This is a genomic window from Streptomyces sp. NPDC056231, from assembly GCF_048270745.1.
Classification (GTDB): Bacteria; Actinomycetota; Actinomycetes; order Streptomycetales; family Streptomycetaceae; genus Streptomyces.
In genome coordinates this window covers 301,713-356,661 of record NZ_JBLVKW010000001.1, presented here as the reverse complement: position 1 = coordinate 356,661, position 54,949 = coordinate 301,713, and the positions used below count along the sequence as shown (strand labels likewise).

General features: G+C 70.9%; 45 protein-coding genes. 37 read left to right on the top strand and 8 right to left on the bottom strand.

Translation table 11 applies throughout. The features are described from left to right. Nucleotides 1-8: 8 nt before the first annotated feature. Entirely contained in the window at nt 9-485 is a 477-nt protein-coding gene (locus tag ACNPQM_RS01585) for a ferredoxin (RefSeq protein ID WP_418082589.1), read from the bottom strand. Nucleotides 486-1,093: 608 nt separating this feature from the next. Here ACNPQM_RS01585 and leuS point away from each other — a divergent pair. From leuS to ACNPQM_RS01550, 7 genes are all read left to right on the top strand, one after another. After that, nucleotides 1,094-3,967 (top strand): leucine--tRNA ligase, encoded by a 2,874-nt coding sequence (leuS, locus tag ACNPQM_RS01580; RefSeq protein ID WP_418082513.1) that lies wholly within the window; start codon nt 1,094-1,096, stop codon nt 3,965-3,967. A gap of 157 nt (nt 3,968-4,124) precedes the next feature. Further along, the gene (locus tag ACNPQM_RS01575) at nt 4,125-4,874 is read left to right on the top strand and encodes a hypothetical protein (RefSeq protein ID WP_358859070.1); all 750 of its coding nucleotides are present in this window, start codon (nt 4,125-4,127) and stop codon (nt 4,872-4,874) included. Nucleotides 4,875-5,111: 237 nt separating this feature from the next. After that, on the top strand, nt 5,112-5,957 hold the full coding sequence (locus tag ACNPQM_RS01570) for a DegV family protein (protein ID WP_418082512.1): 846 nt from the start codon (nt 5,112-5,114) through the stop codon (nt 5,955-5,957). Nucleotides 5,958-6,059: 102 nt separating this feature from the next. Beyond that, the gene (locus tag ACNPQM_RS01565; RefSeq protein WP_418082511.1) at nt 6,060-7,136 is read left to right on the top strand and encodes a helix-hairpin-helix domain-containing protein; all 1,077 of its coding nucleotides are present in this window, start codon (nt 6,060-6,062) and stop codon (nt 7,134-7,136) included. Beyond that, nucleotides 7,133-9,685, top strand: coding sequence for a ComEC/Rec2 family competence protein (locus tag ACNPQM_RS01560; protein ID WP_418082510.1), 2,553 nt, complete (start codon nt 7,133-7,135; stop codon nt 9,683-9,685). The genes ACNPQM_RS01565 and ACNPQM_RS01560 overlap by 4 nt, the downstream gene beginning before the upstream one ends. A gap of 229 nt (nt 9,686-9,914) precedes the next feature. Further along, complete coding sequence (locus ACNPQM_RS01555) at nt 9,915-10,784, top strand: arylamine N-acetyltransferase family protein (protein WP_418082509.1); 870 nt, start codon at nt 9,915-9,917, stop codon at nt 10,782-10,784. A 185-nt stretch (nt 10,785-10,969) separates the two neighbouring features. Further along, entirely contained in the window at nt 10,970-11,854 is an 885-nt protein-coding gene (locus tag ACNPQM_RS01550; RefSeq protein ID WP_418082588.1) for a YceI family protein, read from the top strand. 240 nt (nt 11,855-12,094) lie between these two features. Here the strand turns inward: ACNPQM_RS01550 and ACNPQM_RS01545 are convergent, their stop codons facing one another. After that, complete coding sequence (locus ACNPQM_RS01545) at nt 12,095-12,340, bottom strand: hypothetical protein (RefSeq protein WP_358859075.1); 246 nt, start codon at nt 12,338-12,340, stop codon at nt 12,095-12,097. 83 nt (nt 12,341-12,423) lie between these two features. On the opposite strand from ACNPQM_RS01545, the gene holA reads away from it, so the two are divergent. Further along, nucleotides 12,424-13,413, top strand: coding sequence for a DNA polymerase III subunit delta (holA, locus tag ACNPQM_RS01540; protein ID WP_358859076.1), 990 nt, complete (start codon nt 12,424-12,426; stop codon nt 13,411-13,413). 276 nt (nt 13,414-13,689) lie between these two features. Here holA and rpsT read toward each other — a convergent pair whose 3' ends face one another. Next, nucleotides 13,690-13,956: a 30S ribosomal protein S20 gene (gene rpsT, locus ACNPQM_RS01535; protein ID WP_030921110.1), complete on the bottom strand. Its 267-nt coding sequence runs from the start codon at nt 13,954-13,956 to the stop codon at nt 13,690-13,692. Nucleotides 13,957-14,171: 215 nt separating this feature from the next. Between rpsT and lepA the strand changes: the two genes are divergently transcribed. The 4 genes from lepA to hemW all read left to right on the top strand — a co-directional run bounded on the left by lepA (nt 14,172) and on the right by hemW (nt 21,681). Continuing rightward, the gene (lepA, locus tag ACNPQM_RS01530; RefSeq protein WP_358859077.1) at nt 14,172-16,046 is read left to right on the top strand and encodes a translation elongation factor 4; all 1,875 of its coding nucleotides are present in this window, start codon (nt 14,172-14,174) and stop codon (nt 16,044-16,046) included. Nucleotides 16,047-16,373: 327 nt separating this feature from the next. Further along, complete coding sequence (locus tag ACNPQM_RS01525; RefSeq protein WP_358859078.1) at nt 16,374-18,263, top strand: AMP-dependent synthetase/ligase; 1,890 nt, start codon at nt 16,374-16,376, stop codon at nt 18,261-18,263. 217 nt (nt 18,264-18,480) lie between these two features. Then, nucleotides 18,481-20,406, top strand: coding sequence for a SpoIIE family protein phosphatase (locus ACNPQM_RS01520; protein ID WP_418082508.1), 1,926 nt, complete (start codon nt 18,481-18,483; stop codon nt 20,404-20,406). Nucleotides 20,407-20,448: 42 nt separating this feature from the next. Next, nucleotides 20,449-21,681 carry a radical SAM family heme chaperone HemW gene (gene hemW, locus ACNPQM_RS01515; protein WP_418082507.1) on the top strand — a complete coding sequence of 411 codons (1,233 nt, stop codon included), beginning with the start codon at nt 20,449-20,451 and terminating at the stop codon, nt 21,679-21,681. Nucleotides 21,682-21,789: 108 nt separating this feature from the next. On the opposite strand, the gene ACNPQM_RS01510 is transcribed toward hemW, so the two are convergent. Together ACNPQM_RS01510 and ACNPQM_RS01505 are read right to left on the bottom strand one after the other, a co-directional pair. Beyond that, nucleotides 21,790-22,605 (bottom strand): DUF3097 domain-containing protein, encoded by an 816-nt coding sequence (locus ACNPQM_RS01510; RefSeq protein WP_418082506.1) that lies wholly within the window; start codon nt 22,603-22,605, stop codon nt 21,790-21,792. A gap of 25 nt (nt 22,606-22,630) precedes the next feature. After that, nucleotides 22,631-23,353 (bottom strand): MBL fold metallo-hydrolase, encoded by a 723-nt coding sequence (locus ACNPQM_RS01505; RefSeq protein ID WP_418082505.1) that lies wholly within the window; start codon nt 23,351-23,353, stop codon nt 22,631-22,633. A gap of 179 nt (nt 23,354-23,532) precedes the next feature. Here ACNPQM_RS01505 and hrcA point away from each other — a divergent pair, with 179 nt between their 5' ends. The 9 genes from hrcA to ACNPQM_RS01460 all read left to right on the top strand — a co-directional run bounded on the left by hrcA (nt 23,533) and on the right by ACNPQM_RS01460 (nt 34,112). Then, entirely contained in the window at nt 23,533-24,549 is a 1,017-nt protein-coding gene (hrcA, locus tag ACNPQM_RS01500; protein ID WP_266985805.1) for a heat-inducible transcriptional repressor HrcA, read from the top strand. After that, entirely contained in the window at nt 24,550-25,686 is a 1,137-nt protein-coding gene (gene dnaJ, locus ACNPQM_RS01495) for a molecular chaperone DnaJ (RefSeq protein ID WP_358859083.1), read from the top strand. It abuts the gene before it with no gap. Between the two features lie 143 nt (nt 25,687-25,829). After that, nucleotides 25,830-26,903, top strand: coding sequence for a nitronate monooxygenase (locus ACNPQM_RS01490; protein ID WP_418082504.1), 1,074 nt, complete (start codon nt 25,830-25,832; stop codon nt 26,901-26,903). Beyond that, nucleotides 26,900-27,646 (top strand): 16S rRNA (uracil(1498)-N(3))-methyltransferase, encoded by a 747-nt coding sequence (locus ACNPQM_RS01485; protein ID WP_358859085.1) that lies wholly within the window; start codon nt 26,900-26,902, stop codon nt 27,644-27,646. The genes ACNPQM_RS01490 and ACNPQM_RS01485 overlap by 4 nt, the downstream gene beginning before the upstream one ends. A gap of 76 nt (nt 27,647-27,722) precedes the next feature. Continuing rightward, nucleotides 27,723-28,283 (top strand): hypothetical protein, encoded by a 561-nt coding sequence (locus ACNPQM_RS01480; protein ID WP_418082503.1) that lies wholly within the window; start codon nt 27,723-27,725, stop codon nt 28,281-28,283. Between the two features lie 78 nt (nt 28,284-28,361). Next, complete coding sequence (locus ACNPQM_RS01475) at nt 28,362-31,613, top strand: S41 family peptidase (RefSeq protein ID WP_418082502.1); 3,252 nt, start codon at nt 28,362-28,364, stop codon at nt 31,611-31,613. 167 nt (nt 31,614-31,780) lie between these two features. Further along, a complete protein-coding gene (locus tag ACNPQM_RS01470) occupies nt 31,781-32,140 on the top strand; it encodes a histidine triad nucleotide-binding protein (protein ID WP_358859004.1) in 360 nt (119 codons plus the stop codon). Between the two features lie 34 nt (nt 32,141-32,174). After that, entirely contained in the window at nt 32,175-33,092 is a 918-nt protein-coding gene (locus ACNPQM_RS01465; RefSeq protein WP_418082501.1) for a ribonuclease Z, read from the top strand. A 27-nt stretch (nt 33,093-33,119) separates the two neighbouring features. Continuing rightward, nucleotides 33,120-34,112 carry an adenosine deaminase gene (locus ACNPQM_RS01460; protein WP_418082586.1) on the top strand — a complete coding sequence of 331 codons (993 nt, stop codon included), beginning with the start codon at nt 33,120-33,122 and terminating at the stop codon, nt 34,110-34,112. A gap of 23 nt (nt 34,113-34,135) precedes the next feature. On the opposite strand, the gene ACNPQM_RS01455 is transcribed toward ACNPQM_RS01460, so the two are convergent. Beyond that, nucleotides 34,136-35,482, bottom strand: coding sequence for an MFS transporter (locus tag ACNPQM_RS01455; RefSeq protein ID WP_418082500.1), 1,347 nt, complete (start codon nt 35,480-35,482; stop codon nt 34,136-34,138). A 352-nt stretch (nt 35,483-35,834) separates the two neighbouring features. Between ACNPQM_RS01455 and ACNPQM_RS01450 the strand changes: the two genes are divergently transcribed. From ACNPQM_RS01450 to era, 9 genes are all read left to right on the top strand, one after another. After that, nucleotides 35,835-36,944, top strand: a complete 1,110-nt coding sequence (locus tag ACNPQM_RS01450; protein ID WP_358859002.1) for a carbohydrate kinase family protein — start codon at nt 35,835-35,837, stop codon at nt 36,942-36,944. Nucleotides 36,945-37,080: 136 nt separating this feature from the next. Further along, nucleotides 37,081-38,097, top strand: a complete 1,017-nt coding sequence (locus tag ACNPQM_RS01445) for a PhoH family protein (protein WP_358859001.1) — start codon at nt 37,081-37,083, stop codon at nt 38,095-38,097. A 12-nt stretch (nt 38,098-38,109) separates the two neighbouring features. Beyond that, complete coding sequence (gene ybeY / locus ACNPQM_RS01440; protein ID WP_358859000.1) at nt 38,110-38,607, top strand: rRNA maturation RNase YbeY; 498 nt, start codon at nt 38,110-38,112, stop codon at nt 38,605-38,607. Beyond that, a complete protein-coding gene (locus ACNPQM_RS01435; RefSeq protein ID WP_358858999.1) occupies nt 38,604-39,896 on the top strand; it encodes a hemolysin family protein in 1,293 nt (430 codons plus the stop codon). The genes ybeY and ACNPQM_RS01435 overlap by 4 nt, the downstream gene beginning before the upstream one ends. Next, nucleotides 39,893-40,246, top strand: a complete 354-nt coding sequence (locus tag ACNPQM_RS01430) for an MmcQ/YjbR family DNA-binding protein (protein ID WP_358858998.1) — start codon at nt 39,893-39,895, stop codon at nt 40,244-40,246. The genes ACNPQM_RS01435 and ACNPQM_RS01430 overlap by 4 nt, the downstream gene beginning before the upstream one ends. Nucleotides 40,247-40,422: 176 nt before the next feature. Beyond that, the gene (locus tag ACNPQM_RS01425) at nt 40,423-40,776 is read left to right on the top strand and encodes a hypothetical protein (RefSeq protein WP_037697728.1); all 354 of its coding nucleotides are present in this window, start codon (nt 40,423-40,425) and stop codon (nt 40,774-40,776) included. A 164-nt stretch (nt 40,777-40,940) separates the two neighbouring features. Then, the gene (locus tag ACNPQM_RS01420; protein ID WP_418082499.1) at nt 40,941-42,320 is read left to right on the top strand and encodes a beta-xylosidase; all 1,380 of its coding nucleotides are present in this window, start codon (nt 40,941-40,943) and stop codon (nt 42,318-42,320) included. A gap of 87 nt (nt 42,321-42,407) precedes the next feature. Continuing rightward, complete coding sequence (locus ACNPQM_RS01415) at nt 42,408-43,352, top strand: WxL protein peptidoglycan domain-containing protein (RefSeq protein WP_418082498.1); 945 nt, start codon at nt 42,408-42,410, stop codon at nt 43,350-43,352. 50 nt (nt 43,353-43,402) lie between these two features. After that, on the top strand, nt 43,403-44,377 hold the full coding sequence (gene era, locus ACNPQM_RS01410; protein ID WP_358858995.1) for a GTPase Era: 975 nt from the start codon (nt 43,403-43,405) through the stop codon (nt 44,375-44,377). A 170-nt stretch (nt 44,378-44,547) separates the two neighbouring features. Here the strand turns inward: era and ACNPQM_RS01405 are convergent, their stop codons facing one another. Together ACNPQM_RS01405 and ACNPQM_RS01400 are read right to left on the bottom strand one after the other, a co-directional pair. Then, on the bottom strand, nt 44,548-44,814 hold the full coding sequence (locus ACNPQM_RS01405; protein WP_358858994.1) for a protealysin inhibitor emfourin: 267 nt from the start codon (nt 44,812-44,814) through the stop codon (nt 44,548-44,550). Nucleotides 44,815-44,931: 117 nt separating this feature from the next. Further along, nucleotides 44,932-46,008 (bottom strand): M4 family metallopeptidase, encoded by a 1,077-nt coding sequence (locus ACNPQM_RS01400; RefSeq protein WP_358858993.1) that lies wholly within the window; start codon nt 46,006-46,008, stop codon nt 44,932-44,934. 294 nt (nt 46,009-46,302) lie between these two features. On the opposite strand from ACNPQM_RS01400, the gene leuA reads away from it, so the two are divergent. From leuA to ACNPQM_RS01365, 7 genes are all read left to right on the top strand, one after another. After that, a complete protein-coding gene (gene leuA / locus ACNPQM_RS01395) occupies nt 46,303-48,090 on the top strand; it encodes a 2-isopropylmalate synthase (protein ID WP_418082497.1) in 1,788 nt (595 codons plus the stop codon). A 214-nt stretch (nt 48,091-48,304) separates the two neighbouring features. After that, complete coding sequence (locus tag ACNPQM_RS01390; RefSeq protein WP_358858991.1) at nt 48,305-49,009, top strand: TerB family tellurite resistance protein; 705 nt, start codon at nt 48,305-48,307, stop codon at nt 49,007-49,009. A gap of 161 nt (nt 49,010-49,170) precedes the next feature. Continuing rightward, complete coding sequence (locus ACNPQM_RS01385) at nt 49,171-51,270, top strand: MMPL family transporter (protein ID WP_418082496.1); 2,100 nt, start codon at nt 49,171-49,173, stop codon at nt 51,268-51,270. Nucleotides 51,271-51,302: 32 nt separating this feature from the next. Continuing rightward, the gene (locus ACNPQM_RS01380) at nt 51,303-52,520 is read left to right on the top strand and encodes a sensor histidine kinase (protein WP_418082495.1); all 1,218 of its coding nucleotides are present in this window, start codon (nt 51,303-51,305) and stop codon (nt 52,518-52,520) included. After that, nucleotides 52,517-53,200 (top strand): response regulator transcription factor, encoded by a 684-nt coding sequence (locus tag ACNPQM_RS01375; RefSeq protein ID WP_418082494.1) that lies wholly within the window; start codon nt 52,517-52,519, stop codon nt 53,198-53,200. The genes ACNPQM_RS01380 and ACNPQM_RS01375 overlap by 4 nt, the downstream gene beginning before the upstream one ends. A gap of 72 nt (nt 53,201-53,272) precedes the next feature. Then, nucleotides 53,273-54,019: a DNA repair protein RecO gene (gene recO, locus ACNPQM_RS01370; RefSeq protein ID WP_358858990.1), complete on the top strand. Its 747-nt coding sequence runs from the start codon at nt 53,273-53,275 to the stop codon at nt 54,017-54,019. Nucleotides 54,020-54,055: 36 nt separating this feature from the next. After that, complete coding sequence (locus ACNPQM_RS01365) at nt 54,056-54,910, top strand: isoprenyl transferase (protein ID WP_418082493.1); 855 nt, start codon at nt 54,056-54,058, stop codon at nt 54,908-54,910. Nucleotides 54,911-54,949 lie beyond the last annotated feature (39 nt).

The window sequence follows — 54,949 nt, the reverse complement described above, 5'->3', positions numbered from 1 at the left end:
TCCGGGGCTCAAGCTTTCTTGTTTTTTTTTATTTTTTTTTTGTGGCCTTTTTTGTTTTGCTGTTGTTCTTTTTTAAATTCCTCTTTACCAAAAAAATTAAAAACCCCGCCGCGGCCATTCTTATTGGGCGCCCCCGCTTCCTGTCTGTGCAGGTCAGTTACGGCCGGCAGGCCAACCAAGGCCGCGGTCGAGAGCCTTCCGGCCGATGCCGGCGGCAGCGCGGGTCGATCCATGGGCGGCTGTTCGATGCGGAGTGCCGGCGCCGGACATCGCCGCACGGCACGCTGTGCGCGCCCCCGCGGATGTATCGGAACCGCGGTGTCCGCGAGCGCGGGACGGTCGTCGGGGCCCAGTCGGATCAGCTCCGGGACGATGCCCGCACAGAGACCGTGGCCCTTGCGGATGTCCAGTGCGCCGCCGGCCTCTCGTCGCTCGGGATGGACTCCTCCATGTCCTGGTGGCCGGGCGCGGGCAAGCGGGAGCACTTCGAGCGTCTCCCGGCCGCAGCCGCCGTTCAGGACACGGGTGGCCGGATCGACCGTGAACGCGGACAGGGCCGACGTGAGGAAGCGGGCCGAGACGTCCGGATGCTTGCAGGCCCCCGGCCCTTGACCGCCGTAGCGGCGGGCGTCTGTCCGGGCCGCGACGGCGCGCTGCGCGTACGTTTCCGCGTCGGACAGCAGCGTCGGGGCGCCGGCGACTCCCGACTTCGCGGCCCGGTCGCGACGGCCGGGCGGCAGGGCGGGTCCGCCGCCGGCGCTCCGATGACGGCAGGTTGCCCCGATAGCGGGCGTTACGCAGGGTAATCCGGGCTTCCCGGACGTTCCGACGTGGATGCTGCGCGCCCCGCCGCCTCGCCGGTGCTCCGGCCGTCCGCCGTCGTCCACGGAGCGGAATCGCCCGGCTGCGCTCCGGGCCCGTGCGGTACCCTGACGCCATGCGTGCCGTACGCCTTCTGCTTAGCGAGCCGCGCTGATCAGTCCCGACCGGTGTGAATGCCTGGTTGGAATCGGCGCGGCGTCCCCTCCTGTGCGAGGGGTTTTTTCGTTTCCGTAAGCGCTGGCAGATGACGATCGATGGAGCTTTGAGGATCATGAGCGAGACGAATTCCGCAGTCGACGTGGCTGCGCCGCACCGCTACACGGCGGCGATGGCCGCCGACATCGAGGCACGCTGGCAGGACTTCTGGGACGCCCACGGCACGTACGAGGCGCCGAACCCGACGGGCGATCTGGCGGGCGACGCGGAGCTGGCCGCCAGGCCGAAGAAGTTCATCATGGACATGTTCCCGTACCCCTCGGGTGCGGGCCTGCACGTCGGTCACCCGCTGGGCTACATCGCCACCGATGTCTACGCCCGCCACCAGCGCATGACCGGGCACAACGTGCTGCACACCCTGGGCTTCGACGCCTTCGGTCTGCCGGCGGAGCAGTACGCCGTACAGACCGGTACGCATCCGCGCGCCTCCACCGAGGCCAACATGGTCAACATGAAGTCCCAGCTGCGCCGTCTGGGCCTGGGCCACGACAAGCGCCGCTCGTTCGCGACGATCGAGGCGGAGTACTACAAGTGGACCCAGTGGATCTTCCTGCAGATCTTCAACTCCTGGTACGACACGGAGGCGGACCGGGCCCGGCCGATCGCCGACCTGGTCGCGCAGTTCGAGAACGGTGAGCGCCCGACCCCGGACGGCCGCGACTGGAGCGCGCTGAGCGCCGTCGAGCGTGCCGGCGTCCTGGGCGAGTACCGCCTGGCGTACGCCTCCGACGCCCCCGTCAACTGGTCGCCGGGGCTGGGCACCGTACTGGCCAATGAAGAGGTGACGGCGGACGGCCGTTCCGAGCGCGGAAACTTCCCCGTCTTCAAGGCCAAGCTGCGCCAGTGGAACATGCGCATCACCGCCTACGCCGACCGGCTGCTGAACGACCTGGACGGGCTGGACTGGCCCGAGGCGATCAAGCTGCAACAGCGCAACTGGATCGGGCGTTCCGAAGGCGCGCGCGTCGACTTCCCCGTCGACGGCGCCGGTGACATCACTGTCTTCACCACCCGCCAAGACACCCTGTTCGGCGCCACGTACATGGTGCTGGCGCCCGAGCACGAGCTGGTGGAGCGGATCATTCCGGCCGCCTGGCCCGAGGGCACCCACCCGGTGTGGACCGGCGGACACGCGTCCCCGGCCGAGGCTGTCACCGCGTACCGCAAGCTGGCCGCCGCCAAGTCCGATGTGGAGCGCCAGGCCGAGGCCAAGGACAAGACCGGTGTCTTCACCGGTGCGTACGCGACCAACCCGGTCAGCGGCGAGAAGGTGCCCGTCTTCATCGCCGACTACGTCCTGATGGGCTACGGCACCGGCGCGATCATGGCCGTACCGGCGCACGACGCGCGCGACTTCGCGTTCGCGCGCGCGTTCGAGCTGCCGATGCGTTGCGTTGTCGAGCCGTCGGACGACCGCGGTACGGACACCTCCACGTGGGACGACGCGTTCGCCTCGTACGACGCGAAGCTGGTCAACTCCGCCAACGACGAGATCTCGCTGGACGGCCTGGGTGTCGTCGACGCCAAGGCGAAGATCACCGAGTGGCTGAAGGCGAGGGGCCTGGGCGAGGGGACCGTCAACTTCCGGCTGCGCGACTGGCTGTTCAGCCGCCAGCGCTACTGGGGCGAGCCCTTCCCGATCGTCTACGACGAGGACGGCATCGCCCACTCGCTGCCGGAGTCGATGCTGCCCCTGGAGCTGCCGGAGGTCGACGACTACTCGCCGCGCACCTTCGACCCGGAGGACGCCGACACCCAGCCCGAGACCCCGCTGTCCCGGAACGCCGACTGGGTCAACGTCACGCTGGACCTGGGCGACGGCAAGGGCCCGAAGAAGTACCGCCGCGAGACCAACACCATGCCCAACTGGGCTGGTTCCTGCTGGTACGAGCTGCGCTACCTGGACCCGAACAACGACCGGCAGCTGGTCGACCCGGCGATCGAGCAGTACTGGATGGGTCCGCGCGAGGGGCAGCCGACCGGTGGTGTCGACCTGTACGTCGGCGGCGCCGAGCACGCCGTACTGCACCTGCTGTACGCCCGCTTCTGGTCCAAGGTCCTGCACGACCTGGGGCACATCTCGTCGGCGGAGCCGTTCCACAAGCTGTACAACCAGGGCATGATCCAGGCATTCGTCTACCGGGACAGCCGCGGCATCGCGGTCCCGGCGGCGGAGGTCGAGGAGCGCGACGGCACGTTCTACCACCAGGGCGAGAAGGTCAGCCGCGTCCTGGGGAAGATGGGGAAGTCCCTGAAGAACGCCGTCACGCCCGACGAGATCTGCGCCGAGTACGGGGCGGACACGCTGCGTCTGTACGAGATGGCGATGGGCCCGCTGGACGTGTCGCGTCCGTGGGACACGCGCGCCGTGGTCGGCCAGTACCGGCTGCTGCAGCGGCTGTGGCGCAATATCGTCGACGAGGAGACCGGTGAGGTCACCGTCGTGGACACCGAGCCCGGCGAGGACACGCTGCGCGCGCTGCACAAGGCCATCGACGGCGTCGGCCAGGACATGGCCGGGATGCGCTTCAACACCGCCATCGCCAAGGTCACCGAGCTGAACAACCACCTGACCAAGGTGGGCGGCCCGCTGTCGCGGTCCGTCGCGGAGCGGCTGGTGTTGCTGGCCGCACCGCTGGCGCCGCACATCGCCGAGGAGCTGTGGCGCCGGCTGGGCCACACCGAGTCGGTCGTGCACCAGGACTTCCCGGTCGCCGACCCGGCGTACGTCGTGGACGAGACCGTGACCTGCGTGGTGCAGGTCAAGGGCAAGGTCAAGGCGCGGCTGGAGATCTCCCCGTCGATCTCGGACGAGGATCTGGAGGCGCTGGCCCTGGCCGACCCGGCAGTGGTCGCGGCCCTGGACGGGGCCGGGATCCGCAAGGTGATCGTGCGGGCACCGAAGCTGGTCAACATCGTCCCCGCGTGACGGTCCGGGTCCAAGGCTGACCGCCCGCTGTCCTACGGCGGTGTGAGGGCTTTCCCCTACGGGCAGGTTGGGGGTTCCGTCGGAACCCCCAACCTGCCTGTTCCGTTTACGGTAGAGGGGCCGGTACTCGGCAGCCGAACCGACATCAAGGGGCGTCATGGAAGCCGTGATCCTGATCCTGGGGCTGCTCTTTGTCGCGCTCATGGCCCTGGGCGTCTATGTGAGCGTCAAGGTCGTCGGCGCGGCGAAGCGCGGCGTCGACCGCACGATCACGCAGGCGCGCCGCACCGTCGAGGACACCGCCCTGCGGGCGAAGAGCTATGGCCAGCCGGGCGTGGCCGGCGAGCTGGCGCAGCTCCGGCTCGCGCTGCGTACGTCGATGCGGGCCACGCAGGAGGCGCTGCGGACAGGGGTGGCCGAGGATGCCTCGCTGTCGGAGTCGCTGGGGCTGTTCCAGCGGCTGAGCGTCCACGGGCGGGAGCTCGACGAGGAGCTGAAGAGGCTGGAGCGAGAGCCCGACCGGGCGACGGTCGCCTCGCTGCTGCCCGGGCTGAAGCAGCGCACGCAGCGGATCACCCACTCTGCGGAGTCGTTGCGGTGGGCCGCGCGCGACCGGGCACGGCAGTTCGCCGACGACGATCTGGCGGCGTTGAACACGCAGATCGACGTGGAGGCGGGGGCGCTGCGGCACTGGACGGTGGAGGAGCCCGTGGAGCCTTCGGCGGGGGCGGACGTCCGTGCCGAAGGGCGGGCCGGCGCCGGTGCGGGGGCACGCCCGGGTGGGGACGGACGGGCGTGGAGTGCGCCGATCGGCGAGGAGGGGCCGGAGGCGCTCACGGCTCGGGATCCTCGGGGGCAGCCGGGCTATCCGTGGCAGAAGACCGCGCGGCCCGAGACGACGAACTGAGGCGGCGGGGCGGACCCGACCGGGGGGCTTCGGCCGCGCGCATGGGCGGCTGCAGGCGGTTCCGGGCACGGCACGTGTGTGGCCGTCGGGACCGGGTGTACACACGCGTATGTCCGTCGGGCCGGGCTCGAACCGACGTGACGGGGGGTGGCAGGATGCGCCCTGAAGTGACCGGATGTGATCACTCGCTCGGGGGCGGACTGCCGAGCCACCGCCCCGGCGGGTAACCTCCCGCTCATGTCCCGCCATGTCGCGATCGTCACCGATTCCACGGCCCACCTGCCGTCCCAGACGATGGAGCGGCATGGCATCACCGCGGTGCCCCTGACCGTCGTCCTCGGCGATCAGGCGCTGGAGGAGGGCACTGAGATCTCGGCCCGCTCCCTCGCGCTGGCGCTCCAGAAGCGCCGGCCCGTGACGACATCCCGGCCCAGCCCCGAGGTCTTCGCCGCGGCGTACCGGGCGGCGGCCGAGGCGGGCGCAACCGGTATCGTCTCGCTGCACCTCTCGGCCGAACTCTCGGGTACGTACGATGCCGCGCTGCTCGCCGCGAAGGACGCTCCGGTGCCGGTACGGGTCGTGGACACCGGGATGGTGGCCATGGCCCTGGGATTCTGCGCCCTGGCGGCGGCGGAGACGGCGGAGGGGGGCGGCAGCCTGGACGAGGCGGTCGCGGCCGCCGAGAAGCGGGCCGCGGGCACCTCCGCGTACTTCTACGTCGACACGCTGGACTATCTCCGCCGCGGTGGACGCATCGGCGCGGCCCAGGCCCTGCTGGGGTCGGCGCTCGCGGTGAAGCCGCTGCTGCAGCTGGACGGCGGCCGCATCGAGCTGCTGGAGAAGGTGCGGACGGCCTCGAAGGCGATCGCACGGCTTGAGGAGATCGTGGTCGAGCGAGCGGGCACGGGCCAGGTGGACATCGCCGTGCACCACTTGGCAGCGCCCGAGCGCGCCGAGCGACTGGCCGAGAGGCTGCGGGTGCGAGTCCCGGGACTGGCCGAACTGCATGTCAGCGAGGTGGGTGCCGTGATCGGTGCGCACACCGGCCCGGGTCTGCTGGGAGCAGTGATTTCGCCGCGCTGATCTCACTCCTGGGAGTGAGCGAGATATCCACCACGGGTCGGTTGTCCACCGGATAAGGGCCTGTTCAGCGGGTTCGCGCAGATGTGCCTAGCGTCGTGAGGCATGGCTCCCCGATCACATCGTGCAAGCAGCGGAAGTGGACCCGGCCGCGCTGCGGCCTCGGACGTGCGGGACCGACGCAGGCCCGGTGCGGGCCGAGGCGTTGATCCCGGGCCCGGTCCTGGACCCGGGCGGCGACGGCCTTCGCGCGGGCGCGCCGCCGTGGTCGCTGCCGCTTCGCGGCGGCGTGCGGACGCGCTCATGGCGGGGGCGTACGGAGGGCGTGCGGACCGGTCGGTGGCGGGGTCGGCCCCAACCCCGGACACGGCCTCCGCACCGGCCCCGGCAGTTCCTCGTCGGGGGAGTGCCGCGCCGTCCGACGAGCCGGCGCGGGTGTTCGACCCGGCTCCGGCTGCGCCGGGGCGGTGGGAGCGGATGGTGCCCGCGGTGCGGGAGCGGCTCCCGATGTGGCTGCGACTCAGGTGCGGTCTGGAGCCGAGAACCCTTGCCGCGCTCACCGTCGTACTGGTCGCTGCCGCAGCCTTCGCGGCGGTCCACTTCTTTTCCGTACGGCCCCAGGCCGTCCGCCCGCCCGACCCGGTCAAGGAGCGTGCGCACGCCCCGACACCGGACCCGATGACGGATCCCGTCCATAATCCCGAACCGTCACCCGGACCACCGGCCACCCCGGGACCGGACGGGCGGATCGTCGTCGACGTCAGTGGCAAGGTGCGACGGCCGGGCATCTACCCCTTGCCGTCCGGAGCGCGGGTGGCCGACGCGCTGCGGGCGGCGGGCGGGGTCCGGCCGGCCGTGGACATCACCGGACTCAACCGGGCACGGGTGCTGCTGGACGGGGAACAGATCGTGGTCGGTGCGCCACCCGGCGCACTCGTCTCCGGTGCCACGGGCGGCGCCGGTACGGGCGGCCCTGGTGGCCCGGCGGCCGGGCCGGTCAGCCTCAACAGCGCAACCGTGGAACAGCTGGACACCCTGCCCGGCGTCGGTCCGGTCCTTGCCCAGCACATCCTCGACTACCGCACGCAGCACGGCGGCTTCCGTTCCGTCGACGAACTCCGTGAGGTCAATGGGATCGGCGACCGCCGGTTCGCCGATCTTCAACCGTTGGTACGGCCATGACCCGCCCACACGTACCACCGGACGTCCATACGGCGTCGGGCCGACGGCTCGGCGCCTCCGACCCGCGACAGGAGGGCCCGGTCGATCTGCGACTGGTTCCGCCGGCCCTCGCGGCCTGGGCCGCCGCGGCGCTCGCCGTGGGTGCGCCGTGGCGCTGGACGGCCGCAGGGACGGCGCTCTGCCTCGTCGCCGCCCTGGTGCTCCTCGGCCTCTCCCGGGCCTCAACGACCCGCGCGGCGCGCGCTCGGCCGGCTGACCACCGGGAGTGCGAGGACGGTGAGGGCAGCGCGGGACGCAACGGTCACAGGCTCCATGCCACCGCGGCGGCCGCGGTGCTGCTCTGCGCGGCGGCCGGAGCGACGGCGGCGGGCCTGCACGGCGCGGACGCACGGCAGGGGCCCGTTCCCGGTCTGGCCGACCGTTTCGAGAGGGTCGAGGCGGAGGTGACGGTCACGTCCGACGCACGCCGGACCCGCCCCCGGGTCCAAGGCGATCACAGCACCCCGGCCGCCCTCCTCCTGGACGCCGAGATCACCGGGCTCACGGCACCCGGCGGCGCCCACACCCGTCTCCGCACCCCGGTGCTGCTGATCGTGTCGCCCTCCGGTTCGACGGCGCGATGGGAGCGGCTGCTGCCGTCCACCAGGCTGCACGTGAGCGGCCGACTCGCGCCACCGTTGCACAGCGGACAACGCAACGCCGCGGTCCTGCGTCCGGACGGCAAGGGCCCGCCTCGTGTCACCGGGCCGCCGACTCCTCTCCAGCGCACGGCGGGCGAACTGCGCGCGGGCCTGCGACGCGCGACGGACGGGCTGGATCCCGATGCGCGGGCGCTGCTCCCGGGGCTGGTCGTCGGCGACACCTCCAGGGTCACCCCCGAACTCCACGAGGCCTTCCAAGCAGCCGACCTCACGCACCTGATGGCGGTCTCCGGTGCCAACCTGGCAATCCTCCTCGTGTTGCTCATCGGACCGCCCGGCGCCGCGCTCCGGGTCGAACGCCGTGGTCTGGCAGCCCGGTTGGGTATCCCGCTGCGGATGACCGCGCTGCTCGGCGGCGGACTCACGCTCGCCTTCGTCCTGGTGTGCCGACCGGAGCCCAGCGTGCTGCGCGCCGCGGTCTGCGGACTGATCACACTGCTCGCGATCGGTACGGGCCGCCGCCGCTCGCTGATTCCTGCACTCGCCGCTGCCGTTCTGCTGCTCGTGCTGTACGACCCGTGGCTGACGCGCAGTTATGGCTTCGTCCTTTCCGTGCTGGCGACCGGCGCCCTGCTCACGGTCGCCCCGCGATGGAGTGCCGCGCTGCAACGGAGGCGGGTGCCGCCCCGGCTCGCGGAGGCGCTGGGTGCGGCCGCCGCGGCGCAGGCGGTGTGCGCGCCCGTCGTCGTGGTGCTCGCCTCGCGGGTCAGTCTGGTGGCGATTCCGTGCAACCTGCTGGCCGAGTTCGCGGTGGCGCCCGCCACCGTCCTCGGGTTCGCCGCGCTCGCCGCGGCACCGGTGGCCATGCCCGTGGCCGAGCTGCTCGCCCGGATCGCGGGCTGGCCGGCCGGGTGGATCGCCTCCGTGGCCCGCACCGGTGCGGCGCTTCCCGGGGCGGAGATCGACTGGCCCGACGGCTGGCGGGGAGCGCTCCTGCTGGCCGCCCTCACGGCTCTGGCGGTGCTCTCCGCCCGTCGTATCGCGCGTCACCCATGGGTCTGTTCGGCTGCCGCGCTGCTGCTTGTCCTCGCGGTGCTGCGCCCGGTGCCGCTCACCCGGGTGCTGACGGGATGGCCACCACCGGGCTGGGCGTTCGTGATGTGCGATGTGGGTCAGGGCGACGCCATGGTGCTTGCGGCGGGGGACGGCGAGGGAGTGGTGATCGACACCGGGCCCGATCCACGCCTGGCCGACCGCTGCCTGCGTGACCTGGGCATCACTCGGGTTCCGCTCCTGCTGCTCACACACTTTCATGCCGATCACGTCCGAGGTCTGCCCGGCGTGTTGCGGGGCAGAGCGGTCGGTGCGATCCAGACGACGAGTCTGGACGAACCACCGGACCAGGCGGCGTTCGTACGCAGTACAGCCGCTGCGGCGCGGGTCCCCCTGGTACGGGCGACTGTGGGAGAGCGCCGCCGCATCGGCACGCTCGACTGGCGAGTCCTGTGGCCGGCGGGAGGCGCGACGGCAGGTCCCTTACCGGAAGAGCCCAACGACGCCAGTGTCGCGCTGTTCGTCCGGACCGGCGGACTGAGCCTGTTGCTCCTCGGTGACCTCGAACCTGCTTCCCAGCAAAGGCTGTTGCGCCAGTACCCGGCGCTCCCGCGGGTGGACGTTCTCAAGGTCGCCCATCACGGATCCGCCCACCAGGACCCGGCGTTGCTGCGCAGTGCGCGCCCGCGGCTCGCCCTGGTGAGTGTGGGCAGGGACAACCCGTACGGGCACCCGGCGGCCCGGACCGTCGAGGCGCTGAGGGACGGGGGAGCAGTAGTGCTGCGCACGGACCTGGACGGCGCGATCGCGGTGACGGGTGCCGGGTCGCGGCTGAGGGCGGTCGGGCGCTCATGACCACCATCCGGCCGACCGCGCACCGTCCGAACCCGCCGTGGCCGACCGCCGCCCGTCCCCGCTGCCTCTGCCCGATCGCCTGGCGAGGTGCCGCATCTGACGCCGCGCGCTGATCCACCAGGGATGACGGCACAGCCCTTAGCGAGAGCGGGCCATGCCGCACCTCGGTCGGTGGTCCTAGGACCACCGGCTCATGGCGTGCCGCAGGGCTCCCGGACAGACTTCGGCCATGGACCCGCAATCGCCGCAGACCGTCGACGCGTACCTTGACCGCATCGGCGCCCACCGTCCCGCACGTCCCGACGCCGCCGCTCTGCGCGAGCTGCAGCTGCGACACCTCACCGCCGTGCCCTTCGAGAACCTGTCGATCCATCTCGGCGAAGACATCGTGCTGGACGAAAGGGCGCTCCTCGACAAGGTGGTGGGTGCCCGGCGCGGCGGGTTCTGCTACGAACTCAACGCGACCTTCGCCGCGCTGCTCCGGGCCCTCGGCTTCCGCGTCACCCTTCTCCAGGCCCGCGGCTACGGGGACGACGGACGGCTCGGCATCCCGTACGACCATCTCGCGCTGCGTGTCGAGACCGACGACAGCACCGGCGCCTGGCTCGTCGATGTCGGCTTCGGCGACCATGCGCGCCAGCCGCTCGCACTCGACGACCGCACGGACCAGGAGGATCCGAGCGGTACGTTCCGGATCCGGGAGACGCCCGACGCCGAGAACAGCGACGGCGCCGGGGCAAGCGCCGCGGGCGCCGCCGGAGCCGGTGCCGGGGATCTCGATGTACTGCGCGACGAAGCTCTGCAGTTCCGGCTGGATCTGCGGCCCCGCGCTCTTGCGGACTTCCGGGCAGGCGCCTGGTACCACCGCACCTCGCCCGACTCCCACTTCACCCGGTCCGTGGTCTGCTCCCGGCTCACCGATGAGGGCCGGGTCACGCTGAGCGGCCGCACGCTCGTTACGACGGTGCGTGGCGAACGCCGCGAGGTACCGCTCGCCACGGACGCCGACGTGATCGACGCCTACCGCGAACACTTCGGGCTGCGTCTCCACCGGCTGCCCACGGTCCATCAGGTTGAGAATTTCGGACGCAACAGCTGATGCACATAAGCGGAGCATTCAATTCGGACCTTCGGTAACACCTACGCCCAAGCCCTTTCCAGTCCCTCCGTTTGCCTCGAACGCCTCAAGAGTGATCGAATGCATGATCGTCGGCGGGCCGCTGCTCCGACAACGACGTCCAGCCGTACGGCCCCAAGGTGAATCTCCCCCGGGGGTACGTGAAGATGTTCGGCCGTTGGCTGGGAAGAAAAGACGCAACGGGTGCGGCGCAGGGAAACCCGCTCGCGGGACTCGCGGTGCCGCGCACCGCGGGAGTCCTGAGCTGTCGCGTCCTTGATCCGGTCAACGAGGCTGTTCAGCAGGCTGAGTTCGTCGTCACGGACAGCGCGGGCCGCAAGGTCGTCGGCGGTGAGACGGACCCCTTCGGGAACGTCCTCGCCGCCGTACCGGCAGGTGACTACCGGCTGGCTGTCACGGCCGAGGGCTTCACCCCGTTCCACGGTTCGGCCACGGTCTCCGAGAGCGGCCACGCCGGGCTCGGGGACGTCATGCTCCAGGTGGCCGCGCCCCCGCAGCTGCCCGACCCCGGTGAGTGGGAGATCGAGCCGAACCACTCGCAGATCGGCTTCACGGCCCGCCATATCGGGCTGGCCCGTATTCATGGCCGATTCAACACATTCGCAGGTGCGATACGGATCGCCGACCGCATGGAGGATTCCGCCATGCACGTGATCATCGATGCCTCGTCGATCGACACCAACGTGCAGATGCGCGACGACCATCTGCGGTCCAGCGACTTCTTCGACGTCGGGCGCTATCCGACGATGGAGTTCTACAGCGACCGTTTCGTTCACCGGGGCGGCAGCCGCTGGGGCGTGAGCGGCGCGCTCACTCTTCACGGCGTCAGCCGTACCGTGATGCTGGACACCCAGTACCTCGGCGTCGGCAACGGTGTGGAAGGGGAGACCAGGGCCGCCTGCCGGGCCACCACCGAGCTGCACCGTGAGGACTTCACTCTCACCTGGCAGACCATGCTGGCCCGCGGTATCGCTGCCGTCGGTTCCAGCATCGCCATCGACATGGACATCCAGATCGTGCCCAAGGGCTGAGCCCCGGGGGGCGCTGCGGCCGGGGCCGCCGCTGCCGGGTGGTGTCCGGCGGATCAGGGTCGGACAGTCCTGGGGCGTGTTTCGAAAGTCCCGCTCGCAGGCGTCCGGTCTCGGTCAGAGGCGCATTACGGTGGGACACGAAGACTTCCGTACGGTGCAGTCCTAGACAGCTCCACCACACCGGAGGTCTTCGCCATGATCAAGCCCTGCGAGTGTCAACAACGCTCGTGATCAATATATTTAGGGCGCCTCAAGCCAGCCCTCGTACTCCGCCGCCAGCTCGTCGAGTGCCGAGGGTTCGAGCCGGCCGTCCGCGTCCTCCACGACCACCAGCCATTGGGCGTCCTCCGCGTCGTCCTCGCCGGCCAGCGCGTCGCGTACGAGCTGAGGTTCCTCGGCGACTCCGAAACGGTCGGCGAGCTCCCCGGCCACCTCCTCCGCGGTATCGCGGTCGGGCAGCACCAGTACATGTCTCACATCGCTCACCTGCCCATTCTCCGGTACGGCGACGGGTGCGCGGAGAGGCGTCGAAGCCGGGCTGTCAGAGGGGCGTGGGATGCTGGACGGCGATGGCCACCAGAAGGAATTCCACCGACGATCCGCTCGCCCCCCTCACGCTCGCCGTGGGCCAGGAGGACCTCCTCCTCGACCGTGCGGTGCAGCAGGTGGTGGCGGCGGCCCGCGCGTCCGACGCCGACACGGACGTTCGCGACCTCACCTCCGACCAGCTCCAGCCGGGCACCCTTGCCGAGCTCACGAGCCCGTCGCTCTTCGCCGAGCGCAAGGTGGTGATCGTGCGCAATGCGCAGGATCTTTCCGCCGACACGATCAAGGACGTCAAGGCATACCTCGACGCACCGGCCGAGGAGATCACGCTCGTCCTGCTGCACGCGGGCGGCGCCAAGGGCAAAGGGCTGCTGGACGCCGCGCGCAAGGCGGGTGCGCGGGAGGTCGCCTGCCCGAAGACCACGAAGCCTGCCGAGCGGCTTTCGTTCGTCCGGTCGGAGTTCCGGGCGCTGGGGCGCTCCGCGAGCCCCGAGGCATGCCAGGCGCTCGTCGACTCCATCGGCAGCGATCTGCGGGAGCTGGCGAGCGCGGTGTCGCAGCTGGTCGCGGATGTCGAGGGCACGATCGACGAGGAGGTCGTCGGGCGCTATTACACCGGTCGTGCGGAGGCGTCCAGCTTCGCGGTCGCCGACCGGGCGGTGGAGGGGCGGGCCGCGGAGGCGCTGGAGGCACTGCGCTGGTCGCTGTCGACCGGGGTGGCGCCGGTGCTGATCACCAGTGCGCTGGCGCAGGGCGTACGGGCGATCGGCAAGCTGTCCTCGGCGCGCGGTGGCCGGCCTGCGGATCTTGCGCGCGAACTGGGCATGCCGCCGTGGAAGATCGACCGGGTGCGGCAGCAGATGCGGGGGTGGACGCCGGACGGGGTGGCGGCTGCTCTGCGGGCGGTCGCGGATGCGGATGCGGGCGTGAAGGGCGGTGGGGACGACCCCGAGTACGCCCTGGAGAAGGCCGTGGTCGCTGTTGCGCGGGCGGCGCGGGCCGGGCGGCGCTAGGAGCTGTCGTCACACCCCCTGGAGCGGTGAGGCGCGGTGAGTGCCGGGCGGCCGACGTGTTGCTCCCGATCGCCGGGCGTGCTCGACGCGACCGGCATGTCCGGGCACGCCGAAGGCCCCGGCTGTCGCTCTGGGGAGAACGACGGCCGGGGCCTCGGTTTCACGCTTCATGCGCCGCACCCGCGTGGCGAACGCAGGTTCGGTGTGCGGCGCGGGGGCCGGGCAGGGGCGGGAGAGAGGGCCCGCTGGTCCGTTCCGGCGGTTACATCAGAAAGCTCAGCCCTGGAGGGCGGCAACCTTGGAGGCCAGCGCCGACTTCTTGTTGGCGGCGGCGTTCTTGTGGATGACGCCCTTCGAGACAGCCTTGTCGAGCGCGCGCGAGGCGTCGCGAACGGCCGTGGTGGCCTTCTCGACGTCGCCCGCAGCGGCAGCCTCACGGGCCTTGCGGATCGCGGTCTTGAGCGAGGACTTGACGGCCTTGTTGCGCAGGCGCGCCTTCTCGTTCGTCTTGTTCCGCTTGATCTGGGACTTGATGTTCGCCACGAAAGAGCCTTTTCAGGTTCGTTGGATCTTCGATGTGTGCCCCGCCGCCCGAAAGGGCCACGAAGCACAGCTGTCAACGGTACCAGCCGCGCTCCGATCGGCCCAAACCGGTCTCAGCCCCGCGGGCGTGGGACGATGGAAGCTACGTATCGATCCGACCGACCCGACATCGACCCGAGACACGGCGTTCGGCGTCTCAAGAATCAGGACCCTGCGTGCCCGCGACTCCTATCCACGTGCCCGAGCCGAGCCGTACCGACCCGGCGCTGATCCGCAACTTCTGCATCATCGCGCACATCGACCACGGCAAGTCGACCCTTGCTGACCGGATGCTTCAGCTGACGGGTGTGGTCGACCAGCGGCAGATGCGCGCTCAGTACCTCGACCGGATGGACATCGAGCGCGAGCGCGGCATCACCATCAAGTCCCAGGCGGTACGTCTGCCCTGGACGCCCACCACAGGCGAGGGCCAGGGCAGCACCCATGTCCTCAACATGATCGACACTCCGGGCCACGTGGACTTCACGTACGAGGTCTCCCGCTCGCTCGCCGCCTGCGAGGGCACGATCCTGCTGGTCGACGCCGCGCAGGGCATCGAGGCCCAGACGCTGGCCAACCTCTACCTGGCGATGGAGAACGACCTCACCATCGTTCCGGTGCTCAACAAGATCGACCTGCCGGCCGCGCAGCCGGAGAAGTTCTCCGAGGAGCTGGCCAACCTCATCGGCTGTCAGCCCGAGGACGTCCTCAAGGTCTCCGCGAAGACCGGCATCGGTGTGGACGCTTTGCTGGACCGGGTGGTCAGGGATGTCCCGGCACCCGTCGGCAAGGCCGACGCACCGGCCCGCGCGATGATCTTCGACTCGGTCTACGACTCGTACCGCGGCGTCGTCACGTACGTCCGTGTCGTCGACGGCCAGCTCAACAAGCGCGAGCGCATCAAGATGATGTCCACCGGCGCCACCCACGAGCTGCTGGAGATCGGTGTCTCCTCCCCGGAGATGACCCCGTCCGACGGTCTCGGTGTGGGCGAAGTGGGCTACATCATCACCGGTGTGAAGGACGTCCGGCAGTCCAAGGTCGGTGACACGATCACCTCCCTGAACAAGGGCGCGACCGAGGCGCTGGGCGGCTACAAGGACCCCAAGCCGATGGTGTTCTCGGGGCTGTACCCGCTGGACGGCTCGGACTATCCCGACCTGCGCGAGGCCCTCGACAAGCTCCAGCTCAACGACGCCGCCCTGGTGTACGAGCCGGAGACCTCCGCGGCCCTCGGCTTCGGCTTCCGTGTCGGCTTCCTCGGTCTGCTGCACCTCGACGTGATCCGCGAGCGCCTGGAGCGCGAGTTCGGTCTGGAGCTCATCGCCACCGCCCCCAACGTGGTCTACCGCGTGGACATGGAGGACGGCAGCGAGCACATCGTCACCAACCCGAGCGAGTTCCCCGAGGGCAAGATCGACAAGGTGCACGAGCCGGTCGTGCGCGCCACCGTCCTCGCCCCCAGCGAGTTCATCGGCGCGATCATGGAGCTCTGCCAGAACCGGCGCGGCACCCTGATCGGCATGGACTACCTCTCCGAGGACCGGGTCGAGATCCGGTACACCCTGCCGCTCGCCGAGATCGTCTTCGACTTCTTCGACCAGCTGAAGTCCAAGACCCGCGGGTACGCCTCGCTCGACTACGAGCCCACCGGCGAGCAGACCGCCCAGCTCGTCAAGGTCGACATCCTGCTGCACGGCGACAAGGTCGACGCGTTCTCCGCGGTCACGCACAAGGACAAGGCGTACGCGTACGGCGTGCGGCTCGTCGCCAAGCTGCGCGAGCTCATCCCGCGGCAGAACTTCGAGGTGCCGATCCAGGCCGCCATCGGCTCCCGGGTCATTGCCCGTGAGACCGTCCGCGCCATCCGCAAGGACGTCCTCGCCAAGTGCTACGGCGGTGACATCTCCCGTAAGCGGAAACTGCTGGAGAAGCAGAAGGAAGGCAAGAAGCGGATGAAGATGGTCGGCAATGTGGAGGTGCCTCAGGAGGCCTTCATCGCCGTGCTGTCGACGGACGAGTCGGGCGGCGAGGGCAAGGGCAAGAAGTAGTTCCCGACGGATTCCCGCTTCCGGGCAGGCTCCGGCTTCCGTACCCGCTACTGGGTGGTAGCCCAACGGGCCCCTGCACCGCAGCATGCTGCGGCGTGGGGGCCCGTTCGTTATGAAGCGGCGTCCGATTGCCTCTTACGCGGCGGACGCGGGCGCTCTACCCTGATCACGGCTTCGTGGTTACTCGCCAGTTAAACAAGCGGAACCATCCGCGCGGACAAGCACGCAGGACAAGCACGCAGACGGACGTACCCAAGCAGGAACAAGCAGCAGCACGCAGCAACCACCAATCGGTCGTGAAGCACTGCCGCAGGCCCGGAGGATGTCGTGAGCGACACACAGACCATGATCGATAACCGACCGCCCTCCGTGGCGGGCCTCTTCATCGAGCGCGTGGCGGCCACTCCGGACGGGGAGGCCTACCGCTTCCCGGTTCCGTCGGCCACCGGCCAGGGCCCCGACGAGTGGAAGTCGGTGAGCTGGGCACAGGCCGCGGAACGCGTGTACGCGATCGCCGCCGGACTCATCGGTCTGGGTGTGGAGCCCGAGCAGCGGGTCGCGCTGTCCTCCGCCACCCGCATCGAGTGGATCTTCGCCGACCTCGGTGTGATGTGCGCGGGCGCGGCGACGACCACGATCTACCCGTCGACGAACGCCGAGGAGTCGGCGTTCATCCTCGCCGACTCGGAGAGCCGGGTGCTGATCGCGGAGGACGCCGGCCAGCTGGCCAAGGCCCGTGAGCGCCGCGCCGACCTGCCGGAGCTCGCCCATGTCGTCGTCATCGACCCGCAGGGCGTCGAACCCGACCCGGCCGACCCTGAGGGCTGGGTGCTCTCGCTGGCCGACCTGGAGGCCCGCGGCGCCGAGATCCTGACGAAGAATCCGTCCGTGGTCCAGGAGCGGGTCGGCGCGATCTCCGCCGACCAGCTGGCCACCCTGATCTACACCTCGGGCACCACCGGCCGTCCCAAGGGTGTGCGACTGCCGCACGACAACTGGTCGTACATGGCCAAGGCCACCGTGGCGACCGGCCTGATCACCGAGGACGACGTCCAGTACCTCTGGCTGCCGCTCGCGCACGTCTTCGGCAAGGTCCTCACCTCCGGTCAGATCGAGGTCGGTCACGTGACCGCGGTCGACGGCCGGATCGACAAGATCATCGAGAACCTGCCGGTCGTCCAGCCGACGTACATGGCCGCCGTGCCCCGGATCTTCGAGAAGGTCTACAACGGGATCGCGTCCAAGGCGCGGGCCGGTGGCGGCGCCAAGTACAAGATCTTCCAGTGGGCGGCCGGGGTCGCCCGCGAGTACGCCAAGGTGTCCCAGGACAACTTCCGGCGCACCGGCACAGCCTCCGTACCGTTCGCACTCGGCGCCAAGCACAAGGTCGCCGACGCGCTCGTCTTCGCCAAGATCCGCGAGGCCTTCGGCGGCCGGCTCCGCGCCTGTGTCTCCGGCTCCGCGGCGCTCGCCCCCGAGATCGGCTACTTCTTCGCCGGCGCCGGCATTCACATCCTGGAGGGCTACGGGCTCACCGAGTCCAGCGCCGCCTCCTTCGTCAACCCGGGCGAGGCCTACCGCACGGGTACGGTCGGCAAGCCGCTCCCCGGCACCGAGGTACGGATCGCGGACGACGGCGAGATCATGCTGCGCGGCCCCGGCATCATGCAGGGCTACCACCGCCAGCAGGAGAAGACCGCCGAGGTGCTGGAGCCCGACGGCTGGCTGCACAGCGGTGACATCGGCGAGCTCTCGGTGGACGGCTACCTGCGGATCACCGACCGCAAGAAGGACCTGATCAAGACGTCGGGCGGCAAGTACGTCGCCCCGGCGGAGGTCGAGGGACAGTTCAAGGCGGTGTGCCCGTTTGTCTCCAACATCCTGGTGCACGGCGCGGACCGCAACTACTGCACCGCCCTGATCGCCCTCGACGAGCCGACCATCCTCGGCTGGGCCGCCGAGAACGGCCTGGCGGGCAAGCCGTACGCCGACGTGATCGCGGCCCGGCAGACCGTGGAGCTCATCGACGGTTATGTGAAGCGTCTCAACGAGGGGCTGCAGCGCTGGCAGACCATCAAGCAGTTCCGGCTGCTGCCGCGCGACCTCGACGTCGAGCACGGCGAGCTCACGCCGAGCCTCAAGCTCAAGCGGCCGGTCGTCGAGCGCGAGTACAAGGACCTCATCGACGAGATGTACGTGGGGGCCCGCGAGGCGTAACGCGAGGCGTCACGAAGGGCGTGTGGTGCGGACGGGGTGAGCTGCCCCGTCCGCCCTGTCGTTTCGCGCCGCCGTTTCTGACGAACGGTCCGGCACCCTTCTCTGTTCACTTCGGTAACTCGGTGCTTATGGACAGGTCCGGTCTGTCACTCTGTCGGTGTCGTCAGCGGCACACGGCACGAGACAGGCCGTGCGAGAACACGTCAGGAGCTGCGCCATGGGGCCCATTCCCTTGCAGCGGGACACCGTTCAGCGTCCCGGTACGTACGTCGGCCAGCCGGAGGCGCAGCCGGTCGCCCGGACGAGTCTGCCCGGGAATCCCCTCGCGCCGGCCGCTGCCCGCCGGTTCGTCCGGGCCGCGCTGGCCGAGTGGACCGGACTGGGGCTGCCCGCAGCCGTGGGTTTCAGCGACCGGCTGGCGGACGACGCGGTGGTTGTCGTCGATGAGCTCGTCACCAATGCCGTCGTGCACGCCGGGACCACCGTCGAGCTGCTCTTCCGGCTGGAGGAGGCGGCCGGGAACGAGGCCGCAGCCCTGGTGCTGGAGGTCGCCGATCATCACCCCGCCCGTTCCGTGCGCAGCGAACGCCCCGGCCCGTTATCGGCCGCGGACCGGGACGGACCGGCCGAGTGCGGGCGAGGGCTGCAGGTCGTGGCCACGCTCGCCGAGCGCTGGGGCATCACGTACCGCACCGGCCTGAAGACCGTCTGGGCCCGGCTGCCCGTCGACGACTGGACCGACGCGCCCGATCCGGCAGCCGAACCCGAACTGCACGCCGCCGAGCTGCTCGCGCCCAGCGCCCGCCGCGCGGTCCGCGACGACGCGGACTGGGCCGGGCGCGGGGCGCTCTCGTTCCTCGCCGAGGCATCGGATCTGCTCGCGGGGCAGCTCGACGAGGACATCGTGGCGGCGCTCGCCGGGCAGCTGCTGGTGCCCCGGCTCGGCGACTGGTGCGCGATCTGGCTGCAGGGCGAAGGCGGCGGGCCCTCGGCCGCACCACGGCTGGTACGGGTCTGGCACGCCGACGAGGACCGCACGGAGCAGCTGCGCACGGTCCTGGAGGAGGAGCCGCTCCTGCTGGCCGACGAGGTCGGCACCGGGCCGGTTCCGGTTCCGTGGCCCCTGCGCGAGGGGGAGGGCGAGGGGACGGCCCTGGGGTTTCGGATGACGTCGGGGGACCGCACGCTCGGCGCCGTTCTGCTCGGCCGGGAGGGCGCCGCCCGGGTGTCGCACGAAGTGACCGCCCTGGTCGAGGATTTCGTACGCCGTGTCGGCCTCGCCGTCGGCGCAGCTCGCGCGTACACCCGGCAGGCCACCATCAGCCGCGTCCTGCAGCGCGGTCTGCTGCCCAGCAAGGTCGCGGAGATACCCGGCGTCACCAGCTCGCTGGTGTACGAGCCTTCCGACGACGGTGTCGTCGGAGGTGATTTCTATGACATTTTCCCGTGCCCCGGCGACCGCTGGTGCTTCGTGCTCGGCGATGTGCAGGGCAGCGGCCCCGAGGCCGCGGTCGTCACCGGTCTCGCCCGGCCCTGGCTGCGGCTGCTGGCCCGGGAGGGGTTCCGCGTCGGCGAGGTGCTGGACCGGCTCAACCGGCTGCTCCTCGACGACGCGATGGAGACCGCCGAGGCCGCCGCGCTCATGGTCGCGGCCGCGGGCGGGCAGCACCTGGCGGAGGGCGGCCAGCATCTGCGGGAGGACGGTCCGCAGCTGCCGGACGGCGGGCAGCCCCGGTTCCTGTCCCTGCTGTACGGGGAGATGGTGCCGCTGCCCGGTGGCGGAGTGCGCTGCACGCTCGCCAGCGCGGGCCATCCGCTGCCGCTGCTGCTGCGGCCCGACGGCACCGTGCGGGCCGCCGCAGAGCCGCAGGTGCTCCTCGGAGTCGTCGAGGACGTCGCGTACGAGAGTCAGAGCTTCGACCTGGCGCCGGGGGACAGCCTGCTCTGCGTCACGGACGGGGTCACGGAGCGGCGCTCCGGGCCGGCGATGTTCGACGACGGGGACGGTCTCGCCCGGGTACTGGCCGGGTGCGCCGGGCTGACCGCGGAGGGGATCGCGGACCGGATCAAACGGGCCGTTCACGAGTTCGCCGAGCGCCCGCCGGACGACGATCTGGCGCTGGTGGTCCTGCAGGCCCGGTGAACGCGGGCGGGGCAGGACCGGCGACGAGGGACAATGGACGGTATGCCTTCCGTACTGCCCGATGGTGAGCCCGTACCCGACGACGGGGCGCTGCCCCGCCATGCCCTGGAAGGCGCCGCCGACCGGCCGCTCGGCTTCTACCTGCATGTGCCGTACTGCGCCACGCGCTGCGGGTACTGCGACTTCAACACGTACACGGCGACCGAGCTGCGGGGGTCGGGCGGTGCGCTGGCCTCCCGGGACAACTACGCCGCCCATCTGATCGGCGAGGTCCGTCAGGCCCGCAAGGTGCTCGGCGACGACCCGCGGCCGGTCCGTACGGTGTTCGTCGGCGGCGGTACGCCCACGCTGCTGCCCGCCGGGGATCTCGTCCGGATGCTGGCGGCGATCCGTGACGAGTTCGGGCTCGCCGACGACGCCGAGATCACCACCGAGGCCAATCCGGAGTCGGTCGACCCGGCGTATCTGGCGGAGCTGCGGGAAGGCGGCTTCAACCGGATCTCGTTCGGGATGCAGAGTGCCCGGCAGCACGTGCTGAAGATCCTCGACCGTACGCATACGCCGGGGCGGCCTGAGGCATGTGTCGCCGAGGCCCGGGAGGCGGGCTTCGAGCACGTCAATCTCGACCTGATCTACGGCACGCCCGGGGAGTCCGACGACGACTGGCGGGCCTCGCTGGACGCGGCGATCGGAGCGGGGCCGGACCATGTGTCCGCGTACGCGCTGATCGTCGAGGAGGGCACGCAACTGGCGCGGCGGATCCGGCGCGGCGAGGTTCCGATGACGGACGACGACGTCCACGCCGACCGGTATCTGATCGCGGACGAGGCCATGGCCGCGGCGGGCTTCTCCTGGTACGAGGTGTCGAACTGGGCCCGGACGGTGGACGGGCGGTGCCTGCACAACGAGCTGTACTGGCGGGGCGCCGACTGGTGGGGGGCCGGGCCGGGGGCGCACAGCCATGTGGGCGGGGTGCGCTGGTGGAACGTGAAGCATCCCGGCGCGTACGCGCAGGCGCTCGCGGAGGGGCGGTCGCCGGGCGCGGGACGGGAGGTCCTGTCGGCGGAGGACCGGCGGGTCGAGCGGATTCTCCTGGAGCTGCGGCTGGTCGACGGATGTCCGCTGTCACTGCTGGCGCCCGCCGGACTGGCCGCGGCGGGGCGCGCGGTGGAGGACGGGCTCCTGGAGGCGGCGCCCTATGCGGAGGGGCAGGCAGTGCTGACTCTGCGCGGGCGGTTGCTCGCGGATGCGGTGGTCAGGGATCTGGTGGACTGAGGGGCGCGGGGACACGGGTGCGCTTGCGGCGGGCCTGATCCCCTGTCCGCCCCTGTCCCGGGACCGGGGGCTCCACCCAGGCCCCCCGGCCCCCGGTCGTCGGACGAACTAGGGCGCCGTCACGAAGTCGATCAGGTGTTCCACCGAGCCCAGCAGGGCCGGTTCCAGATCCTTGTACGAGCGGACCGTCGACAGGATGCGCTGCCACGCCGCGCCCGTGTTCTCGGGCCAGCCCAGTGACCGGCACACGCCGGTCTTCCAGTCCAGGCCGCGGGGCACCACCGGCCACGCGCCGATGCCCACCGACGCCGGCTTCACCGCCTCCCAGATGTCGATGTACGGGTGGCCCACCACCAGCACGTTCGCGTCGGTGACCTCGGCCGCGATTCTCGACTCCTTGGAGCCGGGGACCAGGTGGTCGACCAGGACGCCCAGTCGCGCATCCGGGCCGGGGGCGAACGAACGGACGATGGACGGCAGGTCGTCGATGCCTTCCAGGTACTCCACCACCACACCCTCGATGCGCAGGTCGTCGCCCCAGACCCGTTCGACCAACTCCGCGTCGTGCCGGCCCTCCACGTAGATCCGGCCCGCCCGCGCCACCCGGGCGCGCGCGCCGGGGACCGCCACGGAACCGGAGGCCGTGCGGGCGGGCCGGGCCGGGCCGGCGGCCGAGGGGCGTACGAGAGTGATGACGCGGCCCTCCAGGAGGAAGCCGCGCGGTTCCATCGGGAACACCCGGTGCTTGCCGAAACGGTCCTCCAGAGTCACCGTCGGGCCCTGCGCCGTCTTCTCGCAGCGGATCACCGCACCGCAGAAGCCGGTGGAGACCTCCTCCACGACCAGATCGGGCTCGGCGGGGACCTCGGGCACGGGAGCGGACTTCTTCCAGGGCGGGGTCAGGTCCGGGTGGTAGCTGCGCATCGGACGACGATAGGACGGAAACCGGTCACGACACGCCGAAGGCGGTGGACAGCCGGTCACGTTGGGCCCGTACGAACGCCGCGTCCACGACGGCCCCGTGCCCCGGCACATACACCGCGTCCTCGCCGCCCAGCGCCAGCAGCCGGTCCAGCGCGGCCGGCCAGCGCGACGGGATCGCGTCCGGGCCCGCCTGCGGTTCGCCCGATTCCTCGACCAGGTCGCCGCAGAGGACCACGGCCGGGGAGCCGGGCACGAGGGCGACGAGGTCGTGGCCGCTGTGGGCGGGGCCCACGTTCGCCAGCAGCACCTGACGGCCGCCGCCCAGGTCGAGTGTCCATTCGCCGCGCACCTGGTGGTGCGGCGCCACCAGGACGTCCGCCGCCTGCGCCGCGTCCTCCTCGGGCACCCCGTGGCGTATCGCGTCGGCGTACAGCTCGTCCGCACCGCCGGTGAGGAGAGCGGCCGTGCCGATGGCGCCGTACACCTCCGCCCCGGCGAATGCCGCGGTGCCGAGCACATGGTCGAAATGAGGGTGGCTGAGTGCGATATGCGTCACCTTCCGGCCGGTCATGGCCTGCACCTGGGTCCGTATCTCCACACCTTCGCGCAGCGTCGATCCCGTGTCGAAGAGCAGGGCCGCCTCGGCTCCGACCACCAGTGCGACCGTGGCATCCCACCCGGGGAGCCTCCGGCGGCCCACACCGTTGCCCAGTCGCTCCCAGCCGAACTCTTCCCAAGACGCGTTCATGCGGAGACGCTATCGGCAACGACCTGCGCAGTCTCGGGGTGGCGTGGCCGGTCGCCCTTGCTAGGGCCCCACCCGACCGCCGTACACTAGGGGGTCGCTGGCACTCGTACGCATCGAGTGCCAGGAATCGCCGGAGATCGACCAGAACCACCGAGGAAACACAGCTGGAGGTGTGCGCCATGCTCAGCGAACGCAGACTCGAGGTGCTGCGCGCCATCGTCCAGGACTATGTCGGCACCGAGGAGCCCGTCGGCTCCAAGGCGCTCACCGAGCGGCATAAGCTGGGGGTCTCCCCGGCCACGGTCCGCAACGACATGGCTGTGCTGGAGGACGAGGGTTTCATCGCCCAGCCCCACACCAGCGCGGGCCGCATCCCGACGGACAAGGGCTACCGGCTCTTCGTCGACAAGCTCGCGGGGGTCAAGCCCCTGTCGTCGCCGGAGCGCAGGGCCATCCAGAACTTCCTCGACGGCGCGGTCGACCTCGACGATGTCGTGGGCCGCACCGTACGGCTGCTCGCGCAGTTGACCCGGCAGGTCGCCGTCGTGCAGTACCCCTCGCTGACCCGTTCCACGGTGCGGCATGTGGAGCTGCTGTCGCTGGCGCCCGCCCGGCTGATGCTCGTGCTGATCACGGACACCGGCCGGGTCGAACAGCGCATGATCGACTGTCCCGCACCGTTCGGTGAGACCTCTCTCGCCGATCTGCGGGCCCGGCTCAACAGCCGGGTCGTGGGGCGCCGGTTCTCGGACGTCCCGCAGCTGGTGCAGGACCTGCCGGAATCCTTCGAGAGCGAGGACCGGGGAACCGTGTCCACCGTGCTCTCCACCCTGCTCGAAACCCTCGTCGAGGAGACGGAGGAGCGGCTGATGATCGGCGGCACCTCCAACCTCACCCGCTTCGGGCACGACTTCCCTCTGATGATCCGGCCGGTGCTGGAGGCGCTGGAGGAGCAGGTCGTGCTGCTGAAGCTGCTCGGCGAGGCCAAGGACTCGGGCATGACCGTACGTATCGGGCACGAGAACGCCCACGAGGGGCTCAACTCCACGTCCGTCGTCGCGGTCGGCTACGGTTCGGGCGACGAGGCAGTCGCCAAACTCGGCGTGGTCGGACCGACCCGCATGGACTACCCCGGAACGATGGGAGCGGTACGCGCAGTGGCACGTTACGTCGGACAGATCCTGGCGGAGTCGTAAGTGGCCACCGACTACTACGCCGTTCTCGGCGTGCGCCGCGACGCATCTCAGGACGAGATCAAGAAGGCCTTCCGGCGGCTCGCACGCGAGCTGCATCCGGACGTCAATCCCGATCCGAAGACCCAGGAGCGGTTCAAGGAGATCAACGCCGCCTACGAGGTGTTGTCGGACCCGCAGAAGAAGCAGGTCTACGACCTCGGCGGCGACCCGCTGTCCGCCTCCGGCGGCGGTGGCGCGGGCGGATTCGGACAGGGTGGCTTCGGCAACTTCTCCGACATCATGGACGCGTTCTTCGGCACGGCGTCGCAGCGTGGACCGCGGTCGCGCACCCGGCGCGGCCAGGACGCGATGATCCGGCTCGAGATCGATCTCGCCGAGGCGGCATTCGGTACCACCAAGGACATTCAGGTCGACACGGCCGTCGTCTGTACGACCTGCAGCGGCGAGGGTGCCGCACCCGGTACCTCCGCCCAGACCTGTGACATGTGCCGCGGCCGCGGCGAGGTCTCCCAGGTCACCCGGTCGTTCCTCGGCCAGGTCATGACCTCGCGGCCCTGCCCGCAGTGCCAGGGCTTCGGTACGGTCGTTCCGACCCCGTGCCCGGAGTGCGCCGGTGACGGCCGTATCCGTTCGCGGCGCACACTCACCGTGAAGATCCCCGCCGGTGTCGACAACGGCACCCGCATCCAGCTCGCGGGCGAGGGCGAGGTCGGCCCCGGCGGCGGCCCGGCCGGCGACCTGTACGTCGAGATCCATGAGCTGCCGCACCCGGTGTTCCAACGCCGCGGCGACGACATGCACTGCACGGTCACCATCCCCATGACGGCGGGCGCGCTCGGCACGAAGGTGCCGCTGGAGACGCTCGACGGCCTGGAGGAGGTCGACATCCGGCCGGGCACCCAGTCCGGTCAGTCGGTCCCGCTGCACGGCCGCGGCATCACGCATCTGCGGGGCGGCGGGCGCGGCGACCTGATCGTGCACGTCGAGGTGACGACCCCGTCGAAGCTGGACCCGGAGCAGGAGCGACTGCTGCGGGAGCTCGCGAAGCTGCGTGGCGAGGAGCGGCCCACCGGTCAGTTCCAGCCAGGGCAACAGGGACTCTTCTCCCGCCTGAAGGATGCGTTCAACGGCCGCTGAGGACCGTCCGCACCCCGCTGTTCCCTTGCGCCGTAGCGCCCGCCCGTCCCCGGACCGGCGGGCGCTACCGCGTTCCGTGCATACCGCTCCGGCCGAACTGCGGCTGATTCGGCAGGGTGCACCGGACGTGACACGATGCGGTCATGTCATCCGCGTTGACCGATCTCTGCCGGTATCCGATCGTGCAGGCCCCCATGGCGGGCGGTGTGTCCTGTCCGCAGCTCGTGTCGGCCGTTGCCGAAGCCGGTGGGCTCGGCTTCCTGGCCGCCGGGTACAAGACGGCGGACGGCATGTACAACGAGATCAAACAGCTGCGCGGAATGACCGGTCAGCCGTTCGGCGTCAACCTCTTCATGCCGCAGCCGAACCTCGCCGACCCGAGCGCCGTCGAGGTGTACAAGCACCAGCTCGCCGGTGAGGCCGCCTGGTACGAGACCCCGCTCGGCGACCCGGACTCCAGTGGTGACGACGGCTACGAGGCCAAGCTCGCGATTCTCCTGGAGGACCCCGTTCCGGTGGTCTCCTTCACGTTCGGCTGCCCCACCCGCGGCGCCCTCGACGCGCTCGCCAAAGTCGGCACGTACACCGTCGTGACGGTCACCTCGCCCGAGGAGGCCCAGGCCGCCCAGTGGGCGGGCGCCAACGCGATCTGTGTCCAGGGCGTCGAGGCGGGCGGGCATCGGTCCACCCACCGCGACGACCCGCAGGCCGACGACGCCGGCATCGGGCTGCTCTCCCTGGTGGCCCAGGTCCGTGAGACCGCCCAGCTGCCGCTCATCGCGTCCGGCGGCATCATGCGCGGCTCCCAGATCGCGGCGGTCGTCGCGGCGGGCGCGGAGGCGGCGCAGCTCGGCACGGCCTTCCTGGTCTGCCCCGAGTCCGGCGCCCATCTGCTGCACAAGCAGGCGCTGACCAACCCGCTGTTCGTACGGACGGCCCTGACCCGGGCGTTCTCCGGACGCCCCGCCCGCGGCCTCGTCAACCGCTTCGTGCGCGAGCACGGCCCGTACGCCCCCGCCGCCTACCCGCAGGTGCACCATGTCACCAGCGAGCTGCGCAAGGCCGCGGCCAGGGCCGGGGACGCGCAGGGCATGGCCCTGTGGGCGGGCCAGGGCCACCGCATGGCACGCGAGTTGCCGGCCGGCCGGCTGGTCGAGCTGCTCGCCGAAGAACTGGACGCCGCGCACGCGGCACCGAGCACAAGGAGCACGCAGTGACCGCACCGGTCTTCGTCGTCGAACAGGTCCCTGCCGGGCCCGAGTTCGTCCTGGACGGTCCCGAGGGGCGGCACGCCGTTTCGGTCAAGCGGCTGCGGGCCGGTGAGGATGTCGTCCTGACGGACGGGCACGGCCGGTGGACGGAAGGGGTCGTGCGGGCTGCCGAGGGCAAGGACCGGCTGGTGGTGACGGACCTCTGCACGGTCCACGAGGAGCCCCGTCCCACACCCCGCATCACCGTGGTCCAGGCGCTCCCCAAGGGTGACCGCGGCGAGCTCGCCGTCGAGACGATGACGGAGACAGGCGTCGACGCGATCGTGCCGTGGCAGGCTTCGCGCTGCATCACCCAGTGGAAGGGCGACCGCGGTCTCAAGGCCCTCGCGAAGTGGCGGAACACGGCCCGCGAGGCGGGCAAGCAGTCGCGCCGGGTGCGATTCCCGGAGGTGACGGACGCGCTGACCACCAAACAGGTTGCTGCGCTTCTGGCCACAGCCGACTTCGCGGCCGTCCTGCACGAGGACCGGGGGTACGACAGCGAGCCGCTGGCCACCGTCGGACTGCCCGCAGGGGGCGAGATCATTCTGGTCGTGGGCCCCGAGGGCGGGGTGTCGCCCGAGGAACTGGCGGCCTTCGCCGAGGCGGGCGCCCGGACCTGCCGGCTCGGCCGGAGCGTCCTGCGCACCTCGACGGCGGGCACCGCGGCGACGGCACTGCTGCTGGGGCGCACCGGCCGCTGGGCGTAACCGCCGTATACAACACGTCCGGTGTGGCTGCAAGCGGTCTACCGCACCGCGGGGGAGTGGTGGGACCCTGCCACGTATGGGGACATTGAGGGCATCGAGTTCATGGGGCCGCGGCCGAGCCCATCGCATTCCGGCCGTACTGTGCCTCGTCGGTGCGGCCGTTGCGGGGGCCGTCGCCTGCGAGCCGATCGACGGGCTGAACTCCGCGTCCGTCGCCCTGACCACCGACCGGACCGGCACCGGGGCGCTGGAGCGCAAAGGGGTCGATGTGCAGTGGCTGAACTGCACAGCCGAGGTCGAGGGCGCCGGTAAGACGCCGTCCCCGACCTCGCGCTCCGCGTCCGGGCGGCAGGTGGCGCACGTCGACTGCCGCGGCCGGACCGCGGACGGCAAGGACATCACACTCGCCGGCAAGGTCACGAAAGAAGTCAGCGGGCTCTGTGTACGGGGGGACTTCACCGGGAAGGTCGGCGGCAAGACCGTCCTGCGGGCCGATGTACTCGGCAACTGTCACGCCGCCCCCTCGACCGGCGGCGTGACACCGCCGACACGCGATGGAAAAGGCGGTGGTGGCGGCCGTGTCCGGCCGACCGTCACGGTGACCGTCACGGTGACCGGATATCCGCAGGGCAAGTGAGTGGGTCGGCGCGACCGCGGGGGCGGACTCCGGCCAACCCCGTTTCCCGGAACACGACCGCAGCCTAGGGTGATCGGTGTGACACAGCCCGCCTATCTCAGGTACCCCCATGTCCAGGGCGAATTGATCGCCTTCACCGCCGAGGACGATGTCTGGCTGGCGCCGCTCGACGGCGGCCGGGCCTGGCGGGTCAGCGCCGACAACCGGCCCGTCCGCCAGCCACACATATCGCCCGACGGCACCCACGTCGCCTGGACATCCACCCGGGACGGCGCCCCCGAGGTGCACCTCGCCCCTGTCGAGGGAGGCCCTTCGAAGCGGCTGACCTACTGGGGCGACGCGCGGACCACCGTGCGCGGCTGGACCCCCGAGGGCGACGTCCTGGTCACCAGCACCCAGGGGCAGGTGTCGCTGCGCCGCAGCTGGGCCCGGGCCGTCCCGGTCGACGGCGGGCCCGCGCGGACCCTCCCCTACGGGCCGGTCGGCTCCCTCGCGTACGGACCCGGCGGACGGGTCCTGCTGCTCTCCGCCACCATGGGGCGCGAGGCCGCCACCTGGAAGCGCTACAGGGGCGGCACGGCGGGCAAGTTGTGGCTCGCGCAAGCACCCGGGGAAGGCCAGGGGCCGGACGGCGCCGCGGACTTCGTACGGGTTCACGAGGGCCTCGACGGCAACATCGAATGCCCGATGTGGGTCGGCGACCGTCTCGCCTTCCTCTCCGACCACGAAGGCGTCGGCGCGCTCTACTCCTCGCTCCCCGACGGCTCCGACCTGCGTCGGCACACCGAGGCCGAGGGCTTCTACGCCCGCCACGCGACGACCGACGGCACCCGCGTCAGCTACGCCTCGGCCGGTGAGCTGTGGCTGCTCGACGACCTGGAAGGCGCCGGACCCCGGCGTCTCGAAATCCGCCTCGGCGGCCAGCGCGCCGACCTCCAGCCGCACTCCGTGCACGCCGGGAGCCACCTCGACTCGGCGTCCCCGGACCGTACAGGCCGCGGCAGTGCCGTCGGGACGCGCGGCGCCGTCCACTGGGTCACCCACCGCGAGGGCCCGGCCCGCGCACTGGCCGTCGAACCCGGGGTGCGGGCCAGACTGCCCCGTACCTTCCAGGCCGACGGCGATCAGCACGTCGTCTGGGTCACCGACGCGGAGGGCGACGACGCCCTGGAGTGCGCACCCGCCACCGGAACCGCTCCGGGCACCGCACCGCGCCGACTGGCCGCCGGCCGGCTCGGCAGGGTGCTCGACCTGGCGGCGGCCGCCGACGGCAGCCGGTTCGCCGTCGCCTCGCACGACGGCCGGATCCTGATCGTCGAGCGGGAGAGCGGCGAGGTCCACGAGGTCGACCGCAGCGAACACGGCGACGCCTCCGGACTCGTCTTCTCGCCGGACTCGGTTTGGCTCGCCTGGTCCCACCCCGGGCCCGGGCCGCTGCGCCAGCTCAAGCTCGCGCACCTCGCCGATCTGTCGGTCGCCGAAGCCACGCCGCTCCGCTTCCGGGACTACGCCCCCGCGTTCACCGTCGACGGCAAGCATCTCGCCTTCCTCTCCGAGCGGACCTTCGACCCGGTCTACGACGCGCACGTCTTCGATCTGGCCTTCGTCGGCGCCTGCCGCCCGCACCTGCTGACGCTCGCCGCCACCACGCCCTCTCCGTTCGGGCCGCAGCGCCACGGCCGCCCGACCGAGAAGGAGAAGAGCTCCGGCGACGGCGACCAGGACAACCCCACCGCGCTGCCCGTCACCCGGATCGACCTCGACGGGCTCGCCGACCGGATCGTGCCGCTGCCCGTCGAGGCCGCCCGCTACTCCTCGCTGCGCGCGGCGAAGGACGGACTGCTGTGGCTGCGGCACCCGGTGACGGGCGTGCTCGGTACGGCAGGGGCGACGCCGGACTCGCGGGGGCCGGAGACCGTCCTGGAGCGGTACGACCTCGAGAGGCTGCACAGTGACGAACTCGCCTCCGACGTCAGCCGGTTCGCCGTGAGCGGCGACGGCAAGCGGCTGGTCCTGCACACCCGGGGCAAGCTGCGCGTCGTACCCGCCGACAGCCGTGTCCCGGCGGGCTCCGACGACGACCACGACGGCGGCAGCGACAACAGCGTCACCGTCGACCTCTCCCGGATCCGCCGGACCGTCGAACCTGCCGCCGAATGGCGCCAGATGTACGACGAGGCGGGCCGCATCATGCGCGACAACTTCTGGCGGCCCGACATGGGCGGCGTCGACTGGGACGGCGTCCTCGACCGCTACCGGCCGGTGCTGGCGCGCGTCGCCACCCATGACGACCTCGTCGACCTGCTCTGGGAGGTGCAGGGGGAGCTCGGCACCTCGCACGCGTATGTGACGCCGCAGGGCGGCCGGGACGACGACGCGAGCCGGCAGGGGCTGCTCGGGGCCGACATCTCCCGCACGGACGAAGGTCATTGGCGTATCGACCGGATCCTGCCGTCCGAGACGTCCGATCCGGAAGCCCGCTCGCCGCTCGCCGCGCCCGGCGTCGCGGTCCGCGCCGGGGACGCGATCGTCGCCGTCGACGGGCAGGAGATCGACCCCCTGACCGGGCCCGGGCCGTTGCTCACCGGTTCGGCGGGCAAGCCGGTCGAGCTGACCGTCTCGCCGGCGGACGGCGGCAACCTGCGGCATGTCGTCGTCGTGCCGACCGCGGACGAGGAGGCGCTGCGGTACCACGCGTGGGTGGCGGACCGGCGGGCGTACGTGCACGAGCAGTCCGGCGGACGCCTGGGCTACCTCCACGTCCCCGACATGGTCGGCTCCGGCTGGGCGCAGCTCCACCGGGACCTGCGGGTCGAAGTGGCCCGTGAGGGGCTGGTGGTGGACGTACGGGAGAACCGCGGCGGCCACACGTCGCAGCTGATCGTGGAGAAGCTGGCCCGCCGCATCGTCGGCTGGGACCTGCCGCGCGGCATGCAGCCGTTCAGCTACCCCGGGGACGCGCCGCGCGGTCCGGTGGTGGCCGTGGCGAACGAGTTCTCCGGCTCGGACGGCGACATCGTGAACGCGGCGATCAAGGCGCTCGGGATCGGGCCGGTGGTCGGTACGCGGACGTGGGGCGGCGTGGTCGGCATCGACAGCCGGTACCGGCTCGTCGACGGCACGCTGGTCACGCAGCCCAAGTACGCGTTCTGGCTTGAGGGGTACGGCTGGGGTGTGGAGAACCACGGGGTGGACCCGGATGTGGAGGTCGTGACGGCGCCGCAGGACCATGCGGCGGGACGGGATCCGCAGCTGGACGCCGCGATCCGGATCGCGCTGGACGGACTCGCGCAGAGCCCGGCGAAGTCGGCACCGGGTCTGCCGGGATAGGGGCTGGGGCCTTTCTTCCGGATCCGGCCTGATCCGAAGGAAAGGCCCTCGTGCCCCTGCCCGCCCGTTCCCGGGACCGGGGCTCCGCCCCCGGTTTCGGGAGCCGGGCAACCGCGCCCGATAGCATGCCCGTGTACGGATCAACCACGCGACCGAGGAGCCCGGCCATGGCGGGAGAACCGCAGCCCGACTGCCTGTTCTGCAAGATCGTCTCGGGAGACGTCCCGGCAACCATCGTCCGCGAGACCGAGACGACCGTCGCCTTCCGCGACATCAACCCCCAGGCCCCCACCCACATCCTCGTCATCCCGCGCGTCCACCACCGCGACGCCGCCACCCTCGCCGCCGCCGAGCCGCAGATCGCCGCCGACATACTGCTCGAGGCCGCGAACGTCGCCGCCGACGAGAAGATCACCGACACCGGTTACCGGGTTGTCTTCAACACCGGCACCGGTGCAGGACAGACCGTCTTCCACGCGCACGCCCACGTCCTGGGCGGCCGCGGAATGCAGTGGCCGCCCGGATAACGCCGAATCCCCCGAATCGCAGGCCACCGCACCCATGTCCGTACGCGAACTCGTCGTCCTCGGCACCGCCAGCCAGGTCCCCACCCGGCACCGCAACCACAACGGCTATCTGCTGCGCTGGGACGGCGAGGGCATCCTCTTCGACCCCGGCGAGGGCACCCAGCGCCAGATGCTGCGCGCCGGAGTCGCCGCGCACGACATCAACCGGATCTGCGTCACGCACTTCCACGGCGACCACTCCCTCGGGCTTGCCGGGGTGATCCAGCGCATCAATCTCGACCAGGTCCCGCACCCGGTGAGCGCGCACTACCCGGCGAGCGGGCAGCGCTTCTTCGAGCGGCTGCGGTACGCGACCGCCTACCACGAATCCGTAGAGCTGACCGAGGCCCCGGTCACGGCCGACGGGGTCCTCGCCGAGACCGCCGCGTACACCCTGTACGCCCACCGGCTCTCCCACCCCGTCGAGTCGTACGGCTACCGCCTCGTCGAGCCCGACCGGCAGCGCATGCTGCCCGACCGGCTCGCCGAGCACGGGATCACCGGGCCGGACGTCGGACGGATCCAGCGCGAGGGCTCGCTGGGCGGTGTCGGCCTCGACGAGGTCTCCGAGCGCAGGCGCGGCCAGCGCTTCGCGTTCATCATGGACACGAGGCTCTGCGACGGCGTGTACACGCTTGCCGAAGGGTGCGACCTGCTGGTCATCGAGTCGACCTTCCTCGACGAGGACGAACGGCTCGCCACCGACCACGGTCATCTCACCGCCGGACAGGCGGCCCGGGTGGCCCGCGAGGCGGGCGTACGGCATCTCGTGCTGACGCACTTCTCGCAGCGGTACGTAGATCCGGGTGTCTTCGCCTCCCAGGCCCGCGCCGCCGGGTTCGAGGGCGAACTGACCATCGCCCAGGACCTGATCAGCGTTCCCGTCCCGAGCCGGCATCAACAGCAGCAGTAACCAGCAGCAAGAATGAGCGAGCGACCCGTGCATCTCCCCAAGGCAGAACTCCACCTCCACATCGAAGGAACCCTCGAACCCGAGCTGGCCTTCGCCCTCGCCGAACGCAATGGCGTGGAGCTGCCCTACGCGAACACCGAAGAGCTGCGCACGGCCTACCTCTTCGACGACCTGCAGTCCTTCCTGGACCTGTATTACGCGCTGATGGCCGTCCTGCGCACCGAGGAGGACTTCCAGCAGCTCGCCGACGCCTACCTCGCCCGCGCGGCCGCCCAGGGCGTCCGCCACGCGGAGATCTTCTTCGACCCGCAGGCGCACACCGCCCGAGGCGTCCCGATCGGCATCGTCGTCGAAGGACTCGGCCGGGCGCTCGACCGCAGCGAGGAGACCCATGGCATCTCCACCCAGCTGATCATGTGTTTCCTGCGCGACCAGTCCGCCGAATCGGCCCTGGAGACCCTCGACGCCGCGAAGCCGTACCTGCACCGGATCAGCGCCGTCGGCCTGGACTCGGCGGAAGTCGGGCATCCGCCCGCGAAGTTCCGCGAGGTGTACGAGGCGGCCGGGGCGCTCGGGCTGCGGAAGGTCGCACACGCCGGGGAGGAGGGGCCGCCGGAGTACATCCGGGAGGCGCTCGACGTCCTCGGGGTCGAGCGCATCGACCACGGGCTGCGCTGCATGGAGGACCCGGACCTGGTGAAGCGGCTGGCAGCCGACCGGGTGCCGCTCACCCTCTGCCCGCTGTCCAACGTACGGCTGCGCGCCGTCGACACCCTGGAGCAGCACCCGCTGCGGGCGATGCTGGACGCCGGGCTGCTCTGCACGGTGAACTCCGACGACCCCGCGTACTTCGGCGGATACGTCGGAGATACCTTCCATGCCGTCCACGAGGCGCTCGGACTGGAGCGGGAGCAGCTGCGCACCCTGGCCCGGAACTCCTTCGAGGCGGCCTTCCTCGACCACGACGAGGAGCGCAGGTCGCGCTATCTGTCGGAGGTCGAGGCGTACGCGTTCGACTGAGAGCCTCGCCGGGTGACCTTCGATCAGAGGTCACCCGGCAGGCTCTGCCCGCCCGCGCCCGACGGGCCGGCCGTCCGGAACGCGTTCCTGCCGAGGCGCCTGCGCCGCAGCGCGGGCACGCTGATCTCCGTGACGGCCTGTTCGGGGGCGCCCATCCTGGGCACCGCGCCGGGCAGCGTGCCGGTGGTCGCGGCGAGCAGCGCCGCGGGGGCGCCGCCCCGGCGGCGGACGGAGCCGGGCACCAGCGGACGGCCGCCGGTGTGCAGCGCGACGGCCGTGACCGGGGCGGCGACCAGCAGGGTCACGGCGCCCAGGATCAGGCCCATCCCCGGGTAGCCGGCCGTCTCGGACAGCACACTGCCGAGGACCGGGCCGCAGGCCACGCCGACGGACGACGCGGAGCCCGCGAGGACCGCCCAGCGGCCCCGTACATCCAGTGACGCGGCCAGACCGATCAGATACGACAGGACCACCGGGTAGACGGTGTTCCACGCGATCTCGCCGGTGGCGAACGAGCCGAGCCCGGCGGCCGACGAGCTGAGCACGATGCTGCCCGCGATGATCACGGTGCCGACACCGATCGGGACGGCCCGGCCGAGTCTGGCGCCCAGCACCCCGGCGCCCATCACGCCGAGCAGGCCGGCGCCGAGCGCGGCGGCGAAGACCGCGCCGATGGTGACCTCGGAGAGGCCGGCCTGGGACACGCCGATCCGGCTGCTGACCCCCCACAGGGCGTTCTGCGCCATCGACCAGACGAGCATGCCGCCTGCCAGCACCAGACCGGAGCGGCGGTGCGGCAGCCGGCCGCTCATCGGTGCCGTCGAACCTGTGGCCGCCGAGCCGCCGAGCCGCGCGGTGGCGGGCCAGACGAGCAGGGCGACCAGGGCGATCGCGGCGAACGGCAGCCGGTGGCCGCCCCCCAGGTGGGGGATGGTCAGATAGAGGGCGCCCGCGGTCGCGGAGACGCTCAGCAGGCCCAGGGACGAGGTCCGGTGCGGGTCGCGCTGCGCGGCGATACCGGCCGCGGCCACTGCCGTCGCCGTACCCGAGCCGAGCCCGCCGATCATCGCGCCCATGACCACGAGGGGCACGGAACCGGCCAGCGCGGCGCAGCCGTAGCCCACCACGGCCAGCACCAGTCCGGCCCGCGCCGGTCTTTTCGACCCGTACCGCTCGACCCGGCCCGCCAGGGTGAACCCGGCGGTGGCCGAACTCAGCAGGAGCGCGCTGCCGACCAGACCCGCCTGGGACGCGCTGAGGCCCAGACCGGTGGAGAGCCGGCCGACGATGGTGGGGAGCAGATAGGCGGCGAGGTAACCGGCGGTGAACACGGCGACCAGGGGCCACGCGGCGCGAGGGCGCGGGGACATGGGCGTTCCTGAAGACATGCCGAAGGAGGCAGGGAAGGCGGGGAGGGGTGCAGCGGGGGGACGTGGCACTCGTCGGTATCGATCGGCGACGGTGCGTGCGGGCCAATTTGTATCAAGGGCGTACAGTCGACCGAAAGCCACCCCCGAGTGAACTGGGTCACACTTGTGTTTGCTGCCTTACCTAGCGGGTAGCAGCGCATGTTTACCCAGGTCAGTGTTGGTGTGCGCGGACCCCGGGCGGGTCAGGCACCGGTCCGGCCGACGCCCGCCCGGCGCGACGGCGCGGACCCACCCCGGACGCCGGGGGGAATCGGGCACACTGGCCGGATCTGCCACGACCGGGGAGTGCAAGGTGAGCACAGACAATCCAGGCATCGACCCACTGGACGGGCTGCGTGCCCCGCAGGACCCGGACTGCGATGTGTTTCTCACCGGCACGGTCTTCCTCGACATCGTCTTCACCGGCCTGGACAGCGCCCCGGTCCGCGGCACCGAGTCCTGGGCGCGCGGCATGGGCTCCAGCCCCGGCGGCGTCGCCAACATGGCCACCGCACTGGCCCGGCTCGGACTGCACACCTCGCTCGCCGCCGCGTTCGGCGACGACCACTACGGGGAGTACTGCTGGGACGCCCTCGAACAGGGCGAGGGCATCGACCTCTCGATGTCGCACACCGTCCCCGGCTGGCACTCTCCGGTGACCGTCTCCATGGCGTACGAGGGCGAGCGGACGATGGTCTCGCACGGACACGAGGCCCCGCCCCCCGCCGCCCCCTCGCGCGCGGACCGGGCCTTCCCGCGCTGCCCTCCGCGCGCCCGCGCCGCCGTCGCCTCGCTGACCCCCGGCCGCAGCGAGCCGTGGGTCGCCGCCGCGGCCCGGCACGGCGCCCGGATCTTCGCCGACGTCGGCTGGGACGAAACCGGCCGCTGGGACCTGGACGCGCTGCCCGACCTGCAGCACTGCCAGGCGTTCCTGCCCAACGCGGAGGAGGCCATGCGCTACACCCGGACCGACTGCCCCCGTGCCGCCGCCCGCGCCATCGCCGAACGGGTGCCGCTCGCCGTCGTCACGCTGGGCGCGGAGGGCGCCTACGCGGTGGACGCGGCGACCGGTGTCACCGCCGAGGTGCCCGCGATCGAGGTCGAGGCCCTCGACCCGACCGGTGCGGGCGATGTCTTCGTCGCCGGATTCGTCACCGGCACCCTGGCGGACTGGCCGCTGGCCGACCGGCTGGCCTTTGCCGGACTGACCGCGGCCCTCTCCGTCCAGGAGTTCGGAGGGTCCCTGTCGGCGCCGGGCTGGGCGGAGATCGCCGCCTGGTGGCAGCGGGTCCGCACCTGCGACGGGCAGGATCCGGCGGCCCTCCAGCGGTACGCGTTCCTGGAGCATCTGCTTCCCGCCACCGCCCGGCCGTGGCCGCTGCGCCGGGCCGTACCGACAATCGGCTTTCGCCACCCCGCGTGACGAGGACACGGGTGTTCGCATCGTGTGCGAAAAAGCCCTCGGTGTTGTCCGTGCGGAGTCGTAGGCTTGGTTCCAGAGGTTGTCGAGCGGCGAGAACCCTGCAACGGGAGGTATGTGCAGGCCAGATGGCCGGCCCATGACTCAGACACCCACACAGCCGCAGGCGCGTGCCCAGATCAGGGTCCCGGCCGCACACCCTATGGTGATGCTCCTCGGATCGGGCGATTCGCTGCTGCGCGTGATCGAATCGGCTTTCCCGGCGGTCGATATCCATGTCCGGGGCAACGAAATCAGCGCCACGGGTGACGCAGCGGATGTCGCCCTGATCCAGCGCTTGTTCGACGAGATGATGCTCGTGCTCCGCACCGGGCAGCCGATGACGGAGGACGCAGTGGAACGGTCGATCGCCATGCTCCGGGCGAGTGGCAACGGGCAGGGGGAGCCGCAGGGCGAGACGCCCGCCGAGGTGCTCACCCAGAACATCCTCTCCAACCGCGGTCGCACGATCCGCCCCAAGACGCTCAACCAGAAGCGCTACGTCGATGCCATCGACAAGCACACGATCGTCTTCGGCATCGGACCCGCCGGTACCGGCAAGACGTATCTCGCGATGGCGAAGGCGGTCCAGGCCCTGCAGTCCAAGCAGGTCAACCGGATCATCCTGACCAGGCCGGCCGTCGAGGCGGGCGAGCGGCTCGGGTTCCTGCCCGGCACGCTCTTCGACAAGATCGACCCGTATCTGCGCCCGCTCTACGACGCGCTGCACGACATGCTCGACCCCGACTCGATCCCGCGGCTGATGGCGGCGGGCACGATCGAGGTGGCGCCGCTGGCGTACATGCGCGGACGGACACTCAACGACGCGTTCATCATTCTCGACGAGGCGCAGAACACCAGCGCCGAGCAGATGAAGATGTTCCTGACCCGGCTCGGCTTCGACTCGAAGATCGTCGTCACCGGTGACGTCACCCAGGTCGACCTGCCGAACGGCACCAGGAGCGGTCTGCGCCAGGTCCAGGACATCCTGGAAGGCGTGCCGGACGTGCACTTCTCCCGGCTCACCTCCCAGGATGTCGTCCGGCACAAGCTGGTCGGCCGTATCGTCGACGCGTACGAGAAGTACGACAACCGAGACAGCCACAAACGGAAGTAGTCGCAGCGCACCATGTCGATCGACGTCAACAACGAGTCCGGAACCGAGGTCGACGAGCAGGCGATCCTCGACATCGCCCGCTATGCGCTCGCACGGATGCGGATCCACCCGCTCTCCGAACTCTCGGTGATCGTGGTGGACACCGACGCCATGGAGCAGCTCCACATCCAGTGGATGGACCTGCCGGGGCCGACGGATGTCATGTCCTTCCCGATGGACGAACTGCGTCCGCCGTCGAAGGACGACGAGGAGCCCCCGCAGGGGCTCCTCGGTGACATCGTGCTCTGCCCGGAGGTCGCGAAGAAGCAGGGCGAGGACGCGGAGACCCGGCACTCCATGGACGAGGAGCTCCAGCTCCTCACCGTCCATGGAGTGCTGCATCTGCTGGGGTACGACCACGAGGAGCCGGACGAGAAGGCCGAGATGTTCGGTCTCCAGGCTGCGATCGTGGAAGGCTGGCGTGCCGAGCGCGGCCTGACCGGTCCGTCGCCCGCCCCCACCGTCTCGTGAGCGTCCCTCTCGTCCTGGGTGCCGTTCTGCTGGTCGTGTTCGGCTGGCTGGCGGCCTGTGCCGAGGCGGGCATCGCCCGCACGTCGAGCTTCCGGGCGGCCGAGGCGGTGCGCTCCGGGCGGCGTGGCAGCGACAAGCTGGAACAGGTCGCGGCCGACCCGACCCGCTATCTCAATGTCGCCCTGCTCGTGCGGGTCGCCTGCGAGATGTCGGCCGGTGTGCTCGTCACGTACGTCTGCCTGAAGGAGTTCCCGGAGACCTGGGAGGCGCTGGCCGTCGCGATGGGCGTGATGGTCCTCGTGTCATACGTCGCCATCGGCGTCTCGCCGCGCACCATCGGGCGTCAGCACCCGCTGAACACGGCGACGGCCGCGGCGTACGTGCTGCTGCCTCTTGCCAGGATCATGGGCCCGATCCCGCAGCTGCTGATCCTCCTCGGCAATGCGCTCACCCCCGGCAAGGGGTTCCGCAAGGGCCCGTTCGCCAGCGAGGCGGAACTGCGGGCGATGGTCGACCTCGCCGAGCAGGAGTCGCTGATCGAGGACGAGGAGCGGCGCATGGTGCACTCCGTCTTCGAGCTCGGCGACACGCTGGTGCGCGAGGTGATGGTGCCGCGGACGGACCTGGTCTGCATCGAGCGGTACAAGACGATCCGGCAGGCGCTGACCCTGGCCCTGCGCTCCGGGTTCTCCCGGATCCCGGTCACCGGGGAGAACGAGGACGACGTCGTCGGGATCGTCTACCTCAAGGACCTGGTCCGCAAGACGCACATCAATCGGGAGTCGGAGGCCGATCCGGTCTCCACGGCGATGCGTCCCGCGGCGTTCGTGCCGGACACCAAGAACGCCGGTGATCTGCTGCGCGAGATGCAGCAGGAACGCAGCCACGTCGCCGTCGTCATCGACGAGTACGGCGGCACGGCGGGCATCGTCACGATCGAGGACATCCTGGAGGAGATCGTCGGTGAGATCACCGACGAGTACGACCGTGAGCTCCCGCCCGTCCAGGAGTTGGAGAACGGCTGCTTCCGGGTGACCGCCCGGCTCGACATCGGCGACCTGGGCGAGCTGTTCGGGGTCGACGCCTTCGACGACGAGGACGTGGAGACGGTCGGCGGACTCCTGGCGAAGGCGCTCGGCCGGGTGCCGATCGCCGGGGCTTCCTCCGTCGTCGATCTGCCCGACGGACGTCGGCTGCGGCTGACCGCGGAGTCCCCGGCAGGGCGCCGGAACAAGATCGTCACGGTACTGGTGGAGCCGGTGGCGCCGGAGGAGGCAGCGGCGGAATGACCCCGCAGGAGTTGAGGGCGTTCTGCCTGGAGTTCAACGCGAGCGTCGAGGAGTTTCCGTTCGGACCGGAGACGTCGGTCTTCAAGGTGCTCGGCAAGATGTTCGCGCTCAGCGCGCTGGACGCACGGCCGCTCACGGTCAATCTGAAGTGCGATCCGGATGACGCGGTGCGGCTGCGGGAGGAGCACGCGGCGATCGCCCCGGGGTGGCACATGAACAAACGGCACTGGAACACGGTGACGGTGTCGGGGGTGCCGGGGCGGCTGCTGCGGGAGCTGATCGAGGACTCGTACGACTTGGTGGTGGCGGGGTTGCCGCGGACGGAGCGGCTGCGGCTGGACCGGGGGTAGAGCGGGACCGGGTCCGGGGCGCCGCTCCGGACCCGCCCCTCCACCGCCGCAGGGGCTGGACACCGGTACGGACGCCGAGCTCCGGTGGCTCGCCCCGCCGGAGAGGCGCCGCGGCTCGATGTACCGGGTGACCGCCCCCGTGCCGGTCCCGGCCGCCCGCTTCGTATGCTCGGCACATGACTGAGAGCACCGACCTCGGCCCCGAGGACCGCAAGATCGTCACGCTGGCGCGCAGCGCCCGCGCCCGCAACGGTGTGCCGGAAGGCGCGGCCGTACGGGACGAGACCGGACGGACGTATGTCGCGGGCACCGTACAGCTGGAGTCGCTGAAGCTGAGCGCCCTGCAGACCGCCGTCGCGATGGCGGTGGCCAGCGGCGCCACTTCGCTGGAGGCGGCCGCGATCGTCTCCGAGGCGGAGACCCCGTCGGACGCGGACCGCGCAGCGGTACGGGATCTCGGCGGGCCGCAGACCCCGGTGCTGCTGGCCGGACCGGACGGCGCGGTGCGGGTCAGTGTGACGGCAGGCTGACCTCGGATGTCGTCAGGATCCCTGGGAGCAGGGATCTTGACAGTATCTGATGGCCCATCAGTCGCGGCATTTCGCTGCCATTGACTTCTTTTCGGCCGAAGTCATCAATGGCCCCCTGCCGGCGCAGAAGAGCCTCTGCGCCGCGTCCCGCAGGAGGGGGCTCCATGCGTCCGACCACGCATCCGACCATTCGTAGATCCGCCACCCGAAGACACCCGGACCGCAGGCGCCGCTGGGCCGCCGCGCTCGGCGTCACCGCGCTCGTCGTCGCCGGGGGAGGAGGACTCGCAGGCCCCGCGCAGGCCCTGGCGACGGCCTCCGTCGCGGTGGACTTCCCGACGCACTGCATCCCGCCGGCCATAGCGGGCATCCCGCCGATCGACGGGACGACGACGGCGCAGATCAGCGTCGACAACGCCGCCCCGAAGGTGGGCGACACGGTCAACATCACGTACACCGTGGTCAAGCCGGCCGCGAGCAACCCGGTCGATCTGGCCCTGCCCGCGGACATCATGACGCCGACCGGCAAGGTCACCGTCGGCGGCGCCCAGAGCGGCAGCGTCACCGTCGCCGGTCCCAAGAAGAACGACCCCGTACCCGGCAAGGGCAGCTTCCCGTCCTTCTCCATGACGGGCGCCTTCACGGTCACCGCACCCGGTGAGATCAAGCTCTCGCCCGGCGACTACAACATCCACACCAGCTACATCATGGAGCTGGACACCCCTTGCACGGTGACGAACCCGCCCGCCCCCGTCTCCCAGACGGTCATTGCGACGAACGGCGGCGGCCAGGTCAACGAGCGTGCCGTCCAGCTCGGTACGGCCTCCGGCAAGGCGGGCGACCCGGTCACCGTGACCGGGTCGAAGTTCACCGCGGGCGCGAACGTCACCCTGGCGGGCCGGGCCGGTGGCACCCAGACCGCGGACACGGTCACGGTGACGGCCGACAGCCACGGCGGTTTCACCGGACAGCTCACCGTCAACGATCCGGCGACCACCGGCATCGTCGCGTACGAGGGCTCCGGCTGGGAGGCCGACAAGGGCGCGGGCCCGCAGGCCTACACCGTCACCGGTGGCGGCGGGGAGATCCCCGGCGACAGCCAGCGACTCACCTCGTCCGTCAAGGCGGGCACCCTGTCCATGACCCAGGCCGGCGACACCGTCGAGATGTCGGCGGTCGACTTCGGCACGGGCGGCGCCTCCCGCGGCTCCCTGCAGACGGTGACGGTCAAGGACTTCCGCGGTGGTCCCGCGGGCTGGTCCCTGACCGGCAAGGTCACCGACTTCAGCGGCCCGGGTGGTGCGAGGATCGGCGCCTCCGCGCTCAGCTGGACCCCGGCCTGCGCGACAAAGCCCGGGAGCCCGAGCACCTGTGCCGCAGGTTCCGAGGGTTCGGTCGGCAGCGCGGGCGCCACCCTGGCGTCCACCCCGAACGGGGCTTTCACCGGTGGCGAGTTCACCGTCGACGCCCGGCTGGCCCTGGACGTACCTGCGTACACCGCGACCGGCACGTACTCCGGCGTGCTGACGCTCACCCTCACCTGAGCGTCGGTCCCCGACCGACCGGTGGGCCGGGCGGCGAACCCGGCCGGCCCACCCCGTCCGTACCGAGCACCCTGGGGGTTCCGCACCGTGCGCAAGCTGTACGTACTCCTCCTGGCCGTCGTCCTGCTGCTGTTCGGCGCACCCGAGGGCCATGCCGCAGACAACGGCAGCTGGTCCGTGTACCCGGCCACCACGAAGTACGGACAGCGCCCGTACTTCTATCTCTCCGCCGACCCCGGTACCACCCTCACCGACAAGGTCACCGTCACCAACAAGACCGCCGAGCCGCTGACCTTCCGGTTGTATGCCGCCGACGCCTACAACACCGAACGCGACGGCGGGTTCGCCGTCCGCTCCCCGGACGAGAAGCAGCGTTCCATCGGCGCCTGGGCGAGGACCGGCCGTGACAAGGTCACCGTGAAACCGCACGGCTCCGTCACCGTGCCGGTGACCGTCACCCTCCCGGAGACCGCCGAGCCCGGCGACCACCCGGGTGCCCTCGTCGCCCTCGACGAGCGCATCGACCCCGCCGACCGGGGAGCCGTCGCCGTCGGCATCCGGAAAGCGGTCGGCGCCCGGATCTATCTCCGGGTGAACGGGCCGGCGATGCCCGCGCTGTCCGTCGACGACGTCACCGTCAAGCACACCCAGCCGCTCGTCCCGGGCACCGGAGAGAGCCGGGCCGTCATCTCGTACACCCTCCACAACCGCGGGAATGTCACCCTCAACCCCAAGGTCGCCCTCAGGGCCCAGGGGCTCTTCGGCCGCACCCTGCTCGCCCGCGACCTGAAGAAGATCCCGTCCGAGCTGCTGCCCCGCCAGGAGGTCCGGCTGACCGAGCAATGGGCCGACGCGCCGCAGCTGGAATGGGGCGAGATCAAACTGACCGCGAGTGCCCGCGACACCCACGAGTCCGCGGCTGCCCGGTACATCGCACTGCCCTGGCTGATGGCCGCGGTCCTGCTGGTGATCGTCGGCGGCGGTACGGGGATGTGGATACGGGCCCGGCGGAGCCGCATCCGCAGGGCCTGAGACGGCAGCAGGCCGCCCGCTGTGCGGCGGGACCGCCGGGATCGGGGACAATGGGCGCCATGAGCGCTCGACCGAACCCAGAAGCTGCTGCGCAGCAGGCTGAGAACAACGCCCCCCACCGGGCCGGCTTCGCCTGCTTCGTGGGCCGCCCCAACGCGGGCAAGTCCACCCTTACGAACGCTCTGGTCGGCCAGAAGGTGGCGATCACCTCCAACCGGCCCCAGACGACCCGCCACACGGTGCGCGGCATCGTGCACCGCGAGGACGCACAGCTGATCCTGGTCGACACCCCCGGCCTCCACAAGCCGCGCACGCTGCTCGGCGAGCGGCTGAACGACGTCGTGCGGACCACCTGGGCCGAGGTCGACGTCATCGGTTTCTGCCTGCCCGCCGACCAGAAGCTCGGCCCCGGCGACAAGTTCATCGTCAAGGAACTCGCGGGCATCAAGAAGACCCCGAAGATCGCGGTCATCACCAAGACCGACCTGGTCGACTCCAAGCAGCTCGCCGAACAGCTGATCGCCGTCTCCCGTCTCGGCGAGGAGCTCGGCTTCGAATGGGCAGAGATCATTCCGGTCTCCGCGGTGAAGGACAGCCAGGTCGACCTTCTCGCCGACCTGATCGCGCCGCTGCTCCCCGAGAGCCCGCCGCTCTACCCGGAGGGCGACCTCACCGACGAGCCCGAGATGGTGATGGTCGCGGAGCTGATCCGCGAGGCCGCGCTCGAAGGCGTACGCGACGAGCTGCCGCACTCGATCGCGGTCGTCGTCGAGGAGATGCTGCCGCGCGAGGACCGGCCCGCGGACAAGCCGCTGCTCGACATCCACGCGAACGTGTACATCGAGCGGCCCAGCCAGAAGGGCATCATCATCGGCCCGAAGGGCAAGCGGCTGAAAGAGGTCGGCACGAAGTCGCGCAAGCACATCGAGGCGCTGCTCGGCACGCCGGTCTTCCTGGACCTGCATGTGAAGGTCGCCAAGGACTGGCAGCGCGATCCGAAGCAGCTGCGCAAGCTGGGGTTCTGAGCGCCGGCGGAGTCCGGCGGCCGGAGGCCGGCGCAGTCGCCCGAAGCCGCCCAGGCCCCCCGGGGCCGAGGGGCGCGAGGGTGGCCGTGGGGATGGGTTCCGAAGCAGCTGCGCAAGCTGGGGTTCTGAGCGCCGGCGGTGTCCGTGGGCGGGTCAGTTGTGCGCCGATCTCACGCGCCCTCCTTGAGGACGCGTGAGATCAGGGCGCGCTGGGCGTCGGTCAGGTGCGGATCCGCGCAGTGCGCAGTGCGGTCGTCGACCGTGATCCGGTACCGGAAGCCGTCCGGCACCCCGGACGGTGGGGTGTCGCGGCCCGCCGCGAGTGCGGATTCGGCCAGGGCTTCCCACTCCGCGGCGTCGGTGAGATCCGAGGTGTCGATCTCGCGGTGGCGGGCGATTCCGGCGAAGCCGCCGGTGCGGGTGACCTGGATCCGCATGGTTCGACTCCTCTCGATTTGTTTCCGGGGCTCTGCCCGGGACCCCGCTCCTCAATCGCCGGAGGGGCTTGTTTTTCGCCGAGCTCCGGCGATCGAGGACAGTAACCGTGACCGGCCCTACGCGGACGGCACGCCCACCTCCGACCATGCCTTCCGTACCGCTTCCAACTCGTCGCCCTCGCCGAAGCGGTCCCTCGCCGCCTCGACCGTCAGGCGTGCGAAGTCCGTGAACTCCGCGTCCGCGGCGAGGCGGCGGCCCGTGAGGACGTCGAACCAGAGCTGTCCCGCCCGCTCCCACGCGTTGCCGCCGAGTGCCGTGGCCAACAGACAGAAGGCGCGGTTCGGGATGCCGGAGTTGAGGTGTACACCGCCGTTGTCCTCGGTGGTGTGGATGTAGTCCTCCATCGACGCGGGCTGCGGGTCCTTGCCGAGCACGTCGTCGTCGTACGCCGTACCGGGCGCCTTCATCGAGCGCAGCGCCTCCCCCTGCACCCGCGGGGCCAGCAGACCTGCGCCGATCAGCCAGTCCGCCTGGTCGGCGGTCTGGCCCAGTGAGTACTGCTTCACCAGGGAACCGAAGACGTCCGACATGGACTCGTTGAGCGCGCCGGACTGACCGAAGTAGCTCAGGTTGGCCGTGTGCTGGGTCAGCCCGTGCGTCAGCTCGTGGGCGATCACATCGATGGCGACGGTGAAGTCGAGGAAGATCTCCCCGTCCCCGTCGCCGAAGACCATCTGCTCGCCGTCGAAGAAGGCGTTGTTGTACTTCTCGTCGTAGTGGACGGAGCCGATCAGCGGCAGCCCGTTGCCGTCGATCGAGTGGCGGCCGTATGCCGTGAGCAGCAGTTCGAAGGTGGCGCCGAGTCCCGCGAAGGCGCGGTTGACGCTCGCGTCCCTCGTCGGTTCCTCGCCCTCGCCCCGGACCTTGAAGCCCGGCAGCTGCGTGCCGTGGCGGCAGTCGTAGAGCGTGCGCTCAGGCTTGTCGGACAGCTGGTCCGTCGTCGCGGGGCCGGGTGCGGGGGTGACGAGGGTGGCCATCTGGCGGCGGGTGCGCCGGGCGGCGTCGCCCTCCAGGGTGCGGCGGGCCGGACCGGCCAGATCGGGGTCGTCGGCTTGTGACAGCTTGTCGAGTACGTGGGGCGGCACGATCGTGCAGAAGACGGGCTGGAACCCGTGCTGAGGTCGAGGCTGCATGGGTTCGACTGTGGCACTGCGCCATCGTGATGTCACTGTTTGCCATCAGGATTGGACAAATGGAGTGATCCGTCACTGTTTACCCGTTACCGAGGTCCGGTCCCGCATACTGATACACGACCGACGTCTCAGGCGCCTCTCGGTTAGTCTCGTCGCATCATGCGTTTCGGGCTGCTTCTTCTTAGCTGCCGCGGCGAGGGCCTGTAGTCGTAGGCCGACCCCCTCCCCGCGGAGTCTGGTGTTGCAGCGACACAGTCGGCCGTCCCACCGCTGGACCCCGAGGAGCCGTACGTCATGACCGTCGCGAATCCCGCTCAGACCCCCGCCGAGAACGCCGTCGGCCGGCCGACGCCGATCACCAACGCCACTCAGCTGCAGAAGCCGTCCGGGATGCCGTTCCACAAGTACGGCCGGTACGAGGCCGTCGAGATCCCCGACCGCACCTGGCCGGACAACCGGATCACCGTGGCGCCCCGCTGGCTGTCCACCGACCTGCGTGACGGCAACCAGGCACTGATCGACCCGATGTCGCCGGCCCGCAAGCGCGAGATGTTCGACCTGCTCGTACGCATGGGGTACAAGGAGATCGAGGTCGGCTTCCCGTCCTCCGGCGAGACCGACTTCGCGTTCGTGCGCTCCATCATCGAAGAGGGTGCGATCCCCGAGGACGTGACGATCTCCGTCCTGACCCAGGCCCGCGAGGAGCTGATCGAGCGGACCGTCGAGTCGCTGCGCGGCGCCCACCGCGCCACGGTGCACCTGTACAACGCCACCGCTCCCACCTTCCGCCGCGTGGTCTTCCGCGGCTCGAAGGAGCAGGTCAAGCAGATCGCGGTGGACGGCACCCGGCTGGTCATGGAGTACGCGGAGAAGATCCTCGGCGACGAGACGATCTTCGGCTACCAGTACAGCCCGGAGATCTTCACCGACACCGAACTGGACTTCGCCCTGGAGGTCTGCGAGGCCGTCTGCGACGTCTGGCAGCCCGAGGAGGGCCGCGAGATCATCCTCAACCTGCCTGCCACCGTGGAGCGTTCGACGCCGTCCACGCACGCGGACCGGTTCGAGTGGATGTCGCGCAACCTGTCGCGTCGCGAGCACGTCTGCCTGTCGGTCCACCCCCACAACGACCGCGGCACCGCCGTCGCCGCCGCCGAACTGGCGATCATGGCCGGTGCGGACCGGATCGAAGGCTGCCTGTTCGGCCAGGGCGAGCGCACCGGCAACGTCGACCTGGTGACGCTGGGCATGAACCTGTTCTCGCAGGGCGTCGACCCGCAGATCGACTTCTCGCAGATCGACGAGATCCGCCGCACCAGCGAGTACTGCAACCAGATGGAGGTCCACCCGCGCCACCCCTACGCGGGCGACCTGGTCTACACCGCCTTCTCCGGCTCCCACCAGGACGCCATCAAGAAGGGCTTCGACGCCATGGAGGCCGACGCGGCCGCCCAGGGCAAGACCGTCGACGACATCGAGTGGGCGGTGCCGTACCTGCCGATCGACCCGAAGGACGTCGGCCGCTCGTACGAGGCGGTCATCCGGGTCAACTCGCAGTCGGGCAAGGGCGGAATCGCCTACGTCCTCAAGAACGACCACAAGTTGGACCTGCCGCGCCGGATGCAGATCGAGTTCTCCCGGATCATTCAGGCCAAGACCGACGCCGAGGGCGGCGAGGTCACGCCGGCGCAGATCTGGTCCACGTTCCAGGACGAGTACCTGCCCAACCCGGAGAACGCCTGGGGGCGCGTACAGATCCGCTCCGGTCAGACCACGACCGGTTCCGACGGCCGGGACACGATCACGGTCGACGCGACCGTGGACGGCGCGGACACCGTGCTGACCGGTACCGGCAACGGTCCGATCTCCGCGTTCTTCGAGGCGCTGCAGGCCATCGGCATCGACGCCCGTCTGCTGGACTACACCGAGCACACCATGAGCGAGGGCGCGAGCGCCCAGGCCGCCTCGTACATCGAGTGCGCGATCGACGGAAAGGTTCTGTGGGGCATCGGCATCGACGCCAACACCACACGGGCCTCGCTGAAGGCGGTCGTCTCCGCGGTCAACCGCGCGACCCGCTGACCCCGCGCCCGCAAGGGCGTAGGACCGTAAGGCCGAAGGACCCCGCCCACCCGCTCCAGGGGGGCGGGGTTCGGCCATCTCCCGACGTTTGTGACGAGCGAGGTGCTGACGTCACATCGCGACTGTGGTTAACATCACGTCGACACGGCAATGTTGCCGGAGGGGGCACCTCCCGTGCCCTTAGGGCCACGGGGGAGTTACGGAGGTGTGCGACGTGCGGTCAGCCCTGGGACAACGCGCCATAAAGCTGCGCATCTGCGGCATCCGCACCATCTGGGACGCCGTCGGTGACGGCGAGTTCTTCTGCCCCGGCTGCGGCGGTGACCGCAACTACCGCCGTCTCACCGGCCGTCGGCGCTTCGCCGTGCTCGGCGTGCCACTGCTGCGCCGCGGCACCGTGGGCCCCGTCGTCGAATGCGCCGCCTGCCGGACCCACTTCGGCACCGACGCGCTCGACCACCCCACCACCACCCGGTTCTCCGCGATGCTCCGGGACGCCGTCCACATCGTCGCGCTCGGCATCCTCGCCGCCGGTGGCACCGCCTCCCGCATCGCGTTGGAGACGGCGGCGGCCACCGTGCGCGGCGCCGGGCTCGACGACTGCACCGAGGACCAGCTCTCCACCGTGGTCGAGGTCCTCGCCGCCGACATCGGACACGGCTCCGCGTTCGACGCCGCCGCCGAGGCGTGCGGCGCCGCCCTCGCCATCGAGCTCCACGAGGCGCTGGAACCCCTCGCCCCGCACCTGGCGCCCGGTGGACGCGAGTCGATCCTCCTGCAGGGCGCCAGGATCGCGCTCGCCGACGGCCCGTACAGCCCCGCGGAGCGCGAGGTGCTGACCACGGTCGGCGCCGCGCTGCAGCTCTGCCCGCAGGACACGGCCCGGCTGCTCGCCGCGGCGGCGCGCACCCCTTCGTGACATACACCGCTGCGCACCGCGCCCGTACTCCCGCGGGAGTACGGGCGCTCCTTCGCCCACCCCGGCAGTAGCCGCGAAGTCGGCCGCCGGCGCGACGAATCGGCCCCCGGCGGCCGGGAGTCTGGACACGTACCGGACAACCGGCCGAAGGGGGGCCCGTGATGAGGGCCGTAACAGAAGACAGCGGCACACCGCCCCGGGCGGGCAGCCGAAAACGCATGCTGCCGTGGGCGGTCCTCGCGCTCTGGGCCGCCGTGATCGTGCTCGCCGGGCCGCTGGCGGGCAAGCTCGCCGCCGTACAGACCAACCGGGCCGTCGACTACCTGCCGGCGAGCGCCGACTCCACGCAGGTGGCGAAGATCCAGGACGTGCTGCCCGGCGGGGAGTCCACCGATCTCGTCCTCGTCTACCACCGCGACGGCGGTCTGACCGCCGCCGACCGGGCCACGGCGGACCGGCAGGCCGCCGCGCTCGCGCGCGGCCACACCCTGACCAGCACCCCCAGGGGCGTCCCCGCCAAGGACGGTACGACGCTGATGCACCCGGTCTCCTCGACCGAGCCCGGCCAGGACGACGAGGCCAGGAAGGCGTTCGTCGACGAGGTGCGCGACATCGCGAAGGGCGGCGGCGGGCTGAGTGTCGAGGTGGGCGGCCCCGGGGCGCTGGTCGTCGACTCCCAGGAGGTCTACACATCACTGGGCGGACCGCTGCTTTACACGACCGTCGCGGTCGTGGCGATGCTGCTGATCGTCATCTACCGCAGTCCGCTGCTGTGGCTGGTGCCGCTCGTCGTCGCCGGCGTCGCCGACGCGCTGTCCATGGCCGTCGTCTACGGGCTCAACCGGGGCTTCGACGTCACCGTCACCGGCCAGAGCTCCGCCGTGATGACCATCCTCGTCTTCGGCGCCGGCACCGACTACGCGCTGCTGCTCGTCTCCCGCTACCGCGAGGAACTGAGCCGTGCCGCACGGCCGTACGACGCCATGGCAGCCGCCCTGCGCGGCTGCGGACCCGCGGTCCTCGCCTCCTCCGGCACCGTCGCCGCGGGCCTCCTGTGCCTGCTTGCCGCAGACCTCACCAGCAGCCGCGGCATGGGCCCCATCGCCGCTGTCGGCGTGCTCTGTGCGCTGCTCGCCATGCTGACGCTGCTGCCCGCGCTCCTTGTCCTGCTCGGCCGCCGGGTGTTCTGGCCGCTCGTCCCCGCGTACGGCAGCACACCCGGGCAACGGCGTTCACTGTTCGCCGCGATGGGCAGCTCGGCCGGACGCCGGCCCGTCGCCGTACTCGCCTGCGGCGGTGTGCTGCTGGGGGCACTGGCGCTCGGCGCGTTCAACATGCCCGGAGACCTGAAGCAGGAGGACTCCTTCACCAGCAAGCCGGACTCGATCACCGCGATGGAGACACTCGCCGCCGCCTACCCCGAGCGGTCCACCCAGCCGATCACCGTGATCGCACCCACCGACCGGGTGGCCGAGACCATGGCGAAGGCCCGCGCCACCGACGGTGTCGCGGCCGTCGAACGCGGCCGCGGCGGCGGCGGCTGGACCGAACTCTCCGTCGCCGCCACCGACGCCCCCGAGTCCGCGGGCGAACAGGCCACCATCAAGGCCCTGCGCGACGGACTGGACGGCAGCCATGTCGGCGGTCCCAGCGCCCAGCAGATGGACCTGGAGACGGCCGACGCCCGGGACCTGAAGTTCGTCGTCCCGCTCGTCCTCATCTCCGTCCTGCTGATCCTGATCGCGCTGCTGCGCAGCCTCGTCGCCCCGCTGCTGCTCGTCGCCGCGGTCGTCGCCGTCTGGGGCGCCGCCCTCGGCATCGGCGGGCTGGTCTTCGAACCGGTCCTCGGCCTGAAGGGCGCCGACCCCGGACTGCCGCTGCTCTCCTTCGTCTTCCTGGTGGCGCTCGGCGTCGACTACGGCATCTTCCTGATGCACCGGGTCCGCGAGGAGGCGCTCCACGGCGCCGAACCGACCGCCGCCGCACTCACCGCCCTGCGCACCACCGGCGGCGTGATCGCCTCGGCCGGACTGGTGCTCGCGGCCACCTTCGCCGTCCTGACGAACATGCCGATGGTCAGCCTGGTCGAGATGGGCTTCGTCATCGCCGTCGGCGTACTCCTCGACACCTTCCTCGTCCGCACCTACCTGGTGACCTCGGCGAGCGTGGCGCTCCAGCGCACCATCTGGTGGCCGGGGAAGCTCAGCCGGACTCCTGCCGCTCCTGGGCCGCGCGAGCCGGAACTCGTACGGAACCGGTGACGGCTCCTGTGCGCGTACCGGAGGATGGCGGCGTGTCCCGATCCACGCGCCGGCGTGAACGCATCCTGGCAGTCGTCAACCGCGACCCCCTGCATGCACCGCACAAGACGCGCACCGACGCCCTCGTCGCGGGGGGCGCCGGTGCGCTCTCCGCGGTCCTCGCCCTCACCACCGACCTGGCGCGGACGCCGGACGCGCTCGGCTGGGTGCTGCTGGTCGCGAGCGCCGTACCGATCGTGTGGCGGCGGCGCAGCCCACTGCTCGCCCTTGTCGCCATGATCCCGATCCTGGTGGCGTACCACGCGCTCGACAACGCGCACTCGGCACCGATGCCGCAGACCTGGATCGCCCTCTACACGGTGGCGGTGACCGGACGGCCGCTGCGCACTCTGCTGACCGGGATCGGTGTGATCTCCGTCATGGTGACGGTGGTGCTCACCATCAACACCCATGAAGGCCTGCAGTTGCTGCGGATCTCCGGGTGGATCATCGCCGTGCTGTTCTGCGGCGTCGATGTGCGCATCTACCGCCAGTACGTCGCCTCCGTGCTGGAGCGCGCCGAACGCGCCGAACGGACCCGCGAGGAGGAGGCCCGGCGCCGGGTCGCCGAGGAGCGGCTGCGGATCGCCCGCGACCTGCACGACCTGCTGGCCCACAGCATCACCCTGATCGGCGTCCAGACGTCGGTGGCCTCGCACATCCTGACCGTCGACCCCGACCGGCTCGACCGGCATGCGGTCGCCCAGTCGCTGGAGGACATCGCCGACACCTGCCGGGAGGCACGCGCCGAACTGCGCACCACCCTGCAGGTGCTGCGCGGCGACGGACCCGAGGCGGACGGACCGCTGCCGGACCTGGCGGCGCTGCCCGGTCTCGTGCGGGCCGCGGAGGCCGCCGGGGCCCGGGTCGACCTGGCCGTCCGCACACCGGGCAGCAGGGTGACCCCGGCAATCGGCGCGGCCGCGTACCGGATCGTGCAGGAGTCGCTGACCAACGCGCTGCGCCATGCCGGACCCGAGGTCCGGATCAGGGTGGCCGTCGAGCCGTACGGGCGCGGCGCACTGAGCGTCAAGGTCAGCGACGACGGCGCGGGACCCCGGGCGAACGGCTCGGCATCCGGGTTCGGCATAGTCGGCATGCGCGAACGCGCACGCAGCACCGGCGGCACGCTGACGGCCGGGCCGGGTCCGGCCGGCGGCTTCGAGGTCGCGGCGGTGCTGCCCTGCCACGAGGGGGAGACCGCGCCGTGATCCGCGTACTGCTCGCCGACGACCAGGCCCTTGTCCGGGCGGCGTTCGCGATGCTTGTCGAGTCGGCGTCCGACATGGAGGTCGTGGCACAGGCGGGCACCGGCCTCGAAGCAGTCGGCCTGGCCCGCACGCACCGGCCCGACATCGTCGTCATGGACATCCGCATGCCGGAGCTCGACGGCATCGAGGCGACCCGGCTGATCGCCGCCGACGGGGAGCTCGCCGGGGTGAAGGTGCTGGTCCTGACCACGTACGACACCGACGAGCATGTCGTCGAGGCGCTGCGCGCGGGCGCCTCGGGCTTCCTGGTCAAGGACACCCGGCCCGCCGAGCTCCTCGCGGCGATCAGAACGGTTTCGGCGGGCGAGGCCCTGCTCTCGCCCGGCCCGACCGCCCGGCTGATCTCCCGCGTGCTGCGCGGGCCCGAGCTGCCGTTCCGGGGCGCCCCGGCCGGTCCGGACTGCCTCTCGGACCGGGAACGGCAGGTGCTCGGCCTGGTCGCGCGCGGACTCAACAACACCGAGATCGCCGAGACCCTGGGCCTCAGCCCGCTCACCGCCAAGACCCACGTCAGCCGGATCATGGGCAAGCTGGGCGCCCGGGACCGGGCGCAGCTGGTCATCGTGGCGTACGAGTCGGGGCTCGCGGTACCGGCCGGCGGCGCGGCCGACGGAGGCTGAACCGGGGCGCCCGTCGCGGGCGGTCTTCCGGGACGGGCCCGCTCCGCCGGCTGGGTACAGGACAATGGGCGCATGAGCTTGTTCCGGGACGACGGCGTGGTGCTGCGCACGCAGAAACTGGGCGAGGCCGACCGGATCATCACGATCCTGACCCGCGGCCACGGCCGGGTGCGGGCCGTCGCGCGCGGGGTGCGGCGTACGAAGTCCAAGTTCGGCGCCCGCCTCGAACCGTTCTCCCATGTGGACGTGCAGTTCTTCGCCCGTGGCAGCGAGCTGATCGGCCGCGGACTGCCTCTCTGCACCCAGAGCGAGACCATCGCGCCGTACGGGGGCGGCATCGTCACCGACTACGCCCGGTACACCGCGGGCACCGCGATGCTGGAGACCGCCGAGCGCTTCACCGACCACGAGGGCGAGCCCGCGGTCCAGCAGTACCTTCTGCTCATCGGAGGGCTCCGCACTCTCGCCCGCGGGGAGCACGCCCCGAACCTGATCCTCGACGCCTTCCTGCTGCGTTCCCTCGCGGTCAACGGCTACGCACCCAGCTTCGAGGACTGCGCGAGGTGCGGAATGCCCGGTCCCAACCGGTTTTTCTCCGTCGCGGCGGGCGGCGTCGTATGCGGCGACTGCCGGGTGCCCGGCAGCGTCGTACCCTCAGCTGAGGCCGTCGCCCTGCTGAGCGCGCTGCTCACCGGTGACTGGGAGACGGCCGACGCGTGCGAGGCGCGGCATGTCAGGGAGGGGAGCGGGCTGGTGTCCGCCTATCTGCACTGGCATCTGGAGCGCGGACTGCGCTCGCTGCGATACGTAGAGAAGTAACACAGACACAGCAGGCACAGGGAGACGAGACAGCTCATGGCAGTACGCGGGATCCTCGGTGGCCGTAACAGGCGTACGTACAAGACCCCCGAGCCGCACCCCTCCGGGGCCACGCCCCCGAAGATTCCCGGCGAGCTGGTGCCCAAGCACGTCGCCGTCGTCATGGACGGGAACGGCCGCTGGGCCAAGGAACGGGGTCTCCCGCGCACCGAGGGCCACAAGGTCGGCGAGGGGGTCGTCATGGACGTCCTCAAGGGCTGCATCGAGATGGGCGTCAAGAACCTCTCCCTGTACGCCTTCTCCACGGAGAACTGGAAGCGCTCCCCGGAAGAAGTGAAGTTCCTGATGAACTTCAACCGGGACGTCATCCGCCGCCGCCGCGACGAGATGGACGAACTGGGTATCCGCATCCGCTGGGTGGGCCGGATGCCGAAGCTGTGGAAGTCCGTCGTCCAGGAGCTCCAGGTCGCCCAGGAGCAGACCAAGGACAACGACAGGATGACGCTGTACTTCTGCGTCAACTACGGCGGCCGGGCCGAGATCGCCGATGCCGCGCAGCGCATCGCGGAGGACGTCGCGGCCGGAAAGCTGGACCCCGCGAAGATCAACGAGAAGACCTTCGCGAAGTACATCTACTACCCGGACATGCCGGACGTGGACCTCTTCCTGCGCCCCAGCGGCGAGCAGCGCACCTCCAACTACCTGCTCTGGCAGAGCGCGTACGCCGAGATGGTCTTCCAGGATGTGTTGTGGCCGGACTTCGACCGCCGTGACCTGTGGCGGGCCTGCCTGGAGTACGCCCAGCGGGACCGCCGCTTCGGTGGCGCCGTCCCGAACGAGGAACTTCTCGCCATGCGGGGCAAGGACGCGGGCCCCGACACGGCGGTCTGACCCGGGGAGGCGGACCGAGGCACCCGGGTGCCTCGGTCC

What these genes read in the sequence shown, in the direction of transcription:
- ACNPQM_RS01470 (WP_358859004.1), top strand. Translation starts at nt 31,781, where the DNA reads ATGGCGGGAGAACCGCAGCCCGACTGCCTGTTCTGCAAGATCGTCTCG.
- ACNPQM_RS01455 (WP_418082500.1), bottom strand. Translation starts at nt 35,482, where the DNA reads ATGTCCCCGCGCCCTCGCGCCGCGTGGCCCCTGGTCGCCGTGTTCACC.
- ACNPQM_RS01510 (WP_418082506.1), bottom strand. Translation starts at nt 22,605, where the DNA reads ATGCGCAGCTACCACCCGGACCTGACCCCGCCCTGGAAGAAGTCCGCT.
- leuS (WP_418082513.1), top strand. Translation starts at nt 1,094, where the DNA reads ATGAGCGAGACGAATTCCGCAGTCGACGTGGCTGCGCCGCACCGCTAC.
- leuA (WP_418082497.1), top strand. Translation starts at nt 46,303, where the DNA reads ATGACCGTCGCGAATCCCGCTCAGACCCCCGCCGAGAACGCCGTCGGC.
- ACNPQM_RS01425 (WP_037697728.1), top strand. Translation starts at nt 40,423, where the DNA reads ATGACTGAGAGCACCGACCTCGGCCCCGAGGACCGCAAGATCGTCACG.
- ACNPQM_RS01420 (WP_418082499.1), top strand. Translation starts at nt 40,941, where the DNA reads ATGCGTCCGACCACGCATCCGACCATTCGTAGATCCGCCACCCGAAGA.
- ACNPQM_RS01445 (WP_358859001.1), top strand. Translation starts at nt 37,081, where the DNA reads ATGACTCAGACACCCACACAGCCGCAGGCGCGTGCCCAGATCAGGGTC.
- ACNPQM_RS01465 (WP_418082501.1), top strand. Translation starts at nt 32,175, where the DNA reads ATGTCCGTACGCGAACTCGTCGTCCTCGGCACCGCCAGCCAGGTCCCC.
- ACNPQM_RS01430 (WP_358858998.1), top strand. Translation starts at nt 39,893, where the DNA reads ATGACCCCGCAGGAGTTGAGGGCGTTCTGCCTGGAGTTCAACGCGAGC.
- hrcA (WP_266985805.1), top strand. Translation starts at nt 23,533, where the DNA reads ATGCTCAGCGAACGCAGACTCGAGGTGCTGCGCGCCATCGTCCAGGAC.
- ACNPQM_RS01570 (WP_418082512.1), top strand. Translation starts at nt 5,112, where the DNA reads ATGTCCCGCCATGTCGCGATCGTCACCGATTCCACGGCCCACCTGCCG.
- ACNPQM_RS01490 (WP_418082504.1), top strand. Translation starts at nt 25,830, where the DNA reads ATGTCATCCGCGTTGACCGATCTCTGCCGGTATCCGATCGTGCAGGCC.
- ACNPQM_RS01480 (WP_418082503.1), top strand. Translation starts at nt 27,723, where the DNA reads ATGGGGACATTGAGGGCATCGAGTTCATGGGGCCGCGGCCGAGCCCAT.
- ACNPQM_RS01365 (WP_418082493.1), top strand. Translation starts at nt 54,056, where the DNA reads ATGGCAGTACGCGGGATCCTCGGTGGCCGTAACAGGCGTACGTACAAG.
- ACNPQM_RS01505 (WP_418082505.1), bottom strand. Translation starts at nt 23,353, where the DNA reads ATGAACGCGTCTTGGGAAGAGTTCGGCTGGGAGCGACTGGGCAACGGT.
- ACNPQM_RS01405 (WP_358858994.1), bottom strand. Translation starts at nt 44,814, where the DNA reads ATGCGGATCCAGGTCACCCGCACCGGCGGCTTCGCCGGAATCGCCCGC.
- ACNPQM_RS01565 (WP_418082511.1), top strand. Translation starts at nt 6,060, where the DNA reads ATGGCTCCCCGATCACATCGTGCAAGCAGCGGAAGTGGACCCGGCCGC.
- ACNPQM_RS01400 (WP_358858993.1), bottom strand. Translation starts at nt 46,008, where the DNA reads ATGCAGCCTCGACCTCAGCACGGGTTCCAGCCCGTCTTCTGCACGATC.
- ACNPQM_RS01550 (WP_418082588.1), top strand. Translation starts at nt 10,970, where the DNA reads ATGTTCGGCCGTTGGCTGGGAAGAAAAGACGCAACGGGTGCGGCGCAG.
- ACNPQM_RS01560 (WP_418082510.1), top strand. Translation starts at nt 7,133, where the DNA reads ATGACCCGCCCACACGTACCACCGGACGTCCATACGGCGTCGGGCCGA.
- hemW (WP_418082507.1), top strand. Translation starts at nt 20,449, where the DNA reads ATGCCTTCCGTACTGCCCGATGGTGAGCCCGTACCCGACGACGGGGCG.
- era (WP_358858995.1), top strand. Translation starts at nt 43,403, where the DNA reads ATGGGCGCCATGAGCGCTCGACCGAACCCAGAAGCTGCTGCGCAGCAG.
- ACNPQM_RS01555 (WP_418082509.1), top strand. Translation starts at nt 9,915, where the DNA reads ATGGACCCGCAATCGCCGCAGACCGTCGACGCGTACCTTGACCGCATC.
- ACNPQM_RS01385 (WP_418082496.1), top strand. Translation starts at nt 49,171, where the DNA reads ATGAGGGCCGTAACAGAAGACAGCGGCACACCGCCCCGGGCGGGCAGC.
- ACNPQM_RS01575 (WP_358859070.1), top strand. Translation starts at nt 4,125, where the DNA reads ATGGAAGCCGTGATCCTGATCCTGGGGCTGCTCTTTGTCGCGCTCATG.
- holA (WP_358859076.1), top strand. Translation starts at nt 12,424, where the DNA reads ATGGCCACCAGAAGGAATTCCACCGACGATCCGCTCGCCCCCCTCACG.
- recO (WP_358858990.1), top strand. Translation starts at nt 53,273, where the DNA reads ATGAGCTTGTTCCGGGACGACGGCGTGGTGCTGCGCACGCAGAAACTG.
- ybeY (WP_358859000.1), top strand. Translation starts at nt 38,110, where the DNA reads ATGTCGATCGACGTCAACAACGAGTCCGGAACCGAGGTCGACGAGCAG.
- ACNPQM_RS01520 (WP_418082508.1), top strand. Translation starts at nt 18,481, where the DNA reads ATGGGGCCCATTCCCTTGCAGCGGGACACCGTTCAGCGTCCCGGTACG.